The organism is Yokenella regensburgei (genome assembly GCF_051486985.1).
Lineage (GTDB): Bacteria > Pseudomonadota > Gammaproteobacteria > Enterobacterales > Enterobacteriaceae > CBFFRJ01.
In genome coordinates, this window is record NZ_JAHVDV010000006.1 from 1 (window position 1) to 55,089 (window position 55,089).

Consider the following 55,089-nt stretch of genomic DNA (forward strand, 5'->3'; position numbering starts at 1 on the left):
GAGAAGGGGCAACTGCTCTATGCCATCACGGATACGGTTGGACGCATTCAGGAACTGCTGACCGAAGATGGCACACTCGTCTGGCGGGGTAAGCAACAGTTATGGGGCCGGGAGGAAGGCCGCCAGAAAGACGGTGCCCCCACCTGCCGTCTGCGCTTCCCCGGCCAGTACGACGATGACGAGTCGGGGTTGTTCTACAACCGCTTCCGGTACTATGATTGCGATACCGGGCAGTATCTGAGCGCGGACCCGGTGGGGTTATTGGGTGGGGTCAATCCGTACGGATACGTGGCTAATCCGCTGAGGTGGATTGACCCGCTGGGGCTGTGTAAAAAGGATGCACCAAAACCTTTTAAAGCATCACTTAACAGTATTGAAACTATATTTAAAGATCCAATGGTTTTAAAAGGGCATACACCAGAATCTTTATTAGGGGAATTAGGTAGCGTACCTATTGGTTGGATCTCGGGAGAAATGAGAAAATCTCGTAGCGCGGGAGGTTTTACTCTTCGTGAACTGAACACTAGAAGTACTGATGTAACTGACAGATATATTCAATATCATCCAGGTTCATCAAGACATTATAATGGAGCACCTTATTGGAAGGTCTCGTCTGGCTCTAAAGGAACTGTAAGGTTTCCGGTTGAAGGGAATTAACATGATAGATATAAGGTCTGAAATAAAACCAGCTAACGGATTGGGAGGAATTCTTCTTGGTGAGCCTTTGTTAAAATATGAATTTTTACTTAAAGGTAAATTTGTAAAATACAAACAGGATTCATTATTCTCTGTGAGATACTTACTACCCGACTACCCCATAGAGATAGGAATTGATATTAGAAGCGGAATTATTTATAAGATATCCGCAATCAATGGGTACTTAGGATTATATAAGAACTTAAGTGTCGGGTCGCCTATAAAAAAAATAGGGAGAGATTTTTTCTATGATGAATGTGACGAAGGTTTTGTTAGCAAAGAAGTACCAGGAATAATTATTGAACCAGACATTGACGATCCTTTGCCTGACGAGTTAAAAACCGCTCATATCGGTGTCATTTCTGTATACGACCCTAAATTATTTAATTATTGAAATTCTCAATAATACCCTAAAGGATCTCTTTCAACTTATCGGCTTTTGCGTTAACTGGCACCCATTAAAAATTCTAGTATAAAGTAATGGAGCAGCGCTCAAAAAATAATAAATAATCCTAACTAAATTCAACTAATCATTCTTATAACTTCAATACAAACGAGTCGGGGTTGTTCTACAACCGCTTCCGGTACTATGATTGTGATACCGGGCAGTATCTGATCGCGGACCCGGTGGGTTTAGAGGGAGGTATAAACTTCTATGCCTATACGCCAAATCCTCACTCTTGGATCGATCCGCTTGGTTCTACTGGCTGGCAAATCGATGGAGATAGGCCGACAGCTATATTGCAAGGTAGGCCTTTCAAAGAAAAATATTATAAAGATGGAAAAACAGGATTATGGTGGTCAAAAGATACAACCGGACATGGTGGTTCAGCCTATAAAATTTACACAGAAAATTCCACATCCCTGGAATGGATCGCAGATGCTGATAAAGATGGCCAGTTCATGCCAGATAAGCATAAAGGTGATACAGGGAAAAACATTGCCAAGAAGGATTGTAAAAGCATATCTGTCAAGAAATAGGGTTGCTTATGATTAATTCACCTGAAGAGTTTATAGAATTAAGAAATAGTGATACTTTCGTCAAATACAATAGAGCCAGCACAGAGGAAGCACCCATTTCGGTATGGAATGAAATCATTGCAAAAAATCCAGAAATGAGAGTTTGGGTGGCAAGGAATAGAACTATTCCTAGAGAAATAATAGGTCGTCTTTCAAAAGATAACGATCCTTTAGTACGGGATGCAATCTGCTCTAAATACCCACTTGACATAGATATATATCTTTTATTTTCTAGAGATTTAGATGAGGGTATTAGAACAAGATTAACATATAACAAAGGGTTACCTCTCGCTATTTTAAAAGAGATGTCTGAAAACGATCCTAGCGATTTTGTAAGATCTCAATCCTTGGATAAGTATAACCAACGGGTATCTTGAAATAGTAAAAAGCCGGGAGGAATATTAAATCTTCCCGGCTTATTTTTCTTTACCCGCCGCTGTTCAGCCCACTAAACAACCACCGCTTCCGGTACTATGATTGCGATACCGGGCAGTATCTGAGCGCGGACCCGGTGGGGTTATTGGGTGGGGTCAATCCGTACGGGTATGTGACAAATCCGCTGAGGTGGATTGACCCGCTGGGGTTGGTTTGTGTATGTATTCAGCCAGGTGGCAAAACCCCATATGATCGTATATTTACAGAGCATGGAGCGATAAGAGCGAATGAGCGTAATTTCACTTCCGACTTAGTTGATAGTATCATAAATAATAACAAAGCGAAAAGGGTTAAAGAAATTGATAAACAAACAGGCAAACCTGTCTGGCGCTATCAAGATAAACGAGGAAATACAATCATTACGGATGAATATACAAAAAAAATTATAACTGTATATTCTCACCCCAAAGGCACGAATGATGGTTCTTACATTCCGAAACAGAGGTGAAACATGTTTTGTGAAAAAATTAAAAATATAAATCTTATAACCGATCCAGGCATTTATTTTGAGATAAATGATTTCTTTTCATCTCAAAGTGATATTAATAATGTGGATATTGAAATAAATGAGAATGCATATATTGTTACATTTTCGATCGCCAAGAATAACATGCCAAAGTTGAAAAATATATTAACCACATTTGTTTCTTTCATTCAACACCCTCATCTAACTTGCTATACACGAACTATTGTTAATGAAAATATAACATATGAATTAATCACAGCCGACGAGGAATTAAATGGGTTTTATTGCGAACTAAACATCAAGGTTGAAAAAGTATAAGTAATCAGAACTATCTAAAGAGAAAAGCGAAAACGTTTAGCGTAATAATTCCCAAGATGAAAATAGAGCAGGAGTAGAATTCTCACCTATCCCTTCGGATACGTCGGAAACGATTAGCGACCCGCTGACAACAACAGTAATGCCCGTACGGCGGGAATCTCCCAAGCAAGACCCAACCAAGTCAATGGAAATGATTAGTGTATATATTTATTGGAACAGTGTAAAAGGCACGCTACGAGAAGGGGCAACTGCTTTATGCCATCACGGATACGGTGGGACGCATTCAGGAACTGCTGACCGAAGATGGCACCCTCGTCTGGCGGGGTAAGCAACAGTTATGGGGCCGGGAGGAAGGCCGCCAGAAAGACGGTGCCCCAATCCGTACGGGTATGTGACAAATCCGCTGAAGTGGATTGATCCGCTGGGGTTGACTAAAATTTTAACTGAGGGCTCAGTTTATCGGATGGGAAGTGGTACTGATTCAAATTTAACGCCACGTCCCGGTAAAGATACAAATACAGGATATCAACAACTATCGAAAAACCAAATGGGAAATATCAAACGCTTAACGTAAAAGTTCTCAATGAGAAAGGATTAGATATAGTTCAGGATGGTAAAAATCATGCTTCGGAAAGACCCGCAAACGATCCCGATATGTCAAAACTGAGAAAATGGGCTGAAACCCGTGGCACGGATAGAATATCGCCATTTACAAGGACAATAAAAGATTCATGTGGAGCCTAGTTTTATATGAACATACTTATTTTCAAAGAATTATGCACTTTGAAAGAAAAATGCAAACATCATTTCATTAAATCTATATCGATCGAGGTTAAAAATATAGATTCAAACTCAAAATTTTATTTTAGCATATTGATCACCGATACTTTAAAAGATGACATTGCATATGATGAGATAGTTATTGAAATATCATCAAGAGATGGAATAATTTATCACGCAGACCTTTCAGACTCATCAGGTTACATTTATATAGAAAAAAATAATATAGTCAATAAACACTTGCTGACTGATTTTGTTAGAAGGGCAGAAGAACAATTTGCCAATATTCAAAAGATATTAACAAAGTAAAACGTCATTTCCCTGCCAAGTTATGAAAGCACCTGCCGGAACACCAGACCTGGCAGTGCACGAACCGGGGCAAACCCGGTATGGACTTTCACTGGAACGGCGACCAGATGGTGGAAGAAATCCCGGTCACCCCGGACGGTACGCCGGACCATCAAAACACCATCCGCTGGATATACGAGCCGGGCAGCTTTACGCCACTGGCACGCTACGAAAAAGGACAAAAAATCGGCTGCCTGAAGGCAAAAACGGTGACACGGGTCCAAAAAATGGTATTTTAAATAAGACAAATCCAGAAACAGGCACATTACAGCAATCCAGACGATACGATGAGAATGGGAAGCCTGTTAAAGATATTGATTATGGACATGATCATGGCGCAGGAGATCCTCATGCACATGATTGGTCATATTCATCACCAAAAGCACCTAATAAAACAAGAGGTCCAGGAAGACCATTAGATCCAGGAGAATCAATATAATGTGTAATGTGGATCTACATGATGCCATTATTACTGGTGTCAAATCTAGGAATGAAGGTAACAATCTGATAATTAGCGTTAAAACAGAGGCAGGAGCATCTTACGAAGTCATATTCAGTAATATATATGACTGGGTGCTTACGCCATTCGAAAACCAAAACATTATATTTTCCATAGAAAAATACACAGTAATTCCTAAGTGGGTATCGGATGAATACGGACTCATGGATAATATACCTAGTGGAGTGTTTATTTTTGTCATAAATTCTAGTTGTGGAATGAATGGTTTTATATTTTCAAAGGAAATGAATATCAATAAATTATAGCGCATAAGGGATTTAATCTTAAGTTCGATATTTCTAAAATATTTGATAGAGTAAAAGCCGGGTAGGAAATTAACTCTTCCCGGCTCATTTTTTATTTACTCGCCGCCGTTCGATCCACTAAACAACCGCCCCCTTAACCCCCCTCCAGCACCTGATAAAGCTGTTCGCGCAGCGCCTGCACCTCGTCGCAGTCGGCGATCAGCACGATGCACCCCTGCGAAATCCGCACCGTCACGCCGCGCCCGGTGTCAAAGCCCGCCTCAGCCAGCCAGTCGCTCTTAAAGTGCAGGCCGGGTCTTTGTGAGTAACAGGCCAGCCGGGTTCGGTGGAAACCCTCAACGGCAGGCGGACTGCGTACCGTTACGATGCGCAGCAGGATTATGTCGCACAGCGCACCACTGCCGGTATCACGGAGCATTTCAGCCGTGGTCTGATGGGGGAGCTGAAAGCGTGGCAGATAGCAGACCATGCCCCGCTGAACTTTGAACACGACCTGCGCGGTCAGGAAATCCGCCGGGCCAGCGCCGCCGGGTTTGACCAGCGGCAGGGCCGGACGCAGACCGGGCTGGAAACACCGGACGGCGATCGATGGGAGTACAGGTACGACCCGTTCGGGCTGCGTAAAACAGTAGACCGCCGTAAACGTCACTATCCAGAATGAACAACCACACCAGGCCACGACACTCACAAAAGCAACCAAGTAGTCGACGTTATTACCTTAATAAGTCTTACTTCCTGATTTAACAAAAGTATACAGCCACTTAACGGCAAAGACGCTTCACGTAAAAGGAGTCTGATTTCACGAGCCCGCTCTATAATTTAAGGGTGTTGCATTCCGGCCAACAGCAGTCTGCTCGACACTGCATTCCCCTCCCCTTTGGCCTAAAGTTTTTGCTGACAGCGCCGATAATTCAGTGAGGCTCTGTCCTCACGCTGTTAATTTTTTCTTAACAACAGGATGATCGAAATGGATAGCTCGCAGATCGTATCATTATCAACCAGTCTTAATTCCTACCAGCTTAACAGTCAGGTAAGTACGCTGGTTCTGAGAAAAGCACTGGACGCACAGGAGTCGGCCGCCGTTGATCTCATCAACCAGATCCCGCAGTTGCCTTCAAATCCGGCTATTGGTCGTAATATCAATACTACCGCCTAGTCAGGCTTGCCCGATGGCGCGCAACATCTGATGATTTGAACCCTCTGGCAAAACATGACAGCAAGCCCGCCGTTAATCTCAGCGGGCTTTTTTGTGCCCTGCTTACAGCAGGCGGGAAGATGTGGCGGGCAGGCTCAAATTCACCGGCATGCCGGAACGGCGTTCCAGCACGTCATTCGCCTGATTGAGGTCAACATCGTCAGCGTTAATCACAGCACGTACTGCCGGTGTTATCGACAACGGAACTTTCTTATCTGATTCAAACTCTGCACGATTGCGTGACAAAGGTTCATGGACCTCCACCCAACGACTGCCATCGGGTTCAACGGTTGCCTTCACCGACTGATCGATAATCTGCACCCGTGTGCCTACCGGGACATTATCAAACAGATATTTTATGTCTTTAGCCCGTAAACGTATGCAGCCCTGACTGACGCGCAGCCCGATACCAAAGTCAGCATTGGTTCCATGAATAGCATAGAGCCGGCCAATATAAATAGCATAGAGTCCCATCGGATTATCCGGTCCGGCAGGCACCATCGCAGGCAACGTAATTCCCTGTTTCGCATACTCACGACGCGTGTTAGGGGTCGGTGACCAGGTTGGCCCTTGCTGTTTACGCTCGACGGTCGTCACCCAGTTGCGCGGGGTTTCACGCCCGGCCTGACCGATACCAATCGGCAGTACCTCGACCGTGTTTCCCCCTTTCGGGTAGTAATAAAGACGCATTTCCGCCACGTTGATCACAATGCCTTCACGCACCGTGGCCGGCAGAATAAGTTGCTGCGGGATGGTCAACTGCGTTCCGGCTTTAGGCAGAAAAGGATCTACTCCGGGATTGGCCTCCAGCATATTGCTCAACCCCTGTCCGTACTGCGCCGCAAAAGCTTCAAGGGGCTGAATGTTTCCAGCAGGAACAGTAATAACCTGCGTGCTTCCCACCAGTCGGCTCCCTTCCGGCGGAAGCGGGTAGCTTACGGCCAGCGCACTCTGACTGGCGAACAGAATAAAAAGTCCATAAAACAGTTTCATACGACGCATGATTTCCTTTCCTCAGACGCGACGGGCGTAACCTAAGCATAGCGGTTTTTACTTATTTTCTCGCTTAACCGTATAAGTAGCGGTTTTAGCCGGTGCCAGCATGGCATTGAACTACGCCCCTTGCGTGCAGTTTCAATCCAGCGTAGGCTTACAGCCAATTAAAACCGATCGGTCTAAATTATGAGTCGTGAAACACTCCCAGTGCAGAAACCCCGTCGTGGAAGGCCGCCTAAGGTCGAACGCGAATTTACCGACACCCGGCAGGAGCTGATTCGTTCCGGGCTTGCGGTGCTGACGGAAACGGGGTATCTGTCTGCCGGTATTGAGGCGGTGATTAAAAACATCGCGGTACCGAAGGGATCGTTTTACCACTGCTTTAAGAGCAAACAGGAATTTGGCCTGGCGGTACTTGCCGCCTACGGCACCTACTTTGCGCATAAACTAGACAAACACCTGCTCAACAGTGACATGCCACCGCTCGACAGAATGACGGCATTTGTTCTCCATGCGGGACAGGGGATGGCGAAATATCAGTTCCGTCGTGGGTGCCTTGTGGGCAACCTGCTGCAGGAATCGCCGCTTCTGCCCGACGAATTCCCCGTACAGCTAAAGGCCATTCTTAACGAGTGGGAAACCCGTGTCGCCCGCTGTTTCACCCAGGCGCAGTCACAGGGTGCTATTGCGCCCGATGCCTCGCCTGAGAAACTGGCCCGTGTGTTCTGGACAGGCTGGGAGGGCGCGGTAATGCGCGCAAAACTCTGCCAGTCTGCCGATCCGCTGAACCAATACTGGGAGTTCTTTTTGCACAGTATTACTAAAATAACACCTGCACAGGACGGCCCCGACGCCGAAAATCACACTCAGACGAGGAAAACTCCGTCATGAAAGCTTTAGTTCTGGAACAGACTGAAAACAAAACCCTGGCAGCCGTAAAAGAAATCGCCCTGCCTGCTCTTGCCGACGGCGATGTACTGGTCGACATCGACTGGTCCAGCCTTAACTATAAAGATGCTTTGGCTATTACCGGCAAAGGTAAAATCATTCGCCAGTTCCCGATGGTTCCAGGCATCGATTTTTCCGGCATCGTCAGCGAAAGCCGCGATCCGCGTTTTGTAGCAGGTCAGCCCGTGCTCCTGACCGGTTGGGGCGTGGGTGAAAACCATTGGGGTGGACTGGCAGCCCAGGCCTGCGTGAAAGGCGACTGGCTGGTCAGCCTGCCGCAGACGCTCAGTGCCCGTAACGCAATGATCATCGGTACTGCGGGCTTCACCGCCATGCTGTGTGTCGATGCGCTGGTAGAAGCAGGCATTAAACCTGAAAGCGGCAACGTTCTGGTGACGGGTGCCAGCGGCGGCGTGGGCAGCACGGCGGTGGTACTGCTGAAAGCGCTGGGCTATACCGTTGTCGCCGTCAGCGGGCGTGAATCCACTCATGATTACCTGCGACAGCTGGGGGCAGACGATATCCTGTCACGCAGCGAGTTTGAAGAGACCCGACCGCTGGAAAAACAGCTGTGGGCCGGTGCTGTCGATACTGTCGGTAACAAAGTGCTGGCGAAAGTGCTGGCACAAACGCAGTATCGTGGTTGTGTCGCAGCCTGTGGTCTGGCGGGCGGTTTTGAACTGCCGACCACCGTGATGCCGTTCATCCTGCGTAACGTGCGGCTACAGGGTGTGGACTCCGTAATGGTGCCCACCGCCGAGCGTGCTGCCGTCTGGGAACGTCTGGCAAGCCTGTTGCCGGCGAGCTATTACCAGCAGGCCGCCACCGAAATTGAACTGGAACAGGCGCCTGCCTTCGCAGCCGACTTCCTGAGCAATAAAATCCAGGGTCGTACGCTGGTTAAAATCAACGGCTAATTTACCCTCTCCGGTATGGCATTCGTCATACCGGAACCTCAGGCCAATCCTAAAACCTGCTCTGCTCTTTTTGTTTCACAAAGCTGTGACATACTGTTGTTCACAGCCGCACACCCGTGGAACAAGGAGTACATGATGGATAATAAGGGTGCCAATCTGACCCCTGAAGAGGCGCTGGACCAACTGGAAGCGCTCTATGACCAGTCTGTTAATAATCTTCGTGATGCCATTGGCGTTTATATCGAAACCGGTTCGCTTCCTTCCCCTGAAGCCCGAATTAAAGGCCTGTTCGTATACCCTGAGCTTTCCGTCAGCTGGGATGGCAGCGCGACCAATCCAACCAAAACCCGTGCCTACGCGCGTTTCACCCATGCCGGTTGTTACACCACGACCATCACCCGTCCGACGCTGTTCAGACAGTATCTTCATGAACAGTTAACCCTGCTCTGCCAGGATTACGGGGCACAGATTGAAGTGAGGCTTTCTGCCCATGAGATCCCCTACCCGTACGTTATTGACGGTTCGGAGCTGACCCTCGACCGCTCCATGAGCGCCGGGCTGACCCGCCATTTCCCGACCACCGAGCTTGCCCAGATTGGTGATGAAACCGCAGATGGCCTTTTTCATCCGACCGAGCTCTATCCGTTGTCACACTTTGATGCCCGTCGGGTAGATTTTTCCCTGGCCCGCCTGCGTCATTACACCGGCACGCCGGTAGAACATTTCCAGCCGTTTGTTCTGTTTACGAACTACACCCGTTATGTGGATGAGTTCGTGCGCTGGGGATGCAGTCAGATCCTCGATCCTGAAAGTCCCTACGTCGCGCTCTCCTGCGCCGGGGGCCACTGGGTCACCGCCGACACCAACGCGCCGGAAGAAGCTATCTCCGATCTGGCGTGGAAAAAGCATCAGATGCCCGCCTGGCACCTGGTCACCGCCGACGGACAGGGCATTACGCTTATCAACATTGGTGTTGGTCCCTCAAATGCGAAAACTATCTGCGACCATCTGGCGGTTTTACGCCCGGATGTGTGGATGATGATCGGCCACTGTGGTGGCCTGCGCGAAAGCCAGTCGATTGGCGATTACGTGCTGGCGCATGCTTACCTGCGCGACGACCACGTACTGGATGCGGTGCTGCCGCCGGACATTCCCATCCCGAGCATTGCCGAAGTACAACGTGCGCTGTACGACGCCACCAAAACAGTGAGCGGGATGCCGGGTGAAGAGGTAAAACAGCGGCTGCGCACCGGCACCGTTGTGACCACCGATGACCGTAACTGGGAGCTGCGTTATTCCGCCTCTGCGCTGCGTTTTAACCTCAGCCGTGCGGTGGCGATTGATATGGAAAGCGCCACCATCGCCGCCCAGGGTTATCGCTTCCGCGTCCCTTATGGCACGCTGCTGTGCGTTTCCGATAAGCCCCTGCACGGTGAGATTAAACTACCCGGTCAGGCTAACCGTTTTTACGAAGGCGCAATCTCTGAACACTTGCAGATTGGCATCCGGGCTATCGATCTTTTACGTGCCGAAGGTGACAGGCTGCATTCGCGTAAACTGCGAACGTTTAACGAACCCCCTTTCCGTTAATCACGATGACAATAAAAAAATAAAGAAGGATTTTTATGCAAAACCCAACCCCTCTTACCGCATTGCGGACGCTGCTGGCGGCCATGGATGTCGACGGTATGATTGTGCCGCGTGCAGATGCATACCAGAGCGAAGACTGTGCCCCTCATGATGACAAACTCGCCTGGCTCACCGGTTTTACCGGCTCTGCGGGCCTGGCGCTGGTGCTGCGTGACCGGGCGCTGATCTTTGTTGACGGACGCTACCAGGTTCAGGTGCGTAACGAAGTGGATACTAATGATTTTGAGATCCACCATCTGCACAACGAACCGCTGCCCGAGTGGCTCAATACCTTCCTGCCGGCGGGAAGTCGCATTGCCTTTGAACCTATGCTAATGGTGAACAGCCAGTTCACTGCGCTTGATGCCACCCACTGCGAACTGGTCGCGCTGAGCGAAGATCCGTTCAATGCTATCTGGCTGGATCGTCCGGCACCGCCGTGCGGGACGATTCATGAGATGCCGGTCGCGATAAGCGGAGAAAGCAGCAGCGATAAACGGCAGCGGATTGCTGCCGTGCTGGCAGAAAAAGGAGCTGATCTGCTCGCCATTACCCAGCCGGATAACATCGCCTGGCTGCTGAATATTCGTGGTTCAGACGTGGCGATGAATCCGATCGCGCACTCCTTCGCCCTGCTCAGCCGCGACGGTGAACTTGAGTGGTTCGTTGATCACGCTAAAACGCACAACCTCTCCGGGACGCTGAAATCGTCGCTGCGACTCTCTGCCTGGCACAATTTTCTGCCGCATTGCCAGCAGATTGCGCCGGGGAAAAAAGTGATGCTGGATGGCGACGGCGCACCGGTCGCGCTGCGCTTTGCTATTGAACAACATGGCGGGGAGATCCTCTGGCATGCCGATCCCGTTACTTCCATCAAAGCACACAAAAACGCCGTTGAGCTAGAGGGCTACAGAGAGTGTCATCGTCAGGATGGCGCAGCATGGGTGAACTTTCTGGCCTGGCTTGCCGATGAAGTGCCGACCCGGGAGGCCGCAGGCCAACCGCTGACGGAGCTTGAAGCCCAGCAGAAACAACTCTATTTCCGCCAGCAGCAACCCGGATTTATTCAGCAGAGTTTTCACACCATTTCGGCGTCTGCCAGTAACGCCGCCATGTGTCACTATCACTCAAGTGAGGCGACCAACACCGCCATTACCGGCGCGAATTTTTACCTGAACGATTCCGGCGGGCAATATCACAACGGCACCACAGACGCCACGCGTACCCTCTCATTCAGGACATTGTCAGAGGCACATCGTCTGCACTATACCGCCGTACTGAAAGGCTTTTTATCGATGCTGACGCTGCAATTTCCAGGCGGTACTCAGGGGCACCAGATTGATGCCTTCGCCCGTCGTGCCCTGTGGGAGTTAGGTCTGGATTACGACCACGGCACCGGACATGGTGTTGGACACCAGTTGTTGATCCATGAACAACCCCAGCGAATTGCCAAAAAGGTGAATCCGTGGCCACTGGTCGCCGGCAACATTATGACCATCGAGCCGGGCTATTATCTTGCTGACCATTATGGCATCCGTATAGAAAATCAGGCCGAAGTAGTGGAAAGCCGCCCGGGTTTTTGTCGTTTTCGCTCTCTGACACTTATCCCTATTGATTTACGTCAGGTTGAACGTGCGTTGCTCAGTGAGCAAGAGATAGTGTGGCTCAATGATTACCATCACCTGGTGCGGGAAACCCTGATGCCGCTGGTGGACAGTAACGCACGCGCCTGGCTGACGGCCGCAACGGAACCCTTTTAACGGTTGAGCCTTACTTTCACCCTGTAGTGCCCTGGCGTTACAGGGTCGTATCGCCCGAGGCTGCGAGGATCTTGCCCGACCAAACAGTGGCGAGCATCCGAAACCAGAAAGCAAAAAGCCTGCTTAAGTTTCCTTAAGCAGGCTTTTCAAATTTGGCTCCTCTGACTGGACTCGAACCAGTGACATACGGATTAACAGTCCGCCGTTCTACCGACTGAACTACAGAGGAATCGTGTGAACGAGGCGCATATTAACGATGGCTCCCGCCCTTGTCAAAGGCTGTTTTCACAAAACCGTTCGTTTGCCGATTTATTCTCCACTCTGTGGGAAAATGAAGCGGTTACGTCTGATCGCGCGGGATTTTTGGGTATTTCCACAGCCAACGGCCACTTACCATTCGCCAGTAAAAGAGCGCACCGCGTACCGCCCAGTCGAGCACCATGCCAAGCCAGACGCCCACCACGCCCATCCCGAGCATGATCCCAAGGGTGTAACCTGCAACGACGCGACAGCCCCACATCCCGAGCATTGATACCCACATAGCAAAACGGGCATCACGCGCCCCTTTCTGCCCGGCAGGCAGAACCCATGAAGCGGCCCAGATGGGCATAAACGCGGCGTTAAGCCAGAGGAGGGTCTTCACGACCTCTTTCACATCCTCTTCATGGGTATAGAACGAAGCCAGTAGCCCGGCAAAAGGTGCCGTGCCCCAGGCTATCAGCGTAAGCACAATCGTCGACAGCCAGAACACATGGCGCAGCTGCCGCTCAGCTTGCCCTCTTTGCCCTTTGCCCAGACGTTTACCGGTAATAATGGTGGATGCCGAGCCAAGGGCATTACCCGGCAGGTTAATCAGTGCGGCGACTGAGAAGGCGATAAAGTTGCCCGCGATAACGTTAGTGCCCATCCCCGCCACGAACATCTGCGTCAGCAGTTTCCCGCCGTTAAACAGCACCGATTCGATGCTTGCCGGGATACCAATTCCCATCACTTCCCAGATAATGGCGAAGTTAAGCGGTTGGAAGTAACTTTTCAGGCTGATGCGTAGCGCCGGATTAAAGCCAATCATCAGCACCCAGATAATGGCTATTGCACCAATGTAGCGGGAAATGGTCAGCCCCAGCCCTGCACCGGCAAACCCCATACCCGGCCAGGAGAAAAGGCCATAGATCAGCACGCTACTGATAATAATATTGAGGATGTTCATCCCCCCGTTAATCAGCAGCGGAATTTTCGTGTTTCCGGCACCACGCAGCGCACCGCTGCCAATCAGCGTAATGGCCGCCGCCGGATAGCTCAGCACCGTCAGTTCGAGGTAGGTGAGCGCCAGCGCCTTCACCTCAGGAGTGGCTGCACCAGCAATAAAATCGATGATTTGCGTACCAAAGGCATGGATCACCGCCGCCAGCAGCACGGCAAAAATGGTCATGATCACCAGCGACTGTCGCGCTGCCGCCCTTGCCCGGCGTTTGTCGAGTTTACCGAGGCTAAAGGCCACCACCACTGTGGTCCCAAGATCGATAGCGGCAAAAAAAGACATCACCACCATATTGAAGCTGTCCGCCAGTCCGACGCCAGCCATAGCTTCTTTCCCCAACCAGCTCACCAGGAAGGTGCTAAGCACGCCCATCATCAGGACGCAGGTATTTTCAAGGAAGATCGGGACAGCCAGCGGGGTGATTTCTCGCCAGAAAAGGACTTTATAGCTCTTGCGTTTGGCGTACCAGGGCGTGCGCATGACGGCCTGGCGTATTGGGGCGACGACGTTCAAAATTGACCTTAACGAGAAAGATGAAACTTCATTTCAAATGATGGGGGAGAAAAGCTGATCCTGCAAAGCATTTCCAAAAAATTGTAGGTAATTACAGCAAAGTGACGGGAATTGCGCCAGTTGCACCACGGGAACAGAAATGAAGTTTGACAAAAGTTTTTTCGCCGCTAAGATACGACTCCACACCGATTCCTCTGTAGTTCAGTCGGTAGAACGGCGGACTGTTAATCCGTATGTCACTGGTTCGAGTCCAGTCAGAGGAGCCAAATTTAAAAAGCCTGCTTAAGGAAACTTAAGCAGGCTTTTTGTTTTGCTCGCGCGAGGCACCCCACCTTTTGTCCTGATAAAGGGCAATCTCACCCCCCACGCAAGTTCCTCAGCGCGAGGGTAACAGGCGGCCAGGGTGTGCCTGTCGCTGTGTCACCCCCGCAAAGCGCCAGCTTTTTTCCCCTGAGGCGTTGAGACAGTAAAAGGGCTTACGCTGACTGCACGCAGCGGGCTCAGGCAGACACCTGAGCGTTACCGGGTCGCGTCTCTGGCTAACGTGCGCGCAAGGATGGAGGAATATAAGGGTTTTCCTCCAAGGAATTGTGCCAGCAACGTAGCCCCCAGACAGGTGATAATCATGGGCAGAATTAACTGGTAGTTATCTGACATCTCCAGCACCAGCACAATGCCCGTGAGGGGTGCCCTGACGGAAGCCGCAAAGAGCGCCCCCATACCGGCTATCGCAAACGTACCGGCCTCAAGGCCATAAGCAGGAAACAGATCCGAGGCCCCGACGCCATAAGCGGTTCCCAGCACGGTGCCTAATGCAAGCATGGGCGCAAATATGCCACCAGGCGCCCCCGAACAGAAGCACAGCAGTGTGGCCAGCAAACGCACCAGGAACATCACAATGAGGGCGTAAAGGGTAAAATCGCCTTTCGCCACATCTGGTATAAGCTCAAAGCCACCGCCGGTACCTGGGGTATAAAAGAGCGCCAGAATACCGCAGCATCCGCCAATAACCCCGCCAGTTGCAACAGCGCGCCAGCTGCGTCCGGCGTAAAGCCGTCCAAAAGCATCCTGAAATATAAAAACGAGGCGGTTAAATAAGACACCGATCAACCCAAATACCATGCCCAGAACGAGGTAAAGCCAGAGTGTATTCACTGGCGCGCTGGCTAACTGCCCTACTGCAATGACCGGGCTCTCGCCATTGAACAGGCGAAACACAATACTGGCCATGATCACGCCAATGAAAACGGCTTTAATGGAAATTAAGTTGTAGCGGAACTGCGGCCTCATCTCTTCTAGGATGAACAGAATGCCGGCGAGAGGAGCATTAAAGGCGGCAGCTAACCCCGCGGCCGCCCCCGTCGCCAGTAAGGAATGGCGCGCGTCGCTGTGCTTAACCCCCAGCAGGTCAGTCACCATCCTGCCGATATTGCCGCCAAGCTGTACCGTCGGGCCTTCTCTGCCCAGTACCATGCCTGCCCCCAGCGTTCCCATGCCGCCAAAGAATTTCACCGGAATAACGCGCCACCAGCGAACGGGACGCAACTCCTCCAGCGCCCCTTCAATCTCCGGAATACCGGAGCCGGAAGCTTCAGGAGCAAAACGTCTGACAAGGAAATAGCCGCCCACGGCCAACAGGCCGGAGGTAACAAACGCTATAGCCCATAACACCCACCCGCGAAAGCCGGACTCGACAAGGACACCGGCGCGTAGATGTTGAACGGCATTCACGGCGCGAAAAAAAGCCACACCAACAAGGCCAACCAGCGTGCCGACAACCGCAGCGCAGGCCAGCACCGCAACAGGCGTTCTGTCACGATGCAGCAACGCCCTGAACATACTGTTTCGGGCACGCTCGGTTTGTGGAACATGCACCTCTGAGGACTGTGGATTAATCATGAGTGGTAATGACATCTTGTTCTTAAGAGGGCGAAGATTTTATCCCGCTTTCGAAACCTGGACAAAAAAATCTCACCCTGCGCTTCGCCGTTCTCTGTAACGACCGCCCTCGCCGCGCCTGATGAAATGCTTTATTCCCCCCGGCCCTGCGCGTTATTCTCCAGCCTTTGGCATTCATTGCGCTGATCGTTGAGGGGAAAATGGAACGTTTGTTTGTATACGGTACGCTACGACCGGGGCAGGTTAATGCGCACATTCTGGCGAAGATCGGCGGCGAGTGGCAGCCCGGCTATGTCCTGGGCACCTTTTACGAGCGTGGCTGGGGCGCGGCGGCAGATTTTCCCGGCATCGTGCTTGATGACAACGGGCCGCGGGTAGAAGGTTTCCTGTTTACCTCCCGGGACCTTGAGGCGCACTGGCCGATGCTGGATGCGTTCGAAGAGGGTTACGATCGCGTCAGCGTGCAGGTGACGACCAAAGAGGGTCAGCAGCTCACCGCGTGGATTTATCAGCTCTGCCCACGCACGTTGTGATAACTGCCGGTCCTAACAAGCCCCGCAGCAGGTCAGCCTGCGGGGCGTTTTTATATACGCTTACTCAGTCGCGCCAGCCCATAGCCGGTGCCACGTGTTTCAGAATGGCGTCAATGACATGCACGTTATAATCCACCCCTAACTGGTTGGGTACGGTCAACAGCAGAGTATCCGCTTCAGCAATGGCTTCATCTCTCTTCAGCTGTTCAATCAGTTTATCCGGCTCAGCCGCGTAGCTGCGCCCGAAGATGGCCCGCGTCTTCTCATCGAGGAAGCCGACTTTATCGCTGTCACTACCGCTGCCGCCAAAATACGCACGGTCGCGGTTGTCCATCAGCGCGAAAATACTGCGGCTGACGGAAACACGCGGTGTGCGGGTATGACCGGCCTCTGCCCAGGCTTCACGATAGGCCCGGATCTGTTTCGCCTGCTGAATATGAAACGGCTCGCCGGTTTCATCGTCTTTCAGCGTCGAACTTTGCAGGTTCATGCCCAGTTTTGCCGCCCAGACCGCCGTTGCGTTCGAACCGGCACCCCACCAGATTCGCTCACGCAGGCCTTCAGAGTAAGGTTCCGGGCGCAACAGTCCTGGCGGGTTCGGGAACATCGGCTGCGGGTTCGGTCTGGCAAAGCCTTCACCGCGTAGCGTGTCCAGTAGCACTTCGGTATGACGACGCGCCATGTCTGCTTCACTTTCGCCTTCCGCAGGCTGGTAGCCAAAGTAACGCCAGCCGTCGATGACCTGCTCCGGTGAGCCGCGACTGATACCGAGCTGTAAACGTCCGCCGGAGATCAGATCGGCTGCACCGGCATCTTCTGCCATATAGAGCGGGTTTTCGTAACGCATATCGATAACGCCGGTACCAATCTCTATCTTGCTGGTTCTGGCACCAATGGCCGCCAGCAGCGGGAAGGGAGAGCTCAGCTGACGTGCGAAATGGTGCACCCTGAAATAGGCGCCGTCTGCCCCCAGCTCTTCAGCCGCCACGGCCAGATCGATGGATTGCAGCAGCGCATCCGCCGCCGAGCGGGTGCCGGACTGCGGTGAGGGTGTCCAGTGGCCAAATGACAAAAAGCCGATCTTCTTCATGGCGTTTGAATCCTTATTTTCAGGGACAAGATTGCAGACAGGCTTTATTGCCTCAGATGCCTCTACTCTACCCACTCACGGATGAGAATAAATACCTTTTGTTTAACGATAAGATTCAAATTAATTGATAAAGACACAGCTAAAAAAGCGAACGACTGCTCAGGCGTGACGGGAGAGCGAAACCGGAACTAAAGTGATGCCCTGGTTTTTGGTGCTTAACTGACGATTGCAGTTACGCCATCTTCAGTGCGTAACCACCTTGGCGCATGCATCTCTTCGGCAAAGAACCACACCAGGTCACACAGAAGCCCGCGCACCGTTTTTTCCAGCGCCGGAGGCAGAGATGCCTCATGGAGCAGTGCACTCAGCGCAAGGCAATAGTCGCAGAGTTGATCGGCCTCGGGCTCAAAGCGCGGCGTGCGTTCAGGCAGCGTATCCACGGTAAAGGTCGCCACCAGATGCGCGGGAATGGCTTCATAAAGCATCGGGCGGAGTTGAGACAGGCTGGTGTGCAGGAAGTGACAAATAACGCGTCGCTCAGCAGCGTCTTTGTTATCGATAAGCAGTGATGCGTACTCATCGCAGTCATCAGCGAGATCAATAAAGTCGGGTTTTACAGGGTGTTGAAGGGTCATTAGTGGGTAAGTCTGGTTGGGGGTCGTCGCCATACACCAGCCTCCGGAAAGAAAATAAAGTGAAGTCGTTCAGGGCTCCAGTCCCGGCACCTGCGATGAAAAGTGCGGGCACAAGATACCCTGTTAAGTTATTGACAGCAAGGGAGTTTCTGGAAGGTGACTCGCAAAATCAGAAAGGCAATCACTTCACCTGCCGGAGCGCTTCTTCCATCAGTTTTGCCAGCATTACGCGTGCGCTGTGAACCGCCTCGCCACCCTGTCGTTCCTGAAGCGTTATGCCAAGATTACCCGCAGAGGGCAGTATCGGGCCCACGCTCTGCAGGTTGTCCGGCATACCGATGCGCGTACGCAGTGTGATCCCCAGTCCCGCCTGTACCGCTGCCCGGATACCGCTCAGGCTGTGGCTGACGAACACGATGCGCCAGGGAATACCTGCTCTGTCGAGACAGGCAGTGGCGCGACTGCGCATCAGGCAGGGGTGTTCAAACATCACCAGCGGCAGGGGGTCGCCGGCGGCAAGCAGCGCGGCTACATCCAGCTCCGGATGCTGGAGCCAGATCATTTCACACTGCCCGACAAGCTTACCGGCAGGCGACGTGTGCTCCGGTTGCCAGAGCAGCGCCATGTCCAGCGTGTCGTCATCCAGCGCCGATAACAGCGCCTGGTTGCGATCTACGCGGGCGATAATGCGCAGCCCCGGATGGTGACGTCGGAATGCACCGAGGATGCCGGGCATCAAAGACTCGCCAAAGTCCTCCTGCATCCCGATGCGCACCTCTCCCTGAAGCAACTCCCCCTTCATCGCCCGCTGCGCCTCGTCGTTAAGGGCCAGCAGACGCCGCGCGTAGCCCATCAGGATCTCGCCATGATGGGTGAGTTCAAGATGGCGTCCGCGTTTAACGACCAGCTCGCTGCCGCACTGCATCTCAAGCTTCCTGAGCTGGGCGCTGACGGCAGACGTGGAACGACACAGACGGGTTGCCGCCTGCGCAAAGCTCCCCGCCTCGATACCGGTCACAAAGCTTCGCAAAGCATCAAGGTCGAGGGTTACGGGAAGTTTGTCCATAATCGTCCTGAAATGCGGGATGGTGAGTCGCGAATAATTTGATTTTCAGGATGACACTATCGCGCCAGGATGGATTTACTGTCAACACGGAGAGAGCACGATGAAACCATCCCTGGACCGAAACACACTCACCCGCGTCGCCCCCAAGCTGGCTGAACTCAGTCAGGACGTCCTGTTTAACGATATCTGGCAACGTGACATCCTTTCGCCGCGTGAACGCAGTTTGGTAACCCTCGGTGCGCTGACGGCGCTCGGCCGCGTGCAGCAAATCCCCTGGCACATTAACTTTGCACAACAAAACGGGTTGAGCCGGGAAGAGATCGCTGAAGCTTTCACTCACCTTGCGTTTTACGCAGGCTGGCCCGCTGCCGTCACCGCCCTCGGCTGCCTGGATGAGGAGCAAAGCTGATGCCCTTTACCCGAATCACCCTGCGCGAGGGGTACAGTGATGCGCAACTTAAACTGATTTCCGCCACCCTGCATCACTGTCTGGTAGAGGAATTCGCCGTGCCGCCTGACGACCGTTTTCAGGTTTTCGAAACGCTCCCGGCCCGCCAGCGCGTTTTTGATAAGCACTATAAAAGCGGCGGGCGCAGCGATGATTTTATTCAGTTTCATATTTTTGCCGGAAAACCGCGCACCAAAGCGCAGAAACAGAACTTCTTCCGTTTACTGAGCGCACGCCTGAACACGCATCTGAATATTCAGCCGGACGATGTGATGGTGATAATTCAGTTTAATACCGCTGATGAGTGGAGTTTCAGCCACGGGCACATGCTTTCTGAGGAGGCGTTATGATCGTCATGCAGTACCGTTTTACGCTGCCCGCCGATTACGATATGGCGGTGATTGAGCAGCGCATTGCCGCAAGTGGCGCGAAGCTGGACGGTTTTCCCGGCCTGCTGTTCAAAGCATTTCTCTTCTCCCGCCGGGAAGAGCCCCATATCAGTGAGAACCGTTATGCGCCGCTATATCTCTGGCAGAACGCGCAGGCAATGGCGCGCTTCCTGCAGAGCGCGGGCTTTAAAAAACTGACCGACGATTTTGGCTGGCCGGCGATCGACAGCTGGCTCGCCCTTCGTGTACCAGAGGTGGAGATGGTGAAAAAGGCGTCCTGGTTGTCACTCACAAAAATCCCGGTGCTGCCCCATGCGGATTTAGCCTCACTGCCTCTGCAAAGCCCGCTCTGCGCCTGGGATGTCAGCCGCTGGCAGTTGTTGCAGGTGGACGTGGGTGATGCACCTTTGGCAGGCCGGGAGAATTATCGTATTGGGTATGTGGCGACGGGTGCGTAGTAAAGTGATGCGCTGATATTCACCCTCACCCCGGCCCTCTCCCTGAGGGAGAGGGAGAAAAACGGGCAGAGACGCTACATCAGAAGCACATTCGTCAAAGCAAAAAAACCCGCCGCAGCGCTGAGGAAGCCCCAGTAATGTTACGTTTTACAGCGATATCACGGAGAAATGAGAATAAAGCCGTCACCGCGATGACAGTGTCCGGCTGAAAATCGATGAGGCGTTGACGGATGACCGTGGCCGCTCGCAGGGAAGCGGGCGGAGGGGATAGCCTACAAGGATCCAGGCTGGTCCCCGACCCGATAGTCAGACGACATAAGCCGAATGCACCGCGTCAGCGGCGATTTTCCTTGCCGGGAGCCCGGGTCGCCAGGGTGGTGGCGGTGAACCACCCTGGCACGTTCACGGGTTCTGTCGCTACAGACAAGCAGGGAACATAAGGTGAACGGAATGCCCACAAGCGCCGCATATTTCCCCTCACCCAGGCCCTCTCCCCAAAGGAGCGAGGGGACTTTCCGTGCGCGTATTATTTTGCAGGGATCCCTCAGTGCCGCAGCGTGGTTAGGATTGTTACGCTTTTGCACGACTGGCAATGATATCGTCCGCCACGTTGCGCGGCGCTTGCGCATAGTGATGGAACTCCATGCTGTAGGTGGCGCGGCCTTGTGACATGGAACGCAGCGTGGTCGAGTAGCCGAACATTTCGGCCAACGGCACAGCAGCACGAATAATCTGGCTGCCGAAGCGCTCTTCCATCCCCTGAACCATTCCGCGACGAGAAGAGAGATCGCCCATAATGTTCCCGGCATACGCGTCTGGTGTTTCCACTTCCACATGCATCACCGGCTCCAGAATCGCCGGGTCCGCTCTGCGCGCTCCCTCTTTGAAGCCGAAGATGGCGGCCATGCGGAACGCCATTTCCGAGGAGTCAACATCATGATACGAACCAAACGTCAGGGTCACTTTCACGTCCACTACCGGGTAGCCTGCCAGCACACCGCTGTTCATGGCCTCACGCAAGCCCTTTTCCACAGAAGGAATATACTCGCGCGGTACCACGCCGCCTTTGGTGGCATCCTCAAACACAAAGCCACTGCCCGGCTCCAGAGGTTCGAGGCTGAGCACGACATGGCCGTACTGCCCCTTACCGCCTGACTGGCGCACAAACTTGCCTTCCACCTCTTTCACCGCTTTACGTAACGTCTCGCGGTAGGTGACCTGTGGACGACCGATGTTCGCTTCCACACCAAACTCACGTTTCATACGGTCAACGATAATCTCCAGGTGCAGCTCGCCCATCCCGGAAATAATGGTCTGGCCGGACTCTTCGTCGGTTTGCAGACGGAACGACGGGTCTTCCGACGCCAGCCGCTGCAAGGCGATGCCCATTTTCTCCTGATCGGCTTTGGTTTTCGGCTCAATGGCGAGAGAAATCACTGGTTCCGGGAACTCCATGCGCTCAAGCGTGATGACTGCATCCGGGTCACTCAGGGTGTCGCCGGTGGTCACATCTTTCAGCCCGACACAGGCCGCGATATCGCCTGCCCGCAGTTCGTCCACTTCATGACGATCGTTGGCATGCATCTGCACGATACGACCGATACGCTCTTTCTTCCCTTTGACCGGGTTCCATACTGCGTCGCCTTTTCTCAACACGCCGGAATAGACGCGGATAAAGGTCAACTGGCCGACGTAAGGGTCAGTCATCAGTTTGAACGCCAGCGCCGAGAAGGGTTCATCGTCGCTGGGGTGACGTTCTGCAGGCTGACCTTTTTCGTCCACGCCCTGAATAGCCGGGATATCCAGCGGCGATGGCATCAATTCCACCACTGCATCGAGCATGCGCTGCACGCCTTTGTTTTTAAAGGCACTGCCGCACAGCATCGGCTGGATTTCGCCCGCCACGGTGCGAATACGCAGCCCATTGATGATCTCTGCTTCGTCAAGGTCGCCGGTTTCGAGATAGTTATCCATCAGCGCCTCGCTGGCCTCCGCCGCCGCCGACACCATTTTCTCCCGCCATTCTTGAGCGGTTGCCAGTAACGCATCCGGCACCGGCGCATAGCTAAAGGTCATGCCCTGAGTGGCGTCATCCCACAGAATGGCGCGCATTTTGATGAGATCCACCACCCCGGTGAAGTGCTCTTCAGCGCCAATGGGGATAACAATCGGCACCGGGTTCGCCTTCAGGCGATCAATCATCATCTGCACCACGCGGAAGAAATCGGCCCCGGGGCGGTCCATTTTGTTGACGAAGGCCAGGCGCGGCACATGATACTTGTTGGCCTGCCGCCAGACGGTTTCCGATTGCGGCTGTACGCCACCAACGGAGTCATAGACCATCACCGCGCCGTCGAGCACACGCATGGAACGCTCCACCTCAATGGTGAAGTCCACGTGTCCGGGGGTGTCGATAATATTGATACGGTGCGGCTCAAAACCTCCGTCCATGCCCGGCCAGAAGCAGCTTACGGCCGCGGAAGTGATGGTGATCCCGCGCTCTTGCTCCTGCGCCATCCAGTCAGTGGTTGCCGCGCCATCGTGTACTTCACCCAGTTTGTGGCTCATCCCGGTGTAAAACAGGATGCGCTCAGTGGTTGTCGTTTTACCGGCATCGATGTGCGCGGAGATACCGATGTTGCGATAACGTTCGAGAGGGATGGGTCGGGGCATGATGCGTCCTTAGTCAGTCTGACAATTTAAATCGCGACCGGGATGGTCGCGTGTTCGTTCGTTAAGTATAATAGTCCTATTGTACGAGTATGTTCGAACTATTTTCTTATGATTGAGCGATTGTTGATATCGCTCAACCCTATGACGCCTGGAGCCAAATGATCCCAAATCATCCCGATACCGAACAAATACTGCTGGAAAACGTCCTTTTTGCGCTGGGCAACCCGCTGCGTCTGGCGATGGTCAAGCGACTCGCCGATGGCACTGAACTGAGCTGCAATGCGTTACGCCCGGAGGAAATAGCAAAGTCCACGATGACCCACCACTGGCGAGTGCTACGCGACAGTGGCGTCATCTGGCAGCGCCCCCAGGGACGCGAAAATATGATTTCGCTGCGCCGGGAAGATTTAGACGCCCGTTTTCCTGGGCTGGTGGATACACTGCTGAAGGTGATGCGGGAGGGAAAGGCTTAGGGAATAGCGTGTTGTACTCGCCCCAATATGCTGACTCTCCCGCAATAAAAGCAGACATGAACGGTTCCCTCGCCCCTCCGGCGTGAGGGTTAGGGTGAGGGGAAACATGCGGCTCTGAGGGTTATTCCGTTCACCTTATGTTCCTTGCTTTTCTGTCACGCCAGAACCCGTGAACGTGCCCCAGGGTCGCAAAGATCGAGGGAACCCATCGCGCAGTCTGTTACTTCGTTTCCGGCAACACGATATTGCTGCTGGCAAGCGTGCCCATGTTGTTGTGCATCGCGCAGGCGGCATCCACCAGTTGCATCGCCAGCGCCGCGCCACTGCCCTCTCCCAGACGCATCCCCATATTGAGATACGGCTCCAGCCCAAGATTTTGCAGGGCAATGCGCGCCCCTTTTTCCGCCGACAAATGAGACGGAATGAGATAATCCTTCACTTTAGGTTCAATGCGGCAGGCCGCCAGCGCCGAGGCGTAAGAGAGATAGCCATCGAGCACCACCGGCAGGCCACAGGAGGCGGCTCCCAGCATTACTCCGGTCATCCCCAGCAGATCAAAACCGCCCACTTTTGCCAGCACGTCGAGTCCGTCACGGGCATCCGGCTGGTTGATGGCAATCGCCCGGCGTACCACCTGGGCTTTATGGCCGAGTTGCGATGCCGGCAGATTGGCGCCGATTCCTACTACGGCTTCTGGCTCCTCTCCTGTCAGTACGCTGACCATTGCCGCCGCCGGGGTGGTGTTTGCCATGCCAAGCTCACCCACACCAAACAGCTGAACACCCTCAGCGGCCAGTTCACGAGTATAGCGAATGGTCTCCAGCAGCAGCTCCTGCGCCTGCCCTGCACTCATCGCCGGGCCCTGCGCAATGTTGCCACTGCCGCGCGCGACCTTCATATTCACAAGCCCCGGCAGAGGGTCGCTGTCGATCCCGACGTCCAGTACATGCACTGTTGCTCCCGCCTGGGCTGCCAGCACGCAGACGCCGGTGGTGCCCTGGGTCATATTGGCCGCCTGAATCGCCGTGACGATCTGCGGCGAAATGGCGACGCCCTCATGCCAGACACCATGATCCGCGCACATCACCACAATCGCCTTCCTGCCAATTTGTGGTTTGCCGCCAAGCCCCGGCAACCCGGCAAGCTGCACTGCCAGCGACTCCAGTCGCCCGAGGCTACCCGGTGGCTTAAGCAACCCGTCGATGTGGTGTTGCGCATGAGCCATCGCATTTTTGTCGGGTGCTGGAATAGCGGCCAGTATCGAAGTCAGTGTTTGCATAGAAGTTCTCATCAGGTTTAACGGGCTGCTCAGAGCAGCGCCAGAAGAAAGACCAGCTCACCCAGTTCAATGGCAGCACCGAGCGTGTCGCCCGTCTGCCCGCCCAGCGTGCGTTTGAGCATCAGGCCAAGCGCACAAATCGCAATCGCTGTGACAAGCAGCGCCATCACCCCTTTCATGCCTTCAAGGCCGATGGCAATCGCCAGCGCCAGTGCCAGCGTAATCAGGGTCTGACGCAAGGTGACCTTGCCAATAAAGAGATTCCCCAGCCCCTCTTCACGGGCATAGCGGTGACCGTACATCATCACCACCGCACAACCGCGCCCGGCAGCACAGGCAGCACCCAGCGCGGCGGGTATCGACAAACCGCGCAAGCTCAGTTCGCTGATGACCAGAATTTTTGCCACCAGCACAAACACCAGCGCCAGCCCACCGTGGGTACCAAGGCGGCTGTCGCGCATGATCTCCAGCATCCGCTCACGTGTGCGGGCGGAGAAGACGCCGTCGCACGTATCCGCCAGCCCATCAAGATGAAAACCGCCGGTGAGCAGTGCCAGGGCAAGCAGGGTAAAGAGTGCCGCCAGCGGGGTACCGCACCAGGGCTCAAGCACCATCCAGACCACGCCACTGAGCGCGCCGAGCGTCAGCCCTACCAGCGGAAAATTTACAATGCAGCGCACGTAGTCTTTGGTTTCCAGCCCATGAGTCCAGCGCTCAGGCACCGGCAGCCGGGTAATAAAGGCGAAGGTTGCCCATAACAGTTTCATTTGATTTTGACTCCAATCCCGGAGACGACCAGCCAGACCTCATCGGCAGCCTGCGCCAGACGCTGATTCACGCGCCCGGCAATATCGCGAAAATGGCGGGCGAGGCGGTTTTCCGGGACGATCCCCATCCCCACTTCGTTGGTTACCAGCACTACCGTCGCGGGGCAGCGGGCGCAGGCGGCGATAAGCGTTTCAATTTCATGATGCACCCGTGCTTCAAGCACATCGTAATCCCAGCCGTCCGGATCGCTGTCGCCGCCGTGGGCAAACAGCAGGTTCGTCACCATCGTGGTAATGCACTCCAGCAGAACGGCGTCGTCTGGCTTACTGTGAGCGGTAATGATCTCCGCCAGATCCTGCCATCGCTCTTCGGTGCGCCAGTGGGCGGGACGTCCGTCGCGATGGTGCTGAATGCGCGCGGCCATCTCTGCGTCATAAATCTGGGAGGTGGCAATATAGAGAACCTCTTGCGCGCCTGCGACGAGCGATTCGGCATGGCGGCTTTTTCCGCTGCGCGCGCCGCCGGTAACCAGCGTTAACATGGCTGCTCCTGGTGCTGATGCATAATCTGATAGATCCTGTCGATGTCGATATTTTTACGCATGGCATCTGCCAGCAGATCGAACTGCCGGGATTTGTAATGCGCATAGTCCACGGCGATATCCAGCGCGGGGAGTCCTTTGCGGGTTCGCAGCGCGTTTATCAGCGTGCGGGTAAATTCGTCGCTGTCGAAAAGGCCGTGCAGGTAGGTGCCGAACACCAGACCATTCTCGCTGACCGCGCCATCGGCCACCTGCGCGCCGTTCTTCTCCAGCCACAACAGCGGACGGCAACCCGCCTGTAAAAGAGTTTCGCCCATGTGAATTTCGTAGCCGCTGAGTTCAAGGTTGCCACAACCGGCCAGCAGGCCGGGGAGTGCCGTTTGTACCCTTGCTTTCACAAGCGTAGTGGTTTTGTTAACAGCAAACCGGGTGACCGTGTTCAGCAATCCCAGTCCGGGCAGCGTCCCCAGGCAGGACTCCACGTCATCAATGATGGTTTCACCGAGCATCTGATAGCCGCCACATACCCCGAGCACCGGGACGCCGTCACGACTGGCCTGCAGCACCGCCTGTGCCAGTCCGCTCTCCTGTAGCCAGCTGAGATCGCCCAATGTATTTTTACTGCCCGGTAAAATGATGAGATCGGTCGCTTGCAGCTCGTCGGGGGAACGAACATAGTGCACTCGTATATCAGGCTGGGCTGCCAGGGCGTTAAAGTCGGTGAAGTTTGAAATGTGCGGCAACTGGATTACGGCAATATCGATAGCCCGTTCCCCGGTGCGCAGGTATTTACCCCGCTGGAGCGCCACGCCATCCTCATCTTCTAAATCCACCTCCAGCCACGGCATCACCCCGAGCACCGGGACGCCGGTCAGCGCTTCAATCTGCTTAATGCCAGGCGTTAACAAGGTAACGTCACCACGGAATTTATTGATGATGACCCCTTTTACACGCCAGCGCTCGTGCTCCTGCAGCAGGGCAAGCGTGCCATAAATGGAGGCGAATACCCCGCCGCGGTCGATGTCTGCTACCAGCACCACCGGGCACTGGGCCATTTCCGCCATGCCCATGTTGACGATATCACGATCGCGCAGGTTAATTTCCGCCGGACTCCCCGCCCCTTCGAGCACAATGGCATCATACTCGCGTCCGAGGCTCTGATAGACATCGGTAATTTGTTCGCGCAGGTGAGGCTTATATTCATGATAACGGACGGCATCCATATCTGTTGCCACTTTGCCCATCAGCACCACCTGCGCTTTACGATCGCTTGTGGGCTTGAGCAGCACCGGATTCATGCGCACGTCCGGTACAATACCTGCCGCTTCGGCCTGAAAAATCTGCGCACGCCCCATCTCCTGGCCGTCGGGCGTGATACCCGAGTTGAGCGCCATATTTTGCGATTTAAAGGGTGCAGTCTTCAGCCCGTCCTGATGCAGGATGCGGCACAGCCCCGCCACCAGTACGCTTTTACCCACGTCTGAGGCGGTTCCCTGAAGCATAATTGCCAGCGTCATGACGCCTCCTTAATCATTGTTGCCTGTACAGAAGCAAAAAATGCGGCTTCGTTTCTGCAAAGCGGCATGCCCAGTTCGGTGTGCATTTTTACCAGCCACGGCTGAGTCAGCCCGGCCTGTTCAATCAGCGTTTTTTGGGTAAAGACCTCTGCCGGTGTGCCTTCAGCCAGCAGTTCGCCACGGCGTAGAACATACACCGCATCGCAGACTTCATAAATCAAATCAATATCATGGCTGGAGATCACCACATGATCTCCCTGAGCCACGATACGCTGAATGATGTCAATCATTTGCGCCCGCCCGGAGGGGTCGAGACCCGCCGTTGGTTCATCGAGCAACAGGTATTTAGCCTGCAATACCAACGCCCCGGCTATGGCTACGCGCTTTTTCTGCCCGTGGCTCAGACACTGGACTGGCTGATGGCGGAAGGCGTGGGCATCCACCAGGGTCAGGGCATCATCGATACGCCGGGCGATTTCCGGCGCTGGCACGCCGAGGTTACGCAGGGCAAAGGCAATGTCACTGTCGATATCGGTATAAAAAATCTGCTGATCCGGGTCCTGAAAGACGGTGGCCACCTGCTGGCGCAGCGCGAGCATCCCGCGCTTGCTGTAATCCAGCGGTTTACCCTGCCACAGGACCTTCCCCTGCTGCGGGCGCAAAATGCCGTTCAGGTTCATAAACAGCGTCGATTTTCCGCAGCCGTTCGCGCCCACCAGCCCGGTAACCGGCTGAGAGGAAAAATCGAGCGTAAGCCCCTTAAGCGTTGGCGCATCCTGGTAGTTGAACCATAGCTCATCGGTTGCCAGCATTACGTTCCTTACAGGTGAAAATCACCCTGATAAAGTTTGACATCCAGCGTGACGGCCAGCGCCCTGTAGCGCAGGAGCACGCGGGTAAATAGCAGGCCCACCAGCATTGACAGAGATCGGTAGCCCTGCGGCAATGTGCAATACCCAAAGCGCAGCGTCTGCGCCCGATGGATAGCCATTGCTTCTTCAAGCAGGATAAAAATAAAGCGCCAGATGAGCAGAATTTGCTCGGTCAGCAGACGCGGCACTCGTCCTTTTTGCAGTAGCACAATGAGCTGCACAAAGGGCAGATTAAGCACCAGCCAGAGGGTCGCGGCCAGAGCCGCAAGGCTGCGCCAGAAGGTGGCATTCGCCATCGCCAGCCCCTCCGGCATCACACCCAGCCAGTACGATCCCAACGGGACGCCCACCAGCAGACGGGCAGGATCAGTGGTGACGCTGAACAGGATAGTCAGCACGCCCACCAGCAAGAACGCCAGCGGGATCGCCATCCAGCGCAGCCAGCGCCAGAAAGTCATACGCAGCAACCAGCAGGTAAAAGCCGCCTGGCACACCAGCAATATCCCCTGCCCTACCGGAGGCAGGGAAAACGCCAGCAGCATCATCAACAGCCAGAACAGAAACTTGCGTTCCGGCGCGACCGTAAACCAGCGGCTCTGATAGCTCAGGCGATCAAGCCCGTTTATCATCACGCTGTCTGCCTTTCATATAACCCAGGATGTAGAAAATGACCGCGGCACCAAGAGAGCCCTGTAGCGTAAAAAGCAGGCTCTCAATTTCGCCACTGGCCGGTTCATACAGCGGCTGGAACCAGGGCTGATAATGCGGTGCGACAACCTGAATCTGACTTTCCGCTTCCCCGTCTGAGCCACCGTACTCCCCCCCGTGATTGATAAAAAACGGCAGGATCACCAGGGCTATTACCATCGCAAGTAAAATCACTGTTTTTTTCATCTTAATGTCCTTGTGCGGCAACCAGTTGCCGTTTGGTCAGTTGATCGTAAATCATGACCGTCAGTAACCCTTCTGCAATGGCAATCGGGATCTGAGTCAGGCAGAAGATGCCCATGAATTTCATGACTGAACCTGTTGCGCCAGCTTCCGGGTCCGGGAAGGCCACACCGAGCTGCACGGACGTGACAAAATAGGTCACCAGATCCGCCAGCATGGCGCATAAGAATACGCAGACATCACGGCGTAACCCGGCGCGGCAGGCCATTTTCCAGACCAGATAACCCACAACCGGGCCAATCACCGCCATCGACATGCCGTTGGCGCCAAGCGTTGTCAGACCGCCGTGGGCCAGAAGCAGCGCCTGAAACAGCAGGACGATAGCGCCAAGGATGGCCACGACGCCCGGCCCGAAGAGAATAACGGCCAGACCAACCCCCGTCGGATGCGAGCAGCTACCGGTGACCGACGGAATTTTCAGCGCCGACAGGACGAAAACAAAGGCACCGCACAGGGCCAGCAGCACTTTCTGATTGCTGTCTTCTGCCACAATCTGGCGTAACCGCACCAGCCCGTACCACAGACAAGGTAAAAACAGCACCCACCAGGCTACCGCCCACATCGGGGGTAAAAAGCCCTCCATGATGTGCATAGCAAACGCCTGCTCAGGTACCACCATGAGCAGCAAGGCCGCTGCCAGTCCGCTCAATGACAGACGTTTGAGCTGTTGTTCCTGTTTCATACTCTCTCCCACTGTTTATTCACGAGGATGGTCGAAAAATAGGGTAGTGCCTGGTCATCCTGCACCTGAGCAAGTTCCCGCCAGCACTGCTCTGCGGGTAGTGTGGCTTCCGCCATCATGATCGCCTTGTCCAGTAGCCCGACCTCGGCCAGCAACGCTTTAATGCGGGCAAAACGGCCATACACTTTCATCAGCACCAGACTTTCATGGTTCGCCAGCGCCTGTCGTATCTCCGCTTCAGGTGCGGTACAGGACACCACCGCCAGCGACTGTTGTTCCATAGCAAGCGGGATCTGGGTGCGGGCGGCGATAGCGGCGAACGAGGTCACACCCGGCACTATCTCCAGCCAGTCTGGTCGGCCAATTCGTTGCAGCAGGAACACCCAGGTGCTGAACAGCATGGCGTCCCCAAGGGTAATAAAACCAACCTGTTTGCCTGCCAGTGTTTCGGCGCGTAACGCCGCCGCCACTTCATCCCATACCGCCTCTTTTTCCGCGCTGTCACCACTCATGGGAAAATGGGTAGCGCGGATTTCAGTGTGCTCCCCCAGATACTCCCGCACGATGGAGAGGGCCAGACTGTCGCCTCCTCGTCGTCCTGCCGGCGCATAAAGCACATCCAGTTTGCCCAGTATGCGTGCGGCACGGACGGTAAGCAGATCGCTTGCCCCCGGCCCGATCCCCAGGGCGTAAAGCATGCCACTCATGCGGCTTCCTCCAGTTGTTGGTCCAGCGCCTGATGCAGGTGTGAGACAAACATCGCGCGAATATCACTGTTCTCACCCAGCCCCTGTAACCACGGGGTGGCGCTAATGCCGACACGCTCAAACTGCGTTTTCCAGGACTCCTCATCGTCAGATGCCATATCGTTGATGGCATGATCCCCGGCCACCAGCATCAAGGGCATCAGGTGCACCGCGCTGATACCCTCACGGCGTAGTCCATCGATGATGACGTCTATTTCCGGGTAGCTTTCTACTGCCCCGACCCGTGCCGGGAAGCGATGCGCGGCCATCATGTGGTCAAGGCAGGCATAAGCGGCGAAGGCATGGTGGCTGGCTCCGTGTCCCATAAAAACGACCTTTTCGCCGTCAGCCAGCGCAGGCATCTGGCGGGCCAGCGCCTGCATCAGCTGCATATAGTCGTCATGACCACTGAGCAGCGGCGCGCCGATGACCATGCGACTGAAGAGGTGACGTAAGGTCTGCACTTCACGAACGATTTTTTCGTATTCATCGCCATTAATGATATGCAGAGACTGAATGGCGACATCCTGATAACCCTGCTCCGCCAGTTTTTGCAGCGCCTGTAAAGGGGTATCAATGTGCAGGTTATCGCGCTGCTTCAGCTTGCGAATGATCATCCCGGAGGTAAACGCCCGGAACAGGGTACGATCCGGGCAGCTCGCGGCCAGATCGCGCTCGCACGCCACAATGTTTTTTTCACACGTGTCGTGATAACTGGTACCAAAACTGATAACCAGAAGGGCTTTTTTCATAGTGTTATCCTCACTCTGTGGCGAGCCAGCGCCCTAATCGTTGCGCAAAGGCCTGCTGGCTTTCCAGTAACTCATCTCCCGACACCGCAGGCGCCGGGCGGGTAATCACGATGCAGGGGATACCGGCATCAAGGCATGGCTCTACTTTTTCCCGGTATCCACCTTCAGCGCCGGAGGCTTTGGTTATCACCACATCGGCCCGGCACTGGCGGTAAAACGCGGCGTTAAACTCGGCGCTGAAGGGCCCGCACATGGCGTAAATCTCCGTCACGCCAAAGCCGCTTTCGGCACACTGCACCATCACATCAGCCACCGGCAGCACGCGGGCAAGCAGGGTTTTCTCAGCCAGCCCTGCGCGCCAGCGTGCTAAATCTTTACTGCCGGTGGTCAGAAGTACGCGTTGGCCAAGCCCCTTTGCCACTTCACATGCCGCTTCCAGGGTCGGCACTTTGTGCAGCAACGGATGTATAAGACGTTCGAGCTGGTCCGGGCGCTGGTAGCGACTCAGGAGCACCTTAACCTGCTGGCAGGCGCGGGTGAGGGTATCGCTGACCACCTCGGCATAGGGATGAGAGGCATCCACCACCCAGCGCGTCTGGTTCTCGGTAAGCCACGTCACCATGGCGTCAAAGTCCATTCGTCCACAGCGCACTTCGCCCCCGATCTCGCCCGCCAGGTGCTGCCCGGTAGGGGTTGCAACCGACAGGGTGTACTTCACCCCGGCGGCGTCCAGTTGCTGGCATATCAGGCGCGCATCGCTGGTGCCGCCCATTACCAGCACCTCTCCTGCCCTCACAACTCGTAGCCCCGTGGGGTAATCATCAGGCCATCAGCGATATAGGTGGTTTTGTTGCCCACAATCACCAGACTGGTCATGTCTACAGGTTCAAAGTCCATCTCACCCAGAGTGGTGAGCCATTTTTCCTCTTTTTTACGCCCGGCGGATTTCACCACCCCTACCGGCGTTGCGGCGCTTTTGCTGGCAGCCAGCAGTTCAAAAGCGCGGGCCAGATGGCCTTCACGCCCCCGGCTGCGCGGGTTGTAAAAACAGATAACAAAGTCCGCTTCACCCGCTGCGATAATGCGTTTTTCAATCACCGGCCACGGAGTAAGCAGATCGCTGAGGCTGATATGGCAGAAATCATGCATTAACGGTGCCCCCAGCAGAGCAGCGGCAGCGATACTGGCGGTCATGCCAGGGATCAGGCGAACCTCCACATCGAGTTTTTGTTTGCTCACCAGTTCCAGTACTAACCCTGCCATGCCATAAATGCCGGCATCACCGCTGCTGATAAGCGCCACGTTTTTTCCCGCCTGTGCCAGTTCGATCGCCGCCTGGCAGCGTTCGATCTCTTTGCACATGCCGGTTTTGATCACCTGCTTGTCGCCGGTGAAGGATTTCACCAGGTGAGTGTAGGTTTTGTATCCCACAACGATTTCTGCAGCCTGTAAGGCTTCGATCGCTTCCAGGGTCATCATGGCCTGTGAGCCAGGGCCAATTCCGATTACGCTTAACATCAGTGTGCTACTCCCAAAGTAATAGTGACGCCCTGCTCGCGCAGGGTTTCGCCCACCAGTTGCCCGTGACTCATCAGCCAGGCTGCGGGACCGGAAACGCTGCCCACACCAGTTGTCTTTCGGACAAATTCAGACGCCGGGAAGCGATGTTCATGCTGACGCAGGGCGTCAGCGCTAAAAATTTCGAACGGCACGCGCAGATGTTGCGCCAGCTGCGTGAGGGCTTTTTCATGCTCTTTTAAGGTGATACTGCCGATGGCTCGTAGCGCCAGAGGATCAAGCGCGTGGGCCGCCAGCTGGCGGTTGAGCAGGGTTGAAACCACCGAATACGGGGTATCGCGGCGACAACCGATTCCTGCTATCACCCGCCGGGGGACCAGTTTGAACACTGGCACCGCAAGCTCCGGTAAAGCTGCCTGCACCGTCACACACACCAGTGCGGTCAGGTCGGGTAACGCGTCCAGCGAGTCCACAGGGATAAAGCCACGTGTGTCGCAGCGGGCGACCTCAGCGCGTAACGCGTTGTCACACCACAGGCCGATGCGTTTGCCGCTGACCAGCCAGTGGTTGATGGTCTTTACCCCGGTGCGCAGATCCTCCATCCGCGCATCCAACTGACAGGCGAGGGTATCCAGCGCAGCCAGATCGTTCACGTCCGTGGCGGTAGTGATAACAGGGTCCGCCCCCAGCACACCTGCCAGGTAACGGGCAAGCTCGTTAGCGCCACCAAAATGGCCGGAGAGGAGACTGATCACATGCTGCCCGCGCTCATCAATCACGATCACCGCCGGATCGCTGAATTTGTCATTGACCAGCGGTGCCAGTACCCGCACGGCGATACCAGTCGCGCCAATAAACACCAGCGCCGAATGTTCGCTGAAGGCGCTACGCAGGGCGCTGGCAAATCCACCATCAAAAGGTACAAAGCCCTCTTCCAGTAACTTTTCACTGGTGTAACAGGTCATCGGCAGCGCCAGTTTCAGTTGGTTTGCCAGTGCAACGCCGCCGGGCGTCAGGCAAAACAGAGCGATGGATTCAGGCTTTACGGTATTCATGGCTAAAGTCCGCTGCATAAAGACGTGAGTAGTGGTACTCCTCGCCAAGAAATGCGCCAACGAGGATCAGAGCCGTTTTGCGGATCCCGGCGTCGCGCACTTTGTCCGCAATATCCGCCAGCGTGCCGCGCACGGTCTGGCTTTCAGGCCAGGTGGCTTTATAAATCACCGCAACGGGCGTGGTAGCCGGGTAACCCCCTTCAATCAGCCGCTCTGCCACGCGGTTAATGCGCTGCACGGAGAGGTAAATCGCCATTGAGGTCTGATGGCTGGCAAAAGACTCCAGCTGTTCCAGTGGCGGAACCGGCGTGCGCCCTTCCAGGCGGGTGATGATGAGACTTTGCGACACTTCCGGGACGGTATATTCCACCCCCAGTTCCGCCGCCGCCCCAAGGAACGCACTTACACCGGGCACGACCTGCCAGGCGATGCCGCGAGCGGTCAGCACTTCACCCTGCTCACGCACTGACCCATAAAGCGACACATCACCGGTTTGCAGACGCACCACCACTTTTCCGGCTTTCACACCCGCTTCCATCAGGTCGATAATCTGCTCCAGATGTAGCCCCGCACTGTCGTGGCACTCCGCGCCCGGCGAGCAGTAGTCGAGTAGCTCAGTATTGATGAGCGACCCGGCATAGATAACGACCTGCGCCTGTTGCAATAAGCGGTAGCCTTTGAGGGTGATCAGTTCGCGATCCCCCGGCCCCGCGCCAACAAACCAGACGGTTTGTGCATTAAATTGTTCAGCCATGAAACGCTTCCTTCTCGCAGGAAATCACAAAAACAGGGTTATTTGGTCTGAAGTAGTGACCGCAACCGAGCGGGTTCAGGAGCGAGACCTGGATCTGCTGGCAGTCCAGCGCCGCAACCTTGCAGGTGGCGAGGTGACTCAGCGCCGCGCTCAGGTTCTCTTGTAAAATAAAGGTCATTACCAGGCGTCCACCGGGAACCAGTTGCGCCAGCGACCAGTCAATCAACTGGGTCAGATTGCCCCCGCTGCCGCCCATAAACACCGCATCCGCAGGCTGCTCAACAAACAGCGGAGCCACACCTGAAACAATCGCAATATTGCGACAGCCAAAATGCTGGCAATTCTCCTCCAGTAGCCCCAACGCCGCCGGATTGCGTTCGATGGCGGTGATCTGCAACTGCGGGTAACATACCGCCGCCTCGATGGAGACGCTGCCGGTCCCGGCACCGATGTCAATCAAATGGCGCGCCCTTGCGAGATCCAGACGGGACAGCGCCAGCGCGCGAACCACTTCTTTGGTCATCGGCACGCTTTCACCACGTAAAAACTGTTCATCTTTCATTGAGGATCACCACCACGTTCATTTCATACTGCGCACTGACGTCATGGGCCTTTAGCCAGTGGATGCGCTCATTTTCCATACCCAGGTTTTCGCCGATAACCAGCCAGCGCTCGCCGGCCCCCCGTGCGGTCAACGCCGCCGCAATTTCCCGTGGCCCACACCGGGAATCGGTGACCATTGCGGTTTTGCTGGAACGGACCAGGGCGTCCACATCCACCTCACGCCCGTGGGAGCTGGTCAGCCACATCTCGTTCATGTCGATTCCGGTTCTGGCACAGAGGTACTGCACGGCGCTGATGCCTGGAATGATGCGCACCTGGTCGATGCCGAATTCCATGACCAGCCGTTTGCCGATACCGTAAAAAAGCGGATCGCCGGAAGCGACCACCACCACGCGTTGCTCCTGGCGGGCCGAAATCCACTGCATCAGGCCCGCAATATCTGCATCGAGGAGGCGGCGTTCTCCGCTAAAGTCTGGAAATTGCGCCAGGTGGCGCTTACCGCCTACCAGCACCTCCGCCCCGGCGATAGCATCAAGGGCCATCGGGGTCATTAACGCCAGCGTTGCAGGCCCCATTCCGACGACGGTCAGCATCGCAAATCCCCCACAATTGCCTCGAATGGCCGATTCGTGCCGAGGATCTGGTTATCAAACGAGAACATAACGGCATCACACTGGGGTGGATTTTTCGTAAAACGCAGGTTGAGCATGACGCGCTGACAGATGCGCTGTGCCAGATGGTTATAGAGATGGCTGAATCCTGCGGCATCGATGTGTTCCATCGCCGCTTCGGTAGTGTCGCATTCGCTCACCTGCATGAGCAGCGGGTGCGGGGCGCCAAGCAGGGCCAGATGCGCCACCAGGGTTTCCATGCGCGCATCGGCAATATGGCTGTGCGTGTGGAAGATACCGGCGGCAATTTTTACCAGCTTGCCCGGATGTCCGATGAGGACAATCTGCCTGTAGCCCATGCGCACCGCCTCTTCGATCATAAAACCGACGAAGTTGCTCATGGTCACCACGATGTCGCCCGGTAAGCCCATCTGTTCGCGCACGAAGCGCTCACCATGATTACCTGGCACCAGTACCACCCGCTCCAGACCGGCTTCTCGTTTCATTTCCATTTCCAGCGACAGCGAGCGTTTCCAGCTCTCTTCTGACATCGGTGTGACAATGCCGGTAGTGCCGATGATGGAAATGCCACCGAGGATACCAAGCCGGCTGTTGTAGGTTTTCTTTGCCCGCTTGTCGCCCTCCGGGGCAAAGATTTCTACTTGTGCCCCGCGCGATGGGCCAATAACTTCGCGTACAGCCGCTTCAATGGTCTGACGCGGCGTGCGGTTAATGGCAGCACTGCCGATGGGTAAGCCGATACCTTTGCGGGTGACCCTGCCTACGCCTTCACCGCCGGACAGCGCAATTTCGCCGCTGTCGTTCAGGCTCACGCGGGCAAAAATCAGCATACCGTGGGTGGCATCAACGTCATCCCCCCCGTCTTTACGAATAGCGGCAACAGCCTGCTGCCCTTCGATATGCGGAGATTCCACATTCAGACGTAGCGTGACGCCTGACGGGGTGACAATCGACACCTGGTGAATAATGTGCTGGCGCAGCACCATCAGCGCGGCAACTTTTGCTGCGGCGGTCGCGCAGGAGCCCGTGGTGTAACCCTTACGCAGCGCCTTGCCGTTGTGCCATACCGGAGTGTCGAACGTCTCTTCGCTCATTCCGCCTCCCGCAGGCTATAAAGAAATGCATTAACGATGGCCGCTGCGACGTTGCTGCCCCCCTTGCGGCCCAGTGCCGCAATGGCGGGCAGTCCACTCTCCACCAGCGCATCTTTGGATTCCGCCGCGCCGACAAATCCTACGGGTACGCCCACGATGCCTCTCACCTGTGCTTTTTGCTCCAGTAAGCGGAACAGTGCCGTTGGCGCATTACCAAAGATGAAGACTTTTTCCCCACTCTCGGTCAACGCCAGATCGACTGCGGCCATCGAGCGTGTGATGCCGTTTTCTTTGGCAACCTGTACCACGCGCGGGTCACTGATGTAACACTTCACTTCCCCCCCAAACGTCGCCAGCAGCGTTTTGTTTATTCCGGAAAGGGCCATGGTGGTGTCGGTATAGAGGGTGCAACCGCATCGCAGCGCGTTGCTCAGATTGTCCAGCGCGTCCGGGGAGAACCAGAGAATATCGAGCCAGTCGAAATCAGCGGTGGTATGAATGACGCGTTTTATGATGGCTTCGTGCAGTGGGCTGGCAAAACGGTAATCAGGCCGCGTGTCGCGAATGATGTCGCCAATAATGACAAAGCTTTTGTCTTCAATGGCCTGGGGTTGCTGTAAGTAATCCATCGTTTTCATATCAATGCTGCTCCTGCCAGCATAACGTGCGTAAGCGCAAACAAGATCAGCGCCAGCGTGGACGCCACCCACATCAGGCGGATGGTGTGCGTGATGTCCTCCACCGTGATGGTGCGCAGGTCATCACCAATCCAGGGCTTCTCCACGCGTTCACCGAAATAATCATTGGGGCCACCAAGACGCACCCCCAGCGCACCGGCCACACTGCCCTCCGGCCATGCGCAGTTGGGGCTGCTATGGTTTCGGCGATCGCGCCAGCCCACATGCAGCGCCCTGGCCGCGTTCAGTCGGCAGAGCCCGGCAGCCAGGCTCAGCAGCAGCCAGCTCAATCGCGCCGGAACAAAGTTGGCGACGTCGTCAAGGCGCGCGCTGACCATGCCAATAGCACGGTATTTTTCATGCTTGTAGCCGACCATCGAATCCAGGGTATTCACAGCTTTGTAGGCCATTGCCAGCGGCGCACCGCCCAGTAAGAGGAAGAACAAAGGGGCAATAACGCCATCAACCGTGTTTTCAGCCACGGTCTCCACCACCGCGCGGGTAATTTGCGGTGATTGCAGCTGCGAGGTATCGCGCCCCACAATCCACGAGAGCTTTTCCCGGCTTTCGCTTAAGGTGCCGTGGCGTAGTGCCCGCTCCACCTCACGCGCCGCGTCGTCCAGGCAACGGGCCGCCAGCAGGGTGTAGATCATCCACACCTCCACGCACCATCCGAACCAGGGGTGAATGAGGGTGGCGAGCTGTAATCCTCCCCAGGCGACAGCCCAGGTGACACCGACCACGACCAGCCACATTACCCCTCCGCCAATGCGCAGAGCGGTATCGGAATGGCAGAACCGGCGAACGATATGCTGTGTAAGCGTGATCAAGGTGCCAATCCAGCGCACCGGATGCGGCCAGTGCGCAGGGTCGCCCAGCCAGCGGTCCAGAAGCCAGGCCACGCCCCAGGCCAGGATCGTCATACCGCGCTCCTTGCGGCCTTTATCCAGCGGTTAAGCATTTGCGGGCGCTGGGCAAAATGAACGTGCAGGTAGCTGGCGTACGTGTTACCCACCTGCCAGCCACCCTGCCATTTCGCCAGTACTGCATTATCCCGCCTCTTCTGGCAGTCCATCACGGCTTCATGAACGGGGGTAAAATCGGAGTAGTGGAATTCATGCCCGCGCAGCGTTTCACCTTCATCCGCCAGCAGCGTTGGCTGGCGGGCGGTGGCTTCGCAGTAGCCAAAGCGGGTCAGTCGTTTGCCCATCTCGCTGTGACCGGGGATGACGCCCGCCAGGGTATGCATCTGGCCTTCGGCATCACGCAGGGAGGAGCCCAGATACATCAACCCGCCGCACTCCGCGTAAATGGCGACACCACGATGATGTGCATTGCGAATGGCTTCCAGCATGAGGGTGTTAGCCGCAAGCGCGCGAGCATGCAGTTCCGGATAACCTCCGCCAAGCCACAGCATCTGGCACTCCGGCAATTCTGTGTCATGAAGCGGGCTGAAGCGGACAATAGTCACGCCAGCGTTTTTCAGCAGTTGCAGGTTATCCGGGTAGTAGAAATTGAATGCTTCATCATCAGCGAGGGCAAGGGTTAATCCTGCCCCGGCATCCCGGGCAGGGAGCGCAGGCCACTCTCCTTGTGGCAACGTGTCGAGCGCCGTTAACGAGAGGAGTGTGTTGATATCAACCGTTTGCTCCAGGCGCGCGGCGAAATCCTGCCAGGCCTGAGCGTCAACCATCGACTCCCGGGCGGTCACCAGCCCAAGATGGCGTTCAGGTAATACCACCCCGGCGCTGACCGGGATATATCCCAGCACGGGAATACCACAATAGTGCTCAATGGCCTGTTTAAGCAGATGGTAATGGTTGTCGCTGTTAACACGGTTAACAATCGTGCCAACGATGCGTACTTTCGGGTCGAAATGCTGGAATCCCATCACCGTGGCCGCAACGGAGGTAGAGACCGCTTTGCCATCCACCAGCAGAATAACCGGCACGCCAAGTTGTTTGGCCAGTGCCGCACTACTGCAATAATCGGGGTCAACGCCATAGCCGTCATACAGCCCCATTACCCCCTCAATCACCGCCACATCAGTATGTTGCATCTGCTGGCTGAACAGCGCATTCAGGGTGGAGTCGGGCAGCATAAAACTGTCGAGGTTACGGGAGGGGATGCCGGTAATCGCCGTATGCCAGGCGGTATCGAGGTAATCGGGTCCTGCTTTAAAAGGTTGCACCCGCATGCCGCGCTGTTGTAAGGCCCTCAGCAAACCGAGCGTGACGGTGGTTTTCCCACAGCCGCTGCCGGTTCCGGCAAGAATAAAGGCACAACGCTTGTCAGACATCCTTTAAAACCCCGTTAAGGGTGGAAAGGCTGCGTCGGGATGCGCGTGGTCCCAGTGCTATGACTGTACGCGTCTCTGCAACCGACTTCCCACCGAAGTTGTTGAGTGTCACCTGTCAGGTCGGTCTTCTGGCTTAGCGTCATCCTCGCCCGTCCTTCCCGACCCTAAGGTCAGTGGTCTATACGGGGTTGTCGGCATCACAGCAGCGGGGGCTGCGGGGGAGTCTCACCCCCTTCCCTGCCACAAATAGTTGTGGCGAACCTGATGGCTTCATTTTCACGCTTCACCCGATACCACGATATAAGCTCAGGTGAAACGGCAATTTTGCCCTGACTGCAATCTATCGCATCAGGGAAATAAAAACTGGTTGAGTTTATCTTTATGGATGCAATATTTTGTTGCGCTATAACAATTTATTGCGATGCAATATCTTCAAGCCCTTATCAGAACAGCAATTCAGACCATTTCATTACCTTCATCAACAACAAAAAATTGTTCCTGGAAAGTTAATCGCTGTCACCATTCGCATTATTTTGCAGGCGAAAGACCTGCGGTGTGACCTGATAAGTCTGACGAAACACTTTGCAAAAATAGCTGGTTTGAGAAAATCCTAAATTGCGGGCAATACTGGCAATGCTCCAGTCGCTATGACACAACATCTCTTTTGCACTGGCCATTCTCTGCCGATTCACCCAGGCATTAAAACCAATACCCTGATATTTCTTGAACAGTTTGCTGAAATAATAAGGGCTGAGGTAGACATGGGCGGCCACATCCTCAAGACGAAGTTCGTCAGAAAGATGGGCATCGATATAGCGGAGCGCCTTTTTCATCTTACTGTCGTGAGGACCCTGATTACGACTCGTTTTTCCCGCTTCCGGGGATGGCTGCTGATCTTTGATGACGACAAAATTAAGCTGTTTCTTAAGGCAGTTTTCAACGATGAGTTTCAGCAAATCCGCGGACGCCATTACCCGTGAATAGTCCATTTCGGGCACATTACGAAATTCATCCATCAATTTCTGATCGGTTTGCCAGCGGTCATCTGCATTGAGAATATTGATTAACTCCACGCTCTCTCCTTCCCGTAAGCGCACCTGCCCGCACAGCACAAATCCTACGAGGTGACCTGCGATAACAAGGGGAATGGAGAAATCCGTTAATCCCGCATGACAGCGATATATGCAGGGCTGATTTGATTTCGAAGCTTCAAAACCACCGCAGCGATCGCTCATGCGACACCGGGCGCTATGTTGCGGATTCTGCCGCATCAGCTGGCAAAAGGGGGTGAAATTAAAAAGCTCGGAAATTTCTTCGCCGTGGATATTAACGACAACAACGGCCAGACCGGTGGCTTGTGCAAAATCCTGGGCGATTTTATTAATGAGTTCCGAGTTGAGGGCACTCGCAGAAATCATGATAAAACCTCTCAGTTAATTTTAATTTATTGTTATAAAAAACCAGTTCGTTTACAGCTTTTTAATGTTGCTGGTTAATTGTCAACAAGTTAAGCCGATAAACTCAATGCAAGATAACAAAAGTCTCCCATCCCTGGGAGACGATTTCTTACGTTCGTGAAAGCAGATCACGAAATAAATTTTTAACGTTGCTTTAACGGCGCGGAATATTACCCCTCATTATGAGTGCTCTTTTTCCTCTAACGTACAGAGATTACAGGGCAAATTTTTGCCAATAAGGTAGCGATAACATGCGGCACCACCGCAGGCACCCATTATCGGGGCAATAACAGGCACGAGGAAGTAAGGGATATCCCGCCCGCCAGTAAAGGCAATGTCGCCCCAGCCTGCGAAGAAGAGAAAAAGTTTAGGACCAAAATCGCGGGCCGGGTTCATGGCAAACCCTGTCAATGGCCCCATAGAGGCTCCAATCACCGCTACAAGTATCCCAATGAGTAATGGCGCAAGCGGGCCCCGCGGCACACCGTTACCATCATCCGTTAATGCCATGATCATACACATCAGGATAGAGGTAATCACAATCTCAACTAACGCAGCTTCCCATACGCTTAATGCGGCGGCAGGATAGGTGCTGAACAAGCCTGCTAACTGCAGGCTCTCAGTGCTTCCACGAACCAGGTTATGTGCAGCTTCATATTCCAGAAAAACATTATGGTAAAGCAGATACGCTATAGCCGCGCCGCCAAACGCGCCAGCCACTTGCGCCACGATATACGGCAGGACTTTACGCGCCGGAAAACAGGCAAAAAGCCATAACGCGATAGTAATCGCCGGGTTTAAATGTGCGCCTGATATCGCTGCGGTCAGGTAGACTGCCAGGGAGATTCCAAGCCCCCAGATTATGCAGATTTCCCATAGCCCCAGTGATGCGCCGGCAACTTTCATGGCGCATAAACAACCAATACCAAAAAACAAGAAAAGCCCTGTGCCTAAAAACTCGGCGATGCATTGCGCCTTAAGTGAATCATTCATGTGTCACCTTCCAGGTAGAGTCGCTTCTCACCAGCACGCCTGAAGCTGGCAGCAGAGTACAACGTCGCACACTATAGAAATGTGTTATTAAAAAGTGTTGGCAACCTCGCAGACAAAACACCAAAAAAATCGCCTGTCAGTAACATTATTTTGCTATTAAAAATAGCGTTAAAGGGTGCAATGCCTCTTATTTACTGAATATGACTACGATTATTAAATAACAAATTATTGTTATTTTGAATGCAGAGTTTTACAGCCTTGCTCACAAAAAATGCTCGCACGCGCAAATAACACAACATTTGAAGCCTGTCATTCTAAAAAATAAAAATATGAAAATGCGTTTGCAAAAATTTGGCATGCCTGAATATTTAAATAAACCATAAAATTCAATGCATTAAAAATATCCAAGACAATTATTTAGCCTGAATAACCCAGGAAGTTTCGCCGGTAATTCCAAGTCAGCCATTCTTTTTCTTCGCTTATTTGTATATTCAAAAAATCAGGGCAACCCTATCGAGGTCTTTATGCAACAAGAAGCATTAGGAATGGTGGAAACCAAAGGTTTGACGGCGGCAGTTGAAGCAGCTGATGCAATGGTTAAATCCGCAAATGTCATGTTAGTAGGCTACGAGAAAATAGGTTCTGGTCTGGTAACAGTGATTGTTCGCGGTGATGTGGGTGCCGTGAAAGCGGCAACGGATGCAGGCGCTGCTGCTGCCGCTCAGGTGGGAGAAGTGAAAGCCGTACATGTTATCCCGCGTCCCCACACTGATGTAGAAAAAATCTTACCCAAGGGAATTAGCCAATGAGTAGCAATGACCTGGTGGAACAGATCATGGCGAAGGTGATTGCCAAAGTTTCTGCACCGACATCACAGGCCACCCCCACTGTAATCCATCCCATACGAGAGACGGCTATGGCAGAAAAAAGCTGCAGTTTAACGGAATTTGTCGGCACAGCGATCGGCGACACGGTTGGTCTGGTTATCGCCAACGTTGACAGCGCGCTACTGGACGCAATGAAGCTCGAAAAACGGTATCGCTCCATAGGCATTCTTGGTGCACGCACCGGGGCAGGTCCACACATCATGGCGGCCGATGAAGCGGTAAAAGCCACCAACACTGAAGTTGTCAGCATCGAATTACCCCGTGATACCAAAGGTGGCGCTGGTCATGGTTCATTGATCCTCCTTGGCGGGAATGATGTCTCCGACGTTAAACGCGCCATTGAAGTTGCACTCAAAGAGCTCGACCGCACCTTTGGCGATGTGTACGCCAACGAAGCGGGTCACATCGAGATGCAATACACCGCCCGCGCCAGCTATGCCCTGGAAAAAGCCTTTGGCGCTCCTGTTGGCCGGGCCTGCGGCGTGATTGTTGGTGCACCGGCCTCTGTCGGCGTGCTGATGGCTGATACCGCGCTGAAGTCCGCCAATGTGGAGGTGGTGGCATACAGCTCCCCTGCCAAAGGGACCAGCTTTAGTAACGAAGCCATTCTGGTCATCTCGGGTGACTCAGGCGCCGTTCGTCAGGCCGTTATCTCTGCTCGCGAAATCGGTAAAACCGTGCTGGGCACCCTGGGTTCTGAACCGAAAAACGACCGCCCATCCTACATCTGATAACAGAGAGGCTGTTTCATGAGATCGAAAAGATTTGAAGCGCTGGCGAAACGCCCTGTTAACCAGGATGGTTTCGTGAAGGAGTGGATTGAAGAGGGCTTTATTGCAATGGAAAGCCCCAACGATCCTAAACCTTCTATTCGCATCGTCGACGGTGTCGTTACTGAATTAGACGGCAAACCCGTCAGCCAGTTTGACCTGATTGATCATTTTATTGCCCGCTACGGTATCAATCTGCAGCGTGCAGAAGACGTAATGAAAATGGACTCCGTGAAGCTTGCCAATATGCTTTGCGATCCGAACGTCAAACGCAGCGATATTGTGCCGCTGACCACCGCCATGACCCCAGCGAAGATAGTGGAAGTGGTGTCGCACATGAACGTGGTTGAAATGATGATGGCCATGCAAAAAATGCGTGCGCGTCGTACCCCATCCCAACAGGCGCACGTGACTAATGTGAAAGACAACCCGGTTCAGATTGCCGCGGATGCAGCCGAAGGCGCCTATCGCGGGTTTGACGAGCAGGAAACCACGGTTGCCGTCGCACGCTACGCCCCTTTTAATGCTATCGCGTTACTGGTGGGTTCACAGGTGGGACGTCCCGGTGTATTAACCCAGTGTTCTCTGGAAGAAGCCACGGAGCTTAAGCTTGGCATGCTGGGCCACACCTGCTATGCCGAAACAATTTCCGTCTATGGCACCGAGCCTGTCTTTACCGATGGCGATGACACCCCCTGGTCGAAAGGTTTCCTTGCCTCTTCCTATGCCTCCCGCGGTTTGAAAATGCGTTTTACCTCCGGCTCCGGCTCCGAAGTGCAGATGGGTTATGCCGAAGGCAAATCCATGCTTTATCTCGAAGCGCGTTGCATTTACATCACAAAAGCTGCGGGGGTACAGGGTCTGCAGAACGGCTCCGTCAGCTGCGTTGGTGTTCCTTCAGCCGTACCGTCCGGTATTCGCGCCATCCTGGCAGAGAACCTGATTTGTGCCGCGCTGGACCTGGAGTGCGCATCCAGTAACGACCAGACCTTCACTCACTCAGACATGCGCCGTACCGCACGTTTGCTGATGCAGTTCCTGCCAGGGACCGACTTCATCTCCTCAGGTTATTCCGCCGTTCCAAACTACGACAACATGTTCGCCGGGTCGAACGAGGATGCTGAAGATTTTGATGATTACAACGTCCTCCAGCGCGACCTGAAAGTGGACGGTGGTCTTCGTCCGGTACGCGAGGAAGACGTCATTGCCATCCGTAATAAAGCGGCGCGCGCGCTGCAAGCTGTCTTCGCCGGCATGGGACTGCCGCCCATCACCGATGAAGAAGTCGAAGCGGCAACCTACGCCCACGGCTCGAAAGATATGCCGGAACGTAACATCGTTGAAGACATCAAGTTCGCGCAGGAGATCATCAATAAAAACCGTAACGGCCTCGAAGTGGTGAAAGCGCTGGCAGAAGGCGGCTTCCGCGATGTTGCGCAGGACATGCTTAACATCCAGAAAGCCAAGCTAACCGGGGACTATCTGCATACATCCGCCATCATCGTCGGTGATGGTCTGGTGCTCTCGGCGGTGAACGATGTCAACGATTATGCCGGTCCGGCAACAGGTTATCGCCTGCAGGGTGAACGCTGGGAAGAGATCAAAAACATCCCGGGCGCACTCGATCCGAACGAATTGGGCTAAGGGGTGAATGATGGAAATTAATGAAAAGTTACTGCGCCAGATAATCGAAGGCGTGCTGTCGGAAATGCAAACCAGCGACAAACCGGTGTCGTTTAGTGCTGCACCGGCCACCCCGGCAAAACTCGCCACGGGTAGCGAAAGCAGTTTCCTGACCGAAACCGGTGAAGCGAAACCAGGCACCTTACAGGATGAGGTGATCATTGCCGTCGGGCCAGCCTTCGGACTCTCTCAGACCGTGAATATTGTGGGCTTATCGCACAAAAGTATTTTGCGTGAAGTTATCGCAGGTATTGAGGAAGAAGGCGTTAAAGCACGTGTTATCCGCTGTTTCAAATCGTCTGATGTCGCATTTATGGCCGTGGAAGGCAACCGTCTGAGCGGCTCCGGTATCTCCGTCGGGATCCAGTCCAAAGGCACGACGGTTATCCACCAGCAGGGACTGCCCCCGCTCTCAAACCTTGAGCTGTTCCCGCAGGCCCCCTTGCTGACGCTGGAAACGTACCGCCAGATTGGCAAAAACGCGGCGCGTTACGCCAAGCGTGAATCACCACAACCTGTGCCCACGCTTAATGACCAGATGGCGCGTCCGAAGTATCAGGCCAAGTCAGCCATTCTGCATATCAAAGAAACAAAATTCGTCGTGACGGGTAAAAACCCGCAAGAGCTGCGCGTTGCGCTTTAAAAGGATAACACCATGAATGCTGATGCAATTGAATCAATGGTTCGTGATGTGCTTAGCCGGATGAACACTCTGCAAGGGGCGACGCCTGCTGCAGCAGTCGCTCCGCCTGCGAGCGAAACGGCACATCAGGCAAAGGTTAGCGATTATCCGCTGGCGAATAAGCACCCTGAATGGGTCAAAACATCAACCAATAAGACCCTTGATGAACTGACGCTCGACAACGTGCTGAGCGGCAAAATCACCGCCCAGGATATGCGTATCACCCCTCACACGCTGCGTATTCAGGCATCGATCGCCAAAGATGCCGGTCGCGACCTTCTGGCGGTGAACTTTGAGCGCGCGGCGGAACTCACGGCCGTGCCGGATGACCGCATCCTTGAAATCTACAATGCCCTGCGCCCTTATCGCTCCACTCAACAAGAGCTGCTGGACATCGCTGAGGATCTGGAAAGCAGGTACAAAGCAAAAATTTGTGCAGCGTTTGTTCGCGAAGCCGCTGCGCTGTATGTCGAGCGTAAAAAGCTCAAAGGTGACGATTAAATACAGGGATGATTTATGCGTTATATAGCTGGCATTGATATTGGAAACTCATCAACCGAAGTGGCGCTTGCCGTAAAAGATGATGCGGGCACGTTAAAGATTGTGAGCAGTGCACTTGCTGAAACCACCGGCATTAAAGGCACGTTGCGCAATGTGTTTGGTATCAAAGAGGCACTCAACCGTGTGGTTGAAGGGGTCGGTATCTCTGTCAGCGATATTTCGCTTATCCGTATAAATGAAGCAACACCGGTAATTGGTGACGTGGCGATGGAAACCATAACGGAAACCATCATCACGGAATCCACCATGATTGGTCACAACCCCAAAACCCCAGGCGGTATTGGTCTGGGGGTTGGTATTACCATCACGCCGGCGGAACTTCTCACTCATCCGGCGGAACAGCCATACATCCTGGTCGTTTCCGCTGATTTTGATTTTACTGATGTGGCAGAGATGGTGAACGCTGCCTCAAAAGCCGGTTACCAGATCAACGGCATCATCCTGCAACGGGATGATGGTGTGCTGGTCAGTAATCGTCTCGATCGAAAGATCCCTATCGTGGATGAAGTTTTATATATCGAACGTATTCCGCAGGGCATGCTGGCGGCCATTGAAGTAGCAATGCCGGGCAAGGTGATTGAAAACCTCTCTAACCCTTATGGCATAGCGACCGTATTTTCATTAAGCGCCGATGAGACGCGCAACATCGTGCCTGTAGCACGAGCGTTGATTGGCAACCGCTCCGCAGTGGTCGTCAAAACCCCCTCAGGAGATGTGAAAGCACGATCCATTCCGGCCGGAAACATTGAGCTTATCGCCAAAGGCAGAACGTGGCGTGTTGATGTTGCCGCCGGAGCCGATGCCATCATGAAAGCGGTGAATGAGTGTCCGGCGCTGGATAATGTTACCGGTGAATCCGGTACGAATATCGGCGGTATGCTTGAGCACGTTCGCCAGACGATGGCTGAACTGACCAACAAACCGAGCAGCGAGGTCTTTATCCAGGATCTGCTGGCCGTCGATACCGCGGTTCCCGTCAATGTAACCGGCGGCCTGGCCGGAGAATTTTCACTGGAGCAGGCAGTGGGAATCGCCTCCATGGTCAAATCAGACCGTCTGCAGATGGCCATGATCGCTCGTGAAATTGAACAACAGCTGCATGTCGATGTGCAGGTTGGCGGCGCAGAAGCCGAAGCGGCCATATTTGGCGCTCTCACTACGCCGGGCACATCCAGACCTCTGGCTATTCTTGATTTAGGCGCGGGCTCAACCGATGCCTCCATCATCAACCCTCAAGGGGACATTACCGCCACCCATCTCGCGGGAGCCGGGGACATGGTCACCATGATCATCGCCCGGGAACTGGGCCTTGACGATCGCTATCTGGCTGAAGAGATCAAAAAATACCCGCTGGCGAAAGTAGAAAGCCTCTTCCATCTGCGTCATGAAGACGGCAGCGTACAGTTCTTTCCCGAACCACTCCCGCCCACTGTGTTCGCCCGCGTCTGCGTCGTGAAACCAGACGAGCTGGTGCCTTTACCTGGTGACCTGGCGCTGGAAAAGATCCGTTTGATTCGTCGCAGTGCGAAAGAGCGCGTTTTCGTCACCAACGCTCTGCGTGCACTACGCCAGGTTAGCCCGACCGGCAACATTCGCGATATCCCCTTTGTCGTGCTGGTTGGCGGCTCTTCGCTCGATTTCGAAATACCGCAGCTGGTGACCGATGCTCTCGCCCATTACCGACTGGTTGCCGGACGCGGCAACATTCGCGGCGTTGAAGGTCCACGTAACGCCGTAGCCACCGGCCTCATTCTCTCCTGGCAGAAGGAGTTCGCTGATGGAAATTAATCAGGACAGCCCGGTGATAGTGATAACGGCACTGTCGGAGTGCCAGTCGCTCTGGCAGGAAGTGCTGTGGGGTATCGAAGAAGAAGGTATTCCCTGGCGCTGGCAGCAGGCCTCCGGCGTGGACGTTGTTGCCCATGCATGGCAGGCAGCCAATCAGTCGGCGCTGCTGGTCGGCGTAGGCTGTGACAATGAAAAACTGGTGATCCACTACCGAAATTTACCTGCATCAGCGCCGCTTTTTTGCCTGATGCGTCATGAAGATCTCCAGTCCCGGCGAGCCGCGGGTAACAACGCCGCCAGACTGGTTAAAGGGATACCGTTCAGGTAACCCCGTTTATCCATAAACAGGAGAATCGCAGTATGAACAATGCATTGGGACTGGTCGAAACGAAAGGTCTTGTAGGGGCAATTGAAGCCGCTGATGCGATGGTGAAATCCGCCAACGTGCAGCTGGTGGGATACGAAAAAATTGGCTCAGGTCTGATAACCGTTATGGTGCGCGGAGATGTGGGCGCAGTAAAAGCGGCCGTAGACGCAGGTGCAGCTGCGGCCAGTGCGGTGGGTGAAGTGAAATCAAGCCATGTGATCCCGCGTCCGCATAGCGACGTCGAAGCCATTTTACCTAAATCAGCCTGACAGGCAGTCAGAGGAGCACAGCGTGAAGCAATCACTGGGGTTACTTGAAGTTAGCGGTCTGGCACTGGCCATCAGTTGCGCGGATGTTATGGCGAAAGCCGCTTCCATCACGCTGATTGGTATGGAAAAAACCAATGGTTCCGGCTGGACCGTTATCAAAGTTACCGGTGATGTGGCCTCTGTTCAGTCGGCCATCATCACTGGTGCACATTTTGCCAGTGCGCGGGACGGGCTGGTAGCGCAGAAAGTTATCGCGCGGCCTGCAGAGGGTCTTTTGCCAGCGGCACCAGAGGCCGCCCTCATCGCCGATACGCCAACAGAGACGATGGAAGAAGAGGCAGTGACGCCAACAGATACCGTCGCGGACATGCACATCATAGCAGGAGAACCCGCACCTTCACTCCTGCTTCACAACGTGGGAAATCAGGTCACTTGCAATCTTTGTCTGGATCCGGCCTGCACCCGTCTGAAGGGGGAACCACGCACGCTATGTCTTCATAGCGGACAGCGAGGAGAATAACTATGGATAAGCACGTCGTTGAAAATGCAGTAACTCAGGTGCTGGATGAGATGCGGGCGCGTCCCATTCCGTTGGGTATATCGAACCGACATATCCATTTGTCGCCACAGGATTTTGAACGATTGTTTCCAGGGCAATCCGTCACGGTTAAAAAAGCGCTGATGCAACCTGGTTATTTTGCTGCGGAACAAACCGTGACCTTAGTCGGCCCGAAAGGGCAGCTGAAAAATGTGCGCCTCCTTGGCCCACTGCGCGGCGCAAGCCAGGTTGAAATCTCTCGCACCGACGCGCGCACGCTGGGTGTCGCGGCCCTGCTTCGTATGTCCGGCAATCTGGCAGGCACACCGGGCATCAAAGTCGTCAGCCCTTATGCCGAAATCGAGCTGGCGAATGGGGTGATTGTGGCGCAGCGCCACATTCATATGTCGCCGCTGGATGCCTTAGTCCTGCGCGTATCCCACGGTGAAAACGTGAGGGTAGCCATTGAAGGAACCGGACGCCGCGTCATTTTTGATGATGTCGCGGTCCGGGTTTCACCAGGCCTGTTACTTGAAATGCATATCGACACTGACGAAGCCAATGCATCAGGCGCCGACGAACCGGGCGCATTCGCCCGCCTGGTTACGCACGCATGAGCAACGAACAGATGCAGCACCTCGTCGACATCATCGCTGCGCGTCTGCTTGCCCGCGTCAACAATGCTGTTGCCATTAGTCAGGATGCGCTGCGTCACGCCTCAGCGACGGCGCTTTTTCTGAAGCATGACACATTGCATGTGCAGCATACGGACATCTGTTTCTTGCGTCAGTTAGCGGACGGAGACCAGGAGAACACTGCCGTTGCCAATTTGTTCGAAGCGTTTTCATTAGGGATGAAGGTGACCGTCAGTATCAACAGTAGCCTGTTGCGCTGTCTGCCGCTCGCCGGACTGGCAACCCTGCCGCTGTCGCTCTGTGATGAACATGAAAACAGCATCAGGTATTGCAAAAACAAGGTGCTGAGCTATCGGGATATCCTCGGGTTGGGCGGCGGCTGGGTAGTCACATCCCGTAAGACCATTATCACTGTGCTGGCTCGTGAGGCGATGGCAACACAGCACATTCGACTCGTGCAGCAGGAGTAAATCATGCATCTCGCTAAGGTTACAGGTTCGGTGGTTTCCACCCAAAAATCGGCGTCCCTGGTCGGCAAAAAATTGCTGCTGGTTCGTCGGGTGAGTGCCGACGGCACGTTGCCGCCCCACCCCACGCAAGGCGATGAGGTTGCCGTGGACTCCGTGGGGGCTGGCATTGGTGAACTGGTGCTTCTGAGCAGTGGTTCCAGTGCGAGACATGTGTTTTCCGGCCCCAATGAAGCCATCGATCTGGCCGTCGTGGGCATTGTTGACACCCTTTCACGCTAAGGAGACGCGATGGCCATTTATACCCGAACAGGCGACGCGGGCACTACCGCCCTTTTCAGCGGTCAGCGCGTAAGCAAAACCCATCCGCGTGTGGAAACCTACGGCACGCTGGACGAGCTGAATTCAGCCTTAAGCCTCTGTGCCTGCGCAGTGCGTTCGCCTGAAAGCCGCGCTCTGCTGGAAGCGATTGAACTGCAAATTTTCTGGTTCAGCGCCGAGCTTGCCAGCGAAAGTGAGACGCCCTCTCCTGAGCAGCGCTACATCAGCGCCGGGGAGATAGAGGCTCTGGAACGGGCTATCGACACGGCCATGTCTCTGGTCGATAGCGTACACAGCTTTATTTTACCCGGACGGTGTGAAGCCGCCGCCAGATTGCATTTTGCCCGCACGCTTGCCCGGCGAGCCGAAAGACGTCTGGTTGAATTAAACGAGCAGATTAACGTCCGCCAGGTCCTGATGCGTTACATCAATCGCCTTTCCGACTGTTTGTTTGCCCTGGCGCGTCTTGAAGACCATCTCGCCCACCAGGAAAAGGTCATTCGCGAGGTGACGACACGATACCGGGCAGCCACACAACTGCCTGAGAGAAAAGAGGATCCGCATTCGCTTTCCTTTCATGAGCTTCATCAGGTAGTTAAAGCCGCAATGACCCGTGCGGCTGAATTGCACATCCCGGTCGTGGTTAGCGTAGTGGATGCAAACGGGATCGCCATGCTCACCTGGCGTATGCCAGACGCATTACTGGTGAGCAACGATCTGGCCCCCAAAAAAGCATGGACAGCGGTCGCCATGAAATCGCCTACGCATGAACTCTCCGACGCAGTCCAACCCGGCTGCGCGCTGTATGGACTCGAAACGCACATGGACGGCAAGGTCGTGACCTTTGGCGGAGGTTTTCCCCTCTGGCGCGACGGCAACATTATTGGTGGTCTTGGTATCAGCGGAGGCTCCGTTGAACAGGACATGGATATTGCTCAGACCGCACTTGCGGCGATAAATATGGGAACAAAATAATGAATTCATCAGATCTGGAAACGCTCATTCGCGCCATTCTGAGCGAACAACTCGCTCCGGTTGAGGAAAAACAAGCGAGCGCCAGCCACGGGGTGTTTGCCACGCCTGCCGAGGCAATTGAGGCTGCACATCAGGCTTTTTTACGTTACCAGCAGTGCCCATTAAAAACCCGCAGCGCACTTATCAGCGGTCTTCGTGCAGAACTGGCACCACATCTGGCCACCCTTGCAGAAGAGAGCGCCGTTGAAACCGGGATGGGCAACAAAGAAGATAAATTCCTGAAGAACAAAGCCGCGCTGGAAAACACGCCAGGCGTTGAGGATCTCACCACCACTGCCTTGACGGGTGACGGCGGTATGGTGCTGTTTGAATATTCGCCCTTCGGCGTGATTGGTTCAGTCGCACCCAGTACCAACCCGACCGAGACCATTATCAATAACAGCATCAGCATGCTGGCTGCGGGCAATACCATCTATTTCAGTCCGCATCCGGGTGCCAAAAAAGTGTCCCTTACGTTGATTCGTCTGATTGAGGACATTACGTTTCGCCACACGGGCATTCGCAACCTGGTGGTTACCGTTAGCGAACCGACTTTTGAAGCCACTCAGCAGATGATGGCCCACCCCAAAATTGCTCTGCTGGCCATCACCGGTGGGCCAGGGATTGTACTGATGGGTCTCAAAAGCGGCAAAAAAGTGGTGGGTGCAGGCGCTGGCAACCCACCCTGCATCGTTGATGAGACCGCTGATCTTGTCAAAGCTGCCGAAGATATCATTAACGGCGCTTCCTTCGATTACAACCTGCCCTGCATTGCAGAAAAAAGCCTGATCGTTGTGGCGTGCGTTGCTGACAAACTTATTCAGCAGATGCAAGCCTTCGGCGCACTGCGCATCACCGGCAGTGATATCGATAAACTGCGCGCCGTCTGCATTATTGACGGTGTCGCCAATAAAAAACTGGTTGGTAAAAGTCCGGCGACCATCCTGCAGGCAGCCGGGTTAACGGTTCCACCTAAAGCGCCTCGCCTGCTTATCGCTGAGGTTGCCGGAGACGATCCCCTGGTAACCGCTGAACAATTGATGCCGGTTTTACCCGTCGTCCGTGTAGATAACTTCGAAGCCGCACTGGCACTGGCGTTGGTGGTTGAAGAAGGTCTGCACCATACGGCAGTCATGCACTCGCAAAACGTCTCCCGGTTGAACCTGGCCGCACGCCGTCTGCAGACGTCGATTTTCGTGAAAAACGGCCCTTCCTATGCCGGCATCGGCGTCGGTGGCGAGGGTTTCACCACCTTTACCATTGCAACCCCGACGGGTGAAGGTACGACGTCGGCAAAAACCTTTGCCCGTTCCCGTCGTTGTGTACTGACGAACGGCTTTTCGATTCGCTAACCGGAGTGGTTATGAACAGATTCTCGCTACAAACGCGACTCTATAGCGGAGTGGGAAGCCTCGGAGCCTTAAAACGCTTTCGCAATAAGGACATCTGGATCATTTGCGACGGTTTTCTTGCTCACTCGCCGCTGATTGATATGTTGAAGCAGGCGATTGCGCCGGATAACCGACTGAGTGTCTTTAGTGATATTACGCCGGATCCGACCATAGCGACGGTGGTTGAGGGCATCGCACAAATGCAGACGCTCAAGCCGGCTGTGGTCATCGGTTTTGGTGGCGGCTCTGCTCTGGATGCAGCGAAGGCGATTGTCTGGTTCAGCAAACAGCTGGGTATTGATATCGAAACCTGCGTGGCGATCCCTACCACCAGTGGGACAGGATCCGAAGTCACCAGCGCGTGCGTCATAAGCGATCCGCAGAAGGGCATTAAATATCCGCTGTTTGATAACGCACTCTACCCGGATATCGCCATTCTCGATCCGGCACTGGTGGTGAGCGTCCCACCCGCTATTACGGCAAACACCGGGCTCGACGTGTTGACTCATGCGCTTGAAGCTTACGTGTCTCCTGAGGCCAGCGATTTTACCGATGCGCTGGCCGAAAAGGCAGCCCAACTGGTGTTTAAGTATTTGCCGGTCGCAGTGCGCAACGGAGACTGCCTGGCCACGCGCGAGAAAATGCACAATGCCGCCACGCTGGCTGGCATGGCGTTCAGCCAGTCCGGGTTGGGCATAAACCATGCCATAGCCCACCAGTTAGGAGGGCAATTTCACCTGCCGCACGGACTGGCGAATGCGCTGCTGCTGACCCCTGTCATCCATTTTAATGCCAAAGACAAACGTGCAGCCCATCGCTACGCGCGTATTGCCAAAGCCTGCCATTTTTGCCCATCG

At 54.5% G+C, this 55,089-nt stretch carries 62 protein-coding genes, 2 tRNA genes, 4 pseudogenes and 1 riboswitch (1 of these 69 only partly in view); of the genes and pseudogenes, 36 read left to right on the top strand and 32 right to left on the bottom strand.

Annotated features, from left to right (window positions below):
* The 9 genes and pseudogenes from KXR87_RS06130 to KXR87_RS06170 form a co-directional block, all read left to right on the top strand.
* On the top strand, nt 1-657 hold a 657-nt coding region (locus tag KXR87_RS06130), incomplete at its 5' end, for an RHS repeat domain-containing protein (protein WP_437431377.1).
* Nucleotide 658: 1 nt separating this feature from the next.
* The gene (locus KXR87_RS06135; RefSeq protein ID WP_437431378.1) at nt 659-1,090 is read left to right on the top strand and encodes a hypothetical protein; all 432 of its coding nucleotides are present in this window, start codon (nt 659-661) and stop codon (nt 1,088-1,090) included.
* 161 nt (nt 1,091-1,251) lie between these two features.
* Nucleotides 1,252-1,677 (top strand): annotated as a pseudogene (locus tag KXR87_RS06140) (RHS repeat-associated core domain-containing protein); the annotation flags it as partial.
* 8 nt (nt 1,678-1,685) lie between these two features.
* Nucleotides 1,686-2,093 (top strand): hypothetical protein, encoded by a 408-nt coding sequence (locus tag KXR87_RS06145; RefSeq protein ID WP_437431379.1) that lies wholly within the window; start codon nt 1,686-1,688, stop codon nt 2,091-2,093.
* 71 nt (nt 2,094-2,164) lie between these two features.
* Nucleotides 2,165-2,302, top strand: a pseudogene (locus KXR87_RS06150) (RHS repeat-associated core domain-containing protein); the annotation flags it as partial.
* 905 nt (nt 2,303-3,207) lie between these two features.
* Nucleotides 3,208-3,330: a hypothetical protein gene (locus KXR87_RS06155; RefSeq protein ID WP_437431380.1), complete on the top strand. Its 123-nt coding sequence runs from the start codon at nt 3,208-3,210 to the stop codon at nt 3,328-3,330.
* A 355-nt stretch (nt 3,331-3,685) separates the two neighbouring features.
* Nucleotides 3,686-4,024: a hypothetical protein gene (locus KXR87_RS06160; RefSeq protein ID WP_437431381.1), complete on the top strand. Its 339-nt coding sequence runs from the start codon at nt 3,686-3,688 to the stop codon at nt 4,022-4,024.
* 80 nt (nt 4,025-4,104) lie between these two features.
* Entirely contained in the window at nt 4,105-4,302 is a 198-nt protein-coding gene (locus KXR87_RS06165; protein WP_437431382.1) for a hypothetical protein, read from the top strand.
* A 199-nt stretch (nt 4,303-4,501) separates the two neighbouring features.
* Nucleotides 4,502-4,828 (top strand): hypothetical protein, encoded by a 327-nt coding sequence (locus tag KXR87_RS06170; RefSeq protein ID WP_437431383.1) that lies wholly within the window; start codon nt 4,502-4,504, stop codon nt 4,826-4,828.
* Between the two features lie 133 nt (nt 4,829-4,961).
* On the opposite strand, the gene KXR87_RS06175 is transcribed toward KXR87_RS06170, so the two are convergent.
* Complete coding sequence (locus KXR87_RS06175; RefSeq protein ID WP_437431522.1) at nt 4,962-5,195, bottom strand: SymE family type I addiction module toxin; 234 nt, start codon at nt 5,193-5,195, stop codon at nt 4,962-4,964.
* A 600-nt stretch (nt 5,196-5,795) separates the two neighbouring features.
* On the opposite strand from KXR87_RS06175, the gene KXR87_RS06180 reads away from it, so the two are divergent.
* Nucleotides 5,796-5,984 (top strand): YjfB family protein, encoded by a 189-nt coding sequence (locus KXR87_RS06180; protein WP_437431384.1) that lies wholly within the window; start codon nt 5,796-5,798, stop codon nt 5,982-5,984.
* Between the two features lie 102 nt (nt 5,985-6,086).
* On the opposite strand, the gene ldtA is transcribed toward KXR87_RS06180, so the two are convergent.
* Nucleotides 6,087-7,025: a L,D-transpeptidase gene (ldtA, locus tag KXR87_RS06185; RefSeq protein ID WP_437431385.1), complete on the bottom strand. Its 939-nt coding sequence runs from the start codon at nt 7,023-7,025 to the stop codon at nt 6,087-6,089.
* 180 nt (nt 7,026-7,205) lie between these two features.
* Here ldtA and acuR point away from each other — a divergent pair, with 180 nt between their 5' ends.
* The 4 genes from acuR (at nt 7,206) to KXR87_RS06205 (ending at nt 12,273) form a co-directional block, all read left to right on the top strand.
* A complete protein-coding gene (gene acuR / locus KXR87_RS06190; RefSeq protein ID WP_437431386.1) occupies nt 7,206-7,910 on the top strand; it encodes an acrylate utilization transcriptional regulator AcuR in 705 nt (234 codons plus the stop codon).
* Nucleotides 7,907-8,884 carry an acrylyl-CoA reductase (NADPH) gene (gene acuI / locus KXR87_RS06195; protein WP_437431387.1) on the top strand — a complete coding sequence of 326 codons (978 nt, stop codon included), beginning with the start codon at nt 7,907-7,909 and terminating at the stop codon, nt 8,882-8,884. The genes acuR and acuI overlap by 4 nt, the downstream gene beginning before the upstream one ends.
* A gap of 135 nt (nt 8,885-9,019) precedes the next feature.
* Nucleotides 9,020-10,474 carry an AMP nucleosidase gene (locus tag KXR87_RS06200; protein ID WP_437431523.1) on the top strand — a complete coding sequence of 485 codons (1,455 nt, stop codon included), beginning with the start codon at nt 9,020-9,022 and terminating at the stop codon, nt 10,472-10,474.
* A 35-nt stretch (nt 10,475-10,509) separates the two neighbouring features.
* Nucleotides 10,510-12,273 (top strand): aminopeptidase P family protein, encoded by a 1,764-nt coding sequence (locus tag KXR87_RS06205; protein ID WP_437431388.1) that lies wholly within the window; start codon nt 10,510-10,512, stop codon nt 12,271-12,273.
* A gap of 153 nt (nt 12,274-12,426) precedes the next feature.
* Here the strand turns inward: KXR87_RS06205 and KXR87_RS06210 are convergent.
* The 3 genes from KXR87_RS06210 to KXR87_RS06220 all read right to left on the bottom strand — a co-directional run bounded on the left by KXR87_RS06210 (nt 12,427) and on the right by KXR87_RS06220 (nt 14,228).
* Nucleotides 12,427-12,502, bottom strand: a tRNA-Asn gene (locus KXR87_RS06210).
* Between the two features lie 111 nt (nt 12,503-12,613).
* On the bottom strand, nt 12,614-14,047 hold the full coding sequence (locus KXR87_RS06215) for an EmmdR/YeeO family multidrug/toxin efflux MATE transporter (RefSeq protein WP_437431524.1): 1,434 nt from the start codon (nt 14,045-14,047) through the stop codon (nt 12,614-12,616).
* Between the two features lie 88 nt (nt 14,048-14,135).
* Entirely contained in the window at nt 14,136-14,228 is a 93-nt protein-coding gene (locus tag KXR87_RS06220) for a DUF5951 family protein (RefSeq protein ID WP_437431389.1), read from the bottom strand.
* Between the two features lie 6 nt (nt 14,229-14,234).
* On the opposite strand from KXR87_RS06220, the gene KXR87_RS06225 reads away from it, so the two are divergent.
* A tRNA-Asn gene (locus KXR87_RS06225) sits at nt 14,235-14,310 on the top strand.
* 253 nt (nt 14,311-14,563) lie between these two features.
* Here the strand turns inward: KXR87_RS06225 and clcA are convergent.
* The gene (gene clcA / locus KXR87_RS06230) at nt 14,564-15,943 is read right to left on the bottom strand and encodes a H(+)/Cl(-) exchange transporter ClcA (protein WP_437431525.1); all 1,380 of its coding nucleotides are present in this window, start codon (nt 15,941-15,943) and stop codon (nt 14,564-14,566) included.
* A gap of 200 nt (nt 15,944-16,143) precedes the next feature.
* On the opposite strand from clcA, the gene KXR87_RS06235 reads away from it, so the two are divergent.
* Entirely contained in the window at nt 16,144-16,476 is a 333-nt protein-coding gene (locus tag KXR87_RS06235) for a gamma-glutamylcyclotransferase family protein (protein WP_437431390.1), read from the top strand.
* A 64-nt stretch (nt 16,477-16,540) separates the two neighbouring features.
* Here KXR87_RS06235 and KXR87_RS06240 read toward each other — a convergent pair whose 3' ends face one another.
* The 3 genes from KXR87_RS06240 to KXR87_RS06250 all read right to left on the bottom strand — a co-directional run bounded on the left by KXR87_RS06240 (nt 16,541) and on the right by KXR87_RS06250 (nt 19,267).
* Complete coding sequence (locus tag KXR87_RS06240) at nt 16,541-17,566, bottom strand: LLM class flavin-dependent oxidoreductase (RefSeq protein ID WP_437431391.1); 1,026 nt, start codon at nt 17,564-17,566, stop codon at nt 16,541-16,543.
* A gap of 215 nt (nt 17,567-17,781) precedes the next feature.
* Entirely contained in the window at nt 17,782-18,234 is a 453-nt protein-coding gene (locus tag KXR87_RS06245; protein WP_437431392.1) for a hypothetical protein, read from the bottom strand.
* A 148-nt stretch (nt 18,235-18,382) separates the two neighbouring features.
* Nucleotides 18,383-19,267: a LysR substrate-binding domain-containing protein gene (locus KXR87_RS06250; protein WP_437431393.1), complete on the bottom strand. Its 885-nt coding sequence runs from the start codon at nt 19,265-19,267 to the stop codon at nt 18,383-18,385.
* Between the two features lie 100 nt (nt 19,268-19,367).
* On the opposite strand from KXR87_RS06250, the gene KXR87_RS06255 reads away from it, so the two are divergent.
* From KXR87_RS06255 to KXR87_RS06265, 3 genes are read left to right on the top strand one after another with little or no spacing between them, the layout of a single operon-like run.
* Nucleotides 19,368-19,676, top strand: coding sequence for a carboxymuconolactone decarboxylase family protein (locus tag KXR87_RS06255; protein ID WP_437431394.1), 309 nt, complete (start codon nt 19,368-19,370; stop codon nt 19,674-19,676).
* On the top strand, nt 19,676-20,065 hold the full coding sequence (locus KXR87_RS06260; RefSeq protein WP_437431395.1) for a tautomerase family protein: 390 nt from the start codon (nt 19,676-19,678) through the stop codon (nt 20,063-20,065). The genes KXR87_RS06255 and KXR87_RS06260 overlap by 1 nt, the downstream gene beginning before the upstream one ends.
* Complete coding sequence (locus KXR87_RS06265) at nt 20,062-20,562, top strand: DUF4865 family protein (protein ID WP_437431396.1); 501 nt, start codon at nt 20,062-20,064, stop codon at nt 20,560-20,562. The genes KXR87_RS06260 and KXR87_RS06265 overlap by 4 nt, the downstream gene beginning before the upstream one ends.
* A gap of 570 nt (nt 20,563-21,132) precedes the next feature.
* On the opposite strand, the gene fusA is transcribed toward KXR87_RS06265, so the two are convergent.
* Complete coding sequence (gene fusA / locus KXR87_RS06270; protein ID WP_437431397.1) at nt 21,133-23,235, bottom strand: elongation factor G; 2,103 nt, start codon at nt 23,233-23,235, stop codon at nt 21,133-21,135.
* A gap of 158 nt (nt 23,236-23,393) precedes the next feature.
* Here fusA and KXR87_RS06275 point away from each other — a divergent pair, with 158 nt between their 5' ends.
* Complete coding sequence (locus tag KXR87_RS06275) at nt 23,394-23,708, top strand: ArsR/SmtB family transcription factor (protein ID WP_437431398.1); 315 nt, start codon at nt 23,394-23,396, stop codon at nt 23,706-23,708.
* A gap of 220 nt (nt 23,709-23,928) precedes the next feature.
* Here KXR87_RS06275 and cobT read toward each other — a convergent pair whose 3' ends face one another.
* From cobT to pduF, 22 genes are all read right to left on the bottom strand, one after another.
* Nucleotides 23,929-24,987, bottom strand: coding sequence for a nicotinate-nucleotide--dimethylbenzimidazole phosphoribosyltransferase (gene cobT / locus KXR87_RS06280; protein ID WP_437431399.1), 1,059 nt, complete (start codon nt 24,985-24,987; stop codon nt 23,929-23,931).
* Between the two features lie 29 nt (nt 24,988-25,016).
* Complete coding sequence (gene cobS, locus KXR87_RS06285) at nt 25,017-25,754, bottom strand: adenosylcobinamide-GDP ribazoletransferase (RefSeq protein WP_437431400.1); 738 nt, start codon at nt 25,752-25,754, stop codon at nt 25,017-25,019.
* Nucleotides 25,751-26,296, bottom strand: coding sequence for a bifunctional adenosylcobinamide kinase/adenosylcobinamide-phosphate guanylyltransferase (gene cobU / locus KXR87_RS06290; RefSeq protein ID WP_437431401.1), 546 nt, complete (start codon nt 26,294-26,296; stop codon nt 25,751-25,753). The genes cobS and cobU overlap by 4 nt, the downstream gene beginning before the upstream one ends.
* A complete protein-coding gene (locus tag KXR87_RS06295) occupies nt 26,290-27,813 on the bottom strand; it encodes a cobyric acid synthase (protein ID WP_437431402.1) in 1,524 nt (507 codons plus the stop codon). Before KXR87_RS06295 ends, cobU begins: the two co-directional genes overlap by 7 nt.
* Nucleotides 27,810-28,625, bottom strand: a complete 816-nt coding sequence (locus tag KXR87_RS06300; protein ID WP_437431403.1) for an energy-coupling factor ABC transporter ATP-binding protein — start codon at nt 28,623-28,625, stop codon at nt 27,810-27,812. The genes KXR87_RS06295 and KXR87_RS06300 overlap by 4 nt, the downstream gene beginning before the upstream one ends.
* A gap of 8 nt (nt 28,626-28,633) precedes the next feature.
* Nucleotides 28,634-29,311 carry an energy-coupling factor ABC transporter transmembrane protein gene (locus KXR87_RS06305; RefSeq protein WP_437431526.1) on the bottom strand — a complete coding sequence of 226 codons (678 nt, stop codon included), beginning with the start codon at nt 29,309-29,311 and terminating at the stop codon, nt 28,634-28,636.
* Entirely contained in the window at nt 29,298-29,579 is a 282-nt protein-coding gene (locus tag KXR87_RS06310; protein WP_437431404.1) for an energy-coupling factor ABC transporter substrate-binding protein, read from the bottom strand. The genes KXR87_RS06305 and KXR87_RS06310 overlap by 14 nt, the downstream gene beginning before the upstream one ends.
* Before the next feature lies 1 nt (nt 29,580).
* The gene (gene cbiM / locus KXR87_RS06315) at nt 29,581-30,318 is read right to left on the bottom strand and encodes a cobalt ECF transporter S component CbiM (RefSeq protein ID WP_437431405.1); all 738 of its coding nucleotides are present in this window, start codon (nt 30,316-30,318) and stop codon (nt 29,581-29,583) included.
* Nucleotides 30,315-31,025 carry a cobalt-factor II C(20)-methyltransferase gene (locus KXR87_RS06320; RefSeq protein ID WP_437431406.1) on the bottom strand — a complete coding sequence of 237 codons (711 nt, stop codon included), beginning with the start codon at nt 31,023-31,025 and terminating at the stop codon, nt 30,315-30,317. Before KXR87_RS06320 ends, cbiM begins: the two co-directional genes overlap by 4 nt.
* Nucleotides 31,022-31,816, bottom strand: coding sequence for a sirohydrochlorin cobaltochelatase (gene cbiK / locus KXR87_RS06325; protein WP_437431407.1), 795 nt, complete (start codon nt 31,814-31,816; stop codon nt 31,022-31,024). The genes KXR87_RS06320 and cbiK overlap by 4 nt, the downstream gene beginning before the upstream one ends.
* A 10-nt stretch (nt 31,817-31,826) precedes the next feature.
* On the bottom strand, nt 31,827-32,612 hold the full coding sequence (locus KXR87_RS06330; RefSeq protein ID WP_437431408.1) for a cobalt-precorrin-6A reductase: 786 nt from the start codon (nt 32,610-32,612) through the stop codon (nt 31,827-31,829).
* The gene (locus tag KXR87_RS06335) at nt 32,609-33,334 is read right to left on the bottom strand and encodes a precorrin-3B C(17)-methyltransferase (protein ID WP_437431409.1); all 726 of its coding nucleotides are present in this window, start codon (nt 33,332-33,334) and stop codon (nt 32,609-32,611) included. Before KXR87_RS06335 ends, KXR87_RS06330 begins: the two co-directional genes overlap by 4 nt.
* A complete protein-coding gene (gene cbiG / locus KXR87_RS06340) occupies nt 33,334-34,389 on the bottom strand; it encodes a cobalt-precorrin 5A hydrolase (RefSeq protein ID WP_437431410.1) in 1,056 nt (351 codons plus the stop codon). Before cbiG ends, KXR87_RS06335 begins: the two co-directional genes overlap by 1 nt.
* Nucleotides 34,370-35,143, bottom strand: coding sequence for a cobalt-precorrin-4 methyltransferase (locus tag KXR87_RS06345; protein ID WP_437431411.1), 774 nt, complete (start codon nt 35,141-35,143; stop codon nt 34,370-34,372). Before KXR87_RS06345 ends, cbiG begins: the two co-directional genes overlap by 20 nt.
* Nucleotides 35,136-35,705, bottom strand: a complete 570-nt coding sequence (locus tag KXR87_RS06350) for a decarboxylating cobalt-precorrin-6B (C(15))-methyltransferase (RefSeq protein WP_437431412.1) — start codon at nt 35,703-35,705, stop codon at nt 35,136-35,138. Before KXR87_RS06350 ends, KXR87_RS06345 begins: the two co-directional genes overlap by 8 nt.
* Entirely contained in the window at nt 35,695-36,300 is a 606-nt protein-coding gene (gene cbiE, locus KXR87_RS06355) for a precorrin-6y C5,15-methyltransferase (decarboxylating) subunit CbiE (RefSeq protein WP_437431413.1), read from the bottom strand. The genes KXR87_RS06350 and cbiE overlap by 11 nt, the downstream gene beginning before the upstream one ends.
* Complete coding sequence (gene cbiD / locus KXR87_RS06360) at nt 36,294-37,433, bottom strand: cobalt-precorrin-5B (C(1))-methyltransferase CbiD (protein WP_437431414.1); 1,140 nt, start codon at nt 37,431-37,433, stop codon at nt 36,294-36,296. The genes cbiE and cbiD overlap by 7 nt, the downstream gene beginning before the upstream one ends.
* Complete coding sequence (locus tag KXR87_RS06365) at nt 37,430-38,062, bottom strand: cobalt-precorrin-8 methylmutase (RefSeq protein WP_437431527.1); 633 nt, start codon at nt 38,060-38,062, stop codon at nt 37,430-37,432. Before KXR87_RS06365 ends, cbiD begins: the two co-directional genes overlap by 4 nt.
* Nucleotides 38,063-38,067: 5 nt before the next feature.
* Nucleotides 38,068-39,033, bottom strand: coding sequence for an adenosylcobinamide-phosphate synthase CbiB (gene cbiB / locus KXR87_RS06370; RefSeq protein ID WP_437431415.1), 966 nt, complete (start codon nt 39,031-39,033; stop codon nt 38,068-38,070).
* Nucleotides 39,030-40,409 (bottom strand): cobyrinate a,c-diamide synthase, encoded by a 1,380-nt coding sequence (locus KXR87_RS06375; RefSeq protein WP_437431416.1) that lies wholly within the window; start codon nt 40,407-40,409, stop codon nt 39,030-39,032. The genes cbiB and KXR87_RS06375 overlap by 4 nt, the downstream gene beginning before the upstream one ends.
* Nucleotides 40,410-40,510: 101 nt before the next feature.
* A riboswitch (cobalamin riboswitch) is annotated at nt 40,511-40,689 on the bottom strand.
* Nucleotides 40,690-40,915: 226 nt separating this feature from the next.
* Nucleotides 40,916-41,827, bottom strand: a complete 912-nt coding sequence (gene pocR / locus KXR87_RS06380; RefSeq protein ID WP_437431417.1) for a transcriptional regulator PocR — start codon at nt 41,825-41,827, stop codon at nt 40,916-40,918.
* A 219-nt stretch (nt 41,828-42,046) separates the two neighbouring features.
* Entirely contained in the window at nt 42,047-42,859 is an 813-nt protein-coding gene (gene pduF, locus KXR87_RS06385) for a propanediol diffusion facilitator PduF (RefSeq protein WP_437431418.1), read from the bottom strand.
* A gap of 524 nt (nt 42,860-43,383) precedes the next feature.
* On the opposite strand from pduF, the gene pduA reads away from it, so the two are divergent.
* From pduA to KXR87_RS06465, 16 genes and pseudogenes are all read left to right on the top strand, one after another.
* Complete coding sequence (gene pduA, locus KXR87_RS06390) at nt 43,384-43,668, top strand: propanediol utilization microcompartment protein PduA (protein ID WP_437431419.1); 285 nt, start codon at nt 43,384-43,386, stop codon at nt 43,666-43,668.
* Nucleotides 43,665-44,477 (top strand): propanediol utilization microcompartment protein PduB, encoded by an 813-nt coding sequence (pduB, locus tag KXR87_RS06395; protein ID WP_437431420.1) that lies wholly within the window; start codon nt 43,665-43,667, stop codon nt 44,475-44,477. The genes pduA and pduB overlap by 4 nt, the downstream gene beginning before the upstream one ends.
* An 18-nt stretch (nt 44,478-44,495) precedes the next feature.
* Nucleotides 44,496-46,160: a propanediol dehydratase large subunit PduC gene (gene pduC / locus KXR87_RS06400; RefSeq protein WP_437431421.1), complete on the top strand. Its 1,665-nt coding sequence runs from the start codon at nt 44,496-44,498 to the stop codon at nt 46,158-46,160.
* 10 nt (nt 46,161-46,170) lie between these two features.
* Complete coding sequence (locus KXR87_RS06405; protein WP_437431528.1) at nt 46,171-46,842, top strand: propanediol/glycerol family dehydratase medium subunit; 672 nt, start codon at nt 46,171-46,173, stop codon at nt 46,840-46,842.
* A gap of 12 nt (nt 46,843-46,854) precedes the next feature.
* The gene (pduE, locus tag KXR87_RS06410; protein ID WP_437431422.1) at nt 46,855-47,382 is read left to right on the top strand and encodes a propanediol dehydratase small subunit PduE; all 528 of its coding nucleotides are present in this window, start codon (nt 46,855-46,857) and stop codon (nt 47,380-47,382) included.
* A 15-nt stretch (nt 47,383-47,397) separates the two neighbouring features.
* On the top strand, nt 47,398-49,230 hold the full coding sequence (locus tag KXR87_RS06415) for a diol dehydratase reactivase subunit alpha (RefSeq protein ID WP_437431423.1): 1,833 nt from the start codon (nt 47,398-47,400) through the stop codon (nt 49,228-49,230).
* On the top strand, nt 49,220-49,558 hold the full coding sequence (locus tag KXR87_RS06420) for a glycerol dehydratase reactivase beta/small subunit family protein (RefSeq protein WP_437431424.1): 339 nt from the start codon (nt 49,220-49,222) through the stop codon (nt 49,556-49,558). Before KXR87_RS06415 ends, KXR87_RS06420 begins: the two co-directional genes overlap by 11 nt.
* Nucleotides 49,559-49,590: 32 nt before the next feature.
* Nucleotides 49,591-49,866 (top strand): propanediol utilization microcompartment protein PduJ, encoded by a 276-nt coding sequence (gene pduJ / locus KXR87_RS06425; protein WP_437431425.1) that lies wholly within the window; start codon nt 49,591-49,593, stop codon nt 49,864-49,866.
* Nucleotides 49,867-49,888: 22 nt separating this feature from the next.
* Nucleotides 49,889-50,138: pseudogene (locus KXR87_RS06430) on the top strand (BMC domain-containing protein); the annotation flags it as partial.
* Between the two features lie 155 nt (nt 50,139-50,293).
* A pseudogene (locus tag KXR87_RS06435) lies at nt 50,294-50,386 on the top strand (microcompartment protein); the annotation flags it as partial.
* A gap of 2 nt (nt 50,387-50,388) precedes the next feature.
* Nucleotides 50,389-51,021, top strand: coding sequence for a phosphate propanoyltransferase (locus tag KXR87_RS06440; RefSeq protein ID WP_437431426.1), 633 nt, complete (start codon nt 50,389-50,391; stop codon nt 51,019-51,021).
* The gene (gene pduM / locus KXR87_RS06445) at nt 51,018-51,509 is read left to right on the top strand and encodes a PduM family microcompartment protein (RefSeq protein WP_437431427.1); all 492 of its coding nucleotides are present in this window, start codon (nt 51,018-51,020) and stop codon (nt 51,507-51,509) included. Before KXR87_RS06440 ends, pduM begins: the two co-directional genes overlap by 4 nt.
* Before the next feature lie 3 nt (nt 51,510-51,512).
* Nucleotides 51,513-51,788, top strand: coding sequence for a EutN/CcmL family microcompartment protein (locus tag KXR87_RS06450; protein ID WP_437431428.1), 276 nt, complete (start codon nt 51,513-51,515; stop codon nt 51,786-51,788).
* 9 nt (nt 51,789-51,797) lie between these two features.
* Nucleotides 51,798-52,802: a two-domain cob(I)yrinic acid a,c-diamide adenosyltransferase PduO gene (gene pduO / locus KXR87_RS06455; protein WP_437431429.1), complete on the top strand. Its 1,005-nt coding sequence runs from the start codon at nt 51,798-51,800 to the stop codon at nt 52,800-52,802.
* Complete coding sequence (gene pduP, locus KXR87_RS06460; RefSeq protein ID WP_437431430.1) at nt 52,802-54,193, top strand: CoA-acylating propionaldehyde dehydrogenase PduP; 1,392 nt, start codon at nt 52,802-52,804, stop codon at nt 54,191-54,193. The genes pduO and pduP overlap by 1 nt, the downstream gene beginning before the upstream one ends.
* Before the next feature lie 11 nt (nt 54,194-54,204).
* A protein-coding gene (locus KXR87_RS06465; protein WP_437431431.1) for a 1-propanol dehydrogenase PduQ crosses the window boundary here: on the top strand, nt 54,205-55,089 show its 5' portion. It continues 228 nt past the right edge of the window; 885 of the gene's 1,113 nt are visible here — the first part of the coding sequence; its start codon is at nt 54,205-54,207; the stop codon falls past the right edge of the window.

Bases quoted from the DNA above. Each gene is read 5' to 3' on its own strand.
- KXR87_RS06440 (WP_437431426.1), top strand. From the start codon at position 50,389: ATGGATAAGCACGTCGTTGAAAATGCAGTAACTCAGGTGCTGGATGAG.
- KXR87_RS06275 (WP_437431398.1), top strand. From the start codon at position 23,394: ATGATCCCAAATCATCCCGATACCGAACAAATACTGCTGGAAAACGTC.
- pduC (WP_437431421.1), top strand. From the start codon at position 44,496: ATGAGATCGAAAAGATTTGAAGCGCTGGCGAAACGCCCTGTTAACCAG.
- pduM (WP_437431427.1), top strand. From the start codon at position 51,018: ATGAGCAACGAACAGATGCAGCACCTCGTCGACATCATCGCTGCGCGT.
- KXR87_RS06255 (WP_437431394.1), top strand. From the start codon at position 19,368: ATGAAACCATCCCTGGACCGAAACACACTCACCCGCGTCGCCCCCAAG.
- KXR87_RS06180 (WP_437431384.1), top strand. From the start codon at position 5,796: ATGGATAGCTCGCAGATCGTATCATTATCAACCAGTCTTAATTCCTAC.
- pocR (WP_437431417.1), bottom strand. From the start codon at position 41,827: ATGATTTCTGCGAGTGCCCTCAACTCGGAACTCATTAATAAAATCGCC.
- KXR87_RS06205 (WP_437431388.1), top strand. From the start codon at position 10,510: ATGCAAAACCCAACCCCTCTTACCGCATTGCGGACGCTGCTGGCGGCC.
- cobU (WP_437431401.1), bottom strand. From the start codon at position 26,296: ATGTTAACGCTGGTTACCGGCGGCGCGCGCAGCGGAAAAAGCCGCCAT.
- cbiE (WP_437431413.1), bottom strand. From the start codon at position 36,300: ATGCTGACCGTCGTCGGAATGGGGCCTGCAACGCTGGCGTTAATGACC.
- KXR87_RS06295 (WP_437431402.1), bottom strand. From the start codon at position 27,813: ATGACGCTGGCAATTATGCTTCAGGGAACCGCCTCAGACGTGGGTAAA.
- pduP (WP_437431430.1), top strand. From the start codon at position 52,802: ATGAATTCATCAGATCTGGAAACGCTCATTCGCGCCATTCTGAGCGAA.
- pduB (WP_437431420.1), top strand. From the start codon at position 43,665: ATGAGTAGCAATGACCTGGTGGAACAGATCATGGCGAAGGTGATTGCC.
- KXR87_RS06335 (WP_437431409.1), bottom strand. From the start codon at position 33,334: ATGTTAAGCGTAATCGGAATTGGCCCTGGCTCACAGGCCATGATGACC.
- cbiB (WP_437431415.1), bottom strand. From the start codon at position 39,033: ATGACGATCCTGGCCTGGGGCGTGGCCTGGCTTCTGGACCGCTGGCTG.
- KXR87_RS06240 (WP_437431391.1), bottom strand. From the start codon at position 17,566: ATGAAGAAGATCGGCTTTTTGTCATTTGGCCACTGGACACCCTCACCG.
- pduO (WP_437431429.1), top strand. From the start codon at position 51,798: ATGGCCATTTATACCCGAACAGGCGACGCGGGCACTACCGCCCTTTTC.
- KXR87_RS06135 (WP_437431378.1), top strand. From the start codon at position 659: ATGATAGATATAAGGTCTGAAATAAAACCAGCTAACGGATTGGGAGGA.
- KXR87_RS06265 (WP_437431396.1), top strand. From the start codon at position 20,062: ATGATCGTCATGCAGTACCGTTTTACGCTGCCCGCCGATTACGATATG.
- ldtA (WP_437431385.1), bottom strand. From the start codon at position 7,025: ATGCGTCGTATGAAACTGTTTTATGGACTTTTTATTCTGTTCGCCAGT.
- KXR87_RS06405 (WP_437431528.1), top strand. From the start codon at position 46,171: ATGGAAATTAATGAAAAGTTACTGCGCCAGATAATCGAAGGCGTGCTG.
- KXR87_RS06450 (WP_437431428.1), top strand. From the start codon at position 51,513: ATGCATCTCGCTAAGGTTACAGGTTCGGTGGTTTCCACCCAAAAATCG.
- KXR87_RS06420 (WP_437431424.1), top strand. From the start codon at position 49,220: ATGGAAATTAATCAGGACAGCCCGGTGATAGTGATAACGGCACTGTCG.
- KXR87_RS06165 (WP_437431382.1), top strand. From the start codon at position 4,105: ATGGACTTTCACTGGAACGGCGACCAGATGGTGGAAGAAATCCCGGTC.
- KXR87_RS06245 (WP_437431392.1), bottom strand. From the start codon at position 18,234: ATGGCGACGACCCCCAACCAGACTTACCCACTAATGACCCTTCAACAC.
- KXR87_RS06170 (WP_437431383.1), top strand. From the start codon at position 4,502: ATGTGTAATGTGGATCTACATGATGCCATTATTACTGGTGTCAAATCT.
- cobS (WP_437431400.1), bottom strand. From the start codon at position 25,754: ATGAAACTGTTATGGGCAACCTTCGCCTTTATTACCCGGCTGCCGGTG.
- cbiG (WP_437431410.1), bottom strand. From the start codon at position 34,389: ATGAATACCGTAAAGCCTGAATCCATCGCTCTGTTTTGCCTGACGCCC.
- KXR87_RS06200 (WP_437431523.1), top strand. From the start codon at position 9,020: ATGGATAATAAGGGTGCCAATCTGACCCCTGAAGAGGCGCTGGACCAA.
- pduE (WP_437431422.1), top strand. From the start codon at position 46,855: ATGAATGCTGATGCAATTGAATCAATGGTTCGTGATGTGCTTAGCCGG.
- KXR87_RS06145 (WP_437431379.1), top strand. From the start codon at position 1,686: ATGATTAATTCACCTGAAGAGTTTATAGAATTAAGAAATAGTGATACT.
- KXR87_RS06260 (WP_437431395.1), top strand. From the start codon at position 19,676: ATGCCCTTTACCCGAATCACCCTGCGCGAGGGGTACAGTGATGCGCAA.
- fusA (WP_437431397.1), bottom strand. From the start codon at position 23,235: ATGCCCCGACCCATCCCTCTCGAACGTTATCGCAACATCGGTATCTCC.
- pduF (WP_437431418.1), bottom strand. From the start codon at position 42,859: ATGAATGATTCACTTAAGGCGCAATGCATCGCCGAGTTTTTAGGCACA.
- pduA (WP_437431419.1), top strand. From the start codon at position 43,384: ATGCAACAAGAAGCATTAGGAATGGTGGAAACCAAAGGTTTGACGGCG.
- acuI (WP_437431387.1), top strand. From the start codon at position 7,907: ATGAAAGCTTTAGTTCTGGAACAGACTGAAAACAAAACCCTGGCAGCC.
- KXR87_RS06320 (WP_437431406.1), bottom strand. From the start codon at position 31,025: ATGAGTGGCATGCTTTACGCCCTGGGGATCGGGCCGGGGGCAAGCGAT.
- KXR87_RS06350 (WP_437431412.1), bottom strand. From the start codon at position 35,705: ATGAAAGATGAACAGTTTTTACGTGGTGAAAGCGTGCCGATGACCAAA.
- pduJ (WP_437431425.1), top strand. From the start codon at position 49,591: ATGAACAATGCATTGGGACTGGTCGAAACGAAAGGTCTTGTAGGGGCA.
- cbiM (WP_437431405.1), bottom strand. From the start codon at position 30,318: ATGAAACAGGAACAACAGCTCAAACGTCTGTCATTGAGCGGACTGGCA.
- KXR87_RS06415 (WP_437431423.1), top strand. From the start codon at position 47,398: ATGCGTTATATAGCTGGCATTGATATTGGAAACTCATCAACCGAAGTG.
- acuR (WP_437431386.1), top strand. From the start codon at position 7,206: ATGAGTCGTGAAACACTCCCAGTGCAGAAACCCCGTCGTGGAAGGCCG.
- KXR87_RS06300 (WP_437431403.1), bottom strand. From the start codon at position 28,625: ATGCTGGCAACCGATGAGCTATGGTTCAACTACCAGGATGCGCCAACG.
- KXR87_RS06310 (WP_437431404.1), bottom strand. From the start codon at position 29,579: ATGAAAAAAACAGTGATTTTACTTGCGATGGTAATAGCCCTGGTGATC.
- KXR87_RS06365 (WP_437431527.1), bottom strand. From the start codon at position 38,062: ATGGATTACTTACAGCAACCCCAGGCCATTGAAGACAAAAGCTTTGTC.
- cbiD (WP_437431414.1), bottom strand. From the start codon at position 37,433: ATGAGCGAAGAGACGTTCGACACTCCGGTATGGCACAACGGCAAGGCG.
- cobT (WP_437431399.1), bottom strand. From the start codon at position 24,987: ATGCAAACACTGACTTCGATACTGGCCGCTATTCCAGCACCCGACAAA.
- KXR87_RS06345 (WP_437431411.1), bottom strand. From the start codon at position 35,143: ATGGCTGAACAATTTAATGCACAAACCGTCTGGTTTGTTGGCGCGGGG.
- KXR87_RS06250 (WP_437431393.1), bottom strand. From the start codon at position 19,267: ATGGACAAACTTCCCGTAACCCTCGACCTTGATGCTTTGCGAAGCTTT.
- KXR87_RS06160 (WP_437431381.1), top strand. From the start codon at position 3,686: ATGAACATACTTATTTTCAAAGAATTATGCACTTTGAAAGAAAAATGC.
- clcA (WP_437431525.1), bottom strand. From the start codon at position 15,943: ATGATTAATCCACAGTCCTCAGAGGTGCATGTTCCACAAACCGAGCGT.
- KXR87_RS06235 (WP_437431390.1), top strand. From the start codon at position 16,144: ATGGAACGTTTGTTTGTATACGGTACGCTACGACCGGGGCAGGTTAAT.
- KXR87_RS06375 (WP_437431416.1), bottom strand. From the start codon at position 40,409: ATGTCTGACAAGCGTTGTGCCTTTATTCTTGCCGGAACCGGCAGCGGC.
- cbiK (WP_437431407.1), bottom strand. From the start codon at position 31,816: ATGAAAAAAGCCCTTCTGGTTATCAGTTTTGGTACCAGTTATCACGAC.